Raw genomic sequence first — 52,943 nt, 5'->3', positions numbered from 1 at the left:
GGCCGGGGCGCTCGTCGGCCGTGCGGCCCGTGCGGCCCGCGCCGGGCGCGCCGACGCGCGCTCGGGGGCGGCGGCCGGCGGGTCGAAGCCCTCGGGGCGCTTCACGAGCTCGCCGCCACGGTCAGGCCTCCGGCGCCGGGTGCCCGCCGGGAACGGCCTCGAGAGCGGCGAGGACCCGCGGGATGATCCGGTACACGTCGCCGCAGCTGAGCGTCATGACGAGGTCGCCCGCGCGCGCGAGAGCGGCCGCGCGCTCGGCGGCCTGCTGCCAGTCGGGCAGGAAGTCGACCTTGGCCGGATCGGCGAACCGCTCGGATACGAGCGCGCCGGTGACGCCGGGCACGGGGTCCTCGCGCGCGCCGAACACGTCGAGCACGATCGTGTGGTCGGCGAGCTGCTCGTAGACGCGGGCGAAGTCGCCGGCCATGAGCCGGGTGCGGCTGTACAGGTGCGGCTGGTGGATCGCGATGAGGCGCCGGTCGCCGAGCACGCTGCGCGCCGTGGCGAGCGCCGCCGCGACCTCGGTCGGATGGTGCGCGTAGTCGTCGTATACGCTCACGCCGCGCACGACGCCGTGCAGTTCGAAGCGGCGCTCGGTGCCGCCGAAGCCCGCGAGGCCCGCGAGCACGTCCTCGGGCTCGAAGCCGAGGCCGGTGAGCACGGCGAACGCGCCGGCGGCGTTGATCACGTTGTGCCGGCCGGGCACCCGCAGCGCGCCCGCGTACTCGCGACCGGCCGCGGTGATCCGGAAGCGCACGGGGCCCGCGGCCTCGATGTCGTGCACGCGCACGTCGGCGTCCGCCGCCTCGCCGAAGGTCACGACGCGAGGATGCGAGAGCGCGGCCCGCACGCGCTGCGCGCCCGGGTCATCGCTCGAGATGACGACGAGCTCGGAGGCGGCGTCCGCGAAGCGCACGAAGGCCGCGTCGAGCGCCTCGGGCGAGCCGTAGTGGTCGAGATGGTCGGTGTCGACGTTCGTGATGAGCGCCACCGCGGTGTCGTAGAGCAGGAACGAGCCGTCCGACTCATCCGCCTCGATCACGGTGAGCTCGCCGCCGCCGCGCCGCGACGAGCGGCCGAAGGCCTGGATCACGCCGCCGTTGACGTAGCTCGGGTCGACGCCGATCTCCGCGAGCGCCGTGACGATGAGGCCCGTGGACGTCGTCTTGCCGTGCGCGCCCGCGACGGAGACGAGCCGCGACGACCGGATCAGGTAGGCGAGCGCCTGCGAGCGGTGCAGCACGGGGATGCCGCGCTCGAGCGCCGCGAGGTACTCGGGGTTGTCGGGCCACAGCGCTCCGGTGAACACGAGCGCGTCGGCCGTGGCGGGCAGGTTCTCGGCGGCGTGGCCGATCGAGACCGCCGCGCCCAGCGCGCGCAGGTCCTCGGTGTGGTGGTTCTCGCTGCGGTCGGAGCCGGAGACGGCGTGCCCGGCCTCGAGGAACATCCGTGCGATGCCGCTCATGCCGCTTCCGCCGATGCCGACGAAGTGCGGGGAGCGGATGTCGTCGGGCAGCGGCAGGGAGAGGTCGGGCTTGATCATGGGCGCTTCACCCTACCCAGGGACGCCGTGCCGAGTGCGCGCTCGACGAGGTCCGTCATCCGGTCGGCGCCGTCGAGCCGTCCCGTCGCACGCGACCGCTCGGCCATCGCCGCGATGCGCTCGCGGTCGCCGAGCAGCGGCACGAGCGTCTGCGCGATCCACGCGGGGGTGAACGCGGCGTCGAGCACGAGCAGTGCTCCGCCGGCCGCCACGACGCCCGCGGCGTTGAACCGCTGCTCGCCGTTGCCGACCGGGTACGGCACGTAGACGGCGGGCAGACCGACGGCCGTGAGCTCGGACACCGTGGCGCTGCCCGAACGCGAGATGACGAAGTCGGCCGCCGCGAACGCGAGGTCCATCCGGTCGCAGTAGGGCAGCGTCCGCCAGCCGTCGCGCTCGGGGTCGGGCAGGTCGGCGTTCTGGCCGGTCACGTGCAGCACCTGCCAGCCCGAGCCGAGCAGCGCGTCGACGGATCGGCCGACCGCGCTGTTGATCGACCGTGCGCCGAGCGAGCCGCCCGTCACGAGCAGCACCGGTCGGCCGGCGTCGAGGCCGAAGGCCGCGAGCGCCTCCGGCCGCGACGCCGCGCGGTCGAGCGACTCGATCTCACGCCGCAACGGCATGCCGACGACGGTCGGGTGTGGCAGCGGCGTACCGGGGAACGCGACGCCCACGAACGGGGTGAACCGCGCGCCGAGACGGTTGGCCATGCCGGGCTTCGCGTTCGCCTCGTGCAGCGCGAACGGCACCCGCTCGGCGCGCGCCGCGAGGTACGCCGGCGCGGACGCGTAGCCGCCGAAGCCGACCACGACGTCGACGCCGCGCTCGCGCAGGTAGCGCCGGGTGAGCGCGACGGAGCGGCGCCAGGCATCCGGGAAGCGCACCGCCGCGGCGTTCAGGCGGCGCGGGAACGGCAGGCGCGGGACCGTCAGCAGCTCGTAGCCGCGCTCGGGCACGAGCCGCGACTCGAGGCCCTCCGCGGTGCCGAGCACGAGCACCCGGGCGTCCGGGTCGCGGTCGCGGATGCGGTCGGCGACCGCGAGCAGCGGGTTGACGTGGCCGGCGGTCCCCCCGCCGGCGAGCAGGTGGGTCGTCACGCGAGCCCGATCTCGCGGCGCTTGTTGTCGCGCGCGACGGACAGCACGATGCCGATCGCGACGAGCACCATGACGAGGGACGATCCGCCCGCGGAGATGAGCGGCAGCGGCACCCCGAGCACCGGCAGCAGGCCGAGCACGACCGCGATGTTGACGAGCGCCTGGCCGATGATCCAGGTCATCACGCCGCCGACGACGAGGCGCGGGAACGGCTCGACGGTGTCGCGCATGATGCGCAGCATGGCGATCGCGAGCACGACGAAGAGCAGCAGCACGACGACCGCGCCGACCAGGCCGAGCTCCTCGCCGATGATCGAGAAGATGTAGTCGTTGTCGGCCGCCGGCAGCCACGACCACTTCGACTTCGAGTTGCCGAGGCCGACGCCGAACGGCCCGCCCGCCGCGAGCGCCCAGGTGCCGTGCAACGGCTGCCAGCACTCGCGCTGGTCGTAGTCCTGCACGGTGCAGCCGCTGATCCACCAGGAGATGCGACGCACCCGCGAGCCGCCCGACAGCGCCAGGAGCGACGCGCCGATCGCGACGAGGACGCCCGACGTGAGCAGGTAGCGCAGCTTCACGCCCGCGAAGTACATCGCGCCGAACACGATCATGAGCAGGATGAGCGCGGTGCCGAGGTCGGCGCCCGCGAGCACGAGCGCGATCGCGAGGCCGGCGACCGGCCCGATCGGCAGCAGCAGGTGCCGCCAGTCGCCGATGAGCTCGGCCTTGCGGGTGAGGATCCAGGCGAGCCACAGGCACAGGCCGACCTTGATGAACTCCGAGGGCTGTGCCGTGAAGCCGCCCACGCTGATCCAGTTGCGGTTGCCGCCCGCATCGTCACCGAGCGGCGTGAACACGAGCAGCTGCAGGGCGACGCCGATGAGCATGGCCCGGCCCGCCCAGGTCGCCCAGAACCGCAGTGGCAGCGCGCCCGCGAGCAGCATCGCGGGGACGCCGACGAGCGCGAACATGCCCTGTCGCAGGAAGAACGCGAACGCGTTGTCGGTCTTCGCGTACGACTCGACGGACGACGACGAGAGCACCATGACGAGACCGAAGATGACGAGGAACAGCGTCACGCCGAGCAGCAGGAAGTAGTCCCGCCCCTCCGACGCGAACACGCGGCGCACGGCGACGACCGCGCGCGATCCGTCCGCGGCACCGGCGGCGGCCCGGGCGGGCGCGGTGCGGCGGGGCGGCGGCTGGGTCGACGGCCGCCGCATGCCGGGAGCGCGCACCGTGCTCGTCATCCGTCGCCCTCCCGCGGCCGGACGGATGCCGACGCGCCCCTCCAGTGTCCGGGGCGCCGGAGCTCGCGGCCCGCAGCCGCGACGCGTGTCGCGGCGACACGCGCGATCCGATTCGGCGCGCTCATTCGCGACGCGACGCGAACGTCGCGATCGCCGCGCCGATGGCGCCCGGCGGCACGCCGACGGCGCGGGCCAGGGCGGATGCCGCGAGCACCGCCGTGAGCCCGGCGCCGTCCCCGAGGCCGACCGCCTCGAGCTCGCCGCGGGTGGTCAGCTCGAGTGCGCTGCGGTGCCGGTCGTCGTGGAACGCGCGGTCGACCACGATGCCGTCGACCACGCCGAGGTCGCTCGGCCCGGGCGTGCCGGCGTCGAAGCCCACCGCCCGCGCGCCCTCGACGACCTCGGCGTCCTCCACCATCCGCTGCGTGGCGAGGTCCGCCTTGTTGTAGACGCAGGCGAGGCGCGTGTTGGCGTACAGCCGCCCGAGCACCGCGGGAACGGCGTCGCCCGCGGCGGTCACGACGCCCGCGAGCGGCGACACCGGCCAGTCGGCCGCGTGGCGCAGCTGGCGCTCGCCGAGCTGCACGACGAGGGCGTCGAAGCCGCCCGGGTCGCGCACGGCGTCGAGCACGGCCGGCGCGTCGTCGCCGACGACCGCGACGCGCACGCCGTTCGCCGCGAGCACGTGCAGCAGCAGGTCGGTCGCGAGGGTCGCACCCGCTCCCCCGACGGCGAGCCACTCGGCGGCGCGCACCTTGTCGCGCACCCGCCAGGCGAGCTCCACGTCGCCCCACACCGGGATGCCGCCCTCGCGCGCCGCCACGAGCAGGGGCGCGTCCGGGGCGACACCGGGCGAGACGACGACGAGCTGCGCGTCGAACGCCGCGACCGCGCCGGGCGGCGGCTCGAGCGCGGAGACGACCGCCCGCGCACCGATGACGTCCACGAGCCGGAGCGCGTCATCCGTCGCGTGCTCCGCCACGACGAGCACGTCGGCGCCGAGCTCGACGAGCGTGTCGACCGCCGCGAAGCCGGCCGCGCCGAGGCCGACGACGAGCGCGCGCAGTCCCGACCAGTCCGCGTGCCAGCTCGTCAGGGCGTGCGGGTCGCGAGCGCCGGCGGTGGTCACGCCCGCGACCACTCCAGATAGAACAGCCCGACGCCGAGCGCCACGAACAGTCCCTCGATGAGCCAGAACCGCACGACGATCGTGACCTCGGCCCAGCCCTTCAGCTCGAAGTGATGCTGGATCGGGCTCATCAGGAAGATGCGCCGGCCGGTTCCGTAGCGCCAGCGGGTGAGCTTGAAGAAGCCGCGCTGCACGATGACGCTGCCGGTGACGATGAGGAACAGCCCGCCGAGCGCCACGAGCAGCAGCTCGGTGCGGCTGAGGATGGCGAGCGCCGCGACCGCGCCGCCGAGCCCGAGCGAGCCCGAGTCGCCCATGAAGATCTGCGCCGGGCTGGTGTTCCACCACAGGAACCCGATCAGGCTGCCGGCCAGGCACGCCGCGACGATCGCGAGATCGAGGGGTCCGCTCACCGTGTAGCACCGGGTCTGGTCCACCGTCGGGTTGTCGCACCACTGGTTGAACTGCCAGAAGCAGATCACGATGTAGCCGGTCAGCGCCAGGATCGTGGCGCCGGTCGCGAGGCCGTCGAGGCCGTCGGTGACGTTGACCCCGTTGGAGGCGCTCACCGCGATGACGTTGACCCAGAGCAGGAACAGGACGACGCCGACGACCGTGCCCGCGAAGAACAGGTTGAGCCACGGGATGTCGCGCGTGCCGGAGATGAACACGACCGGCTCGCCTGCGACGATCCGCCCCGCCGGGGTGACGCCGTGCTCGTCGGGGAACATCAGCACGAGGAAGCCGAACGCGGTCGAGACGATCACCTGGCCGAGCACCTTCGACCAGCCGCCGAGGCCGAGGCTGCGCTGGTTGCGCACCTTGAGGAAGTCGTCGACGAAGCCGACGAGCCCGAGCCCGACCGTGAGGAAGATGACGAGCAGCGACGCCGTGCCGAGCGGCTCGCGCGCGATGAGGTGACCGGCGAAGTAGCCGACCACGGCGCCGAGCAGGAAGACGATGCCGCCCATCGTGGGCGTGCCGCGCTTCGAGTGGTGCGACTGCGGCCCGTCGTCGCGGATGAACTGCCCCCAGCCGATCCGGCGGAACAGCCGCACGAACAGCGGGGTGCCGAACAGCGTGAACACCATCGAGATGGCGCCGCCGATGAGGAGCGCGTTCACCGTGTCACCGCCCGAATCGCCAGTCGCTCGAGCACGGCCGGCACGGTCACGAGCACGACGTCATCCCCCATCGAGTCCGCGCGCAGCAGTCCCGCGCGCACCTCATCGTAGGCGGCGGCCTCATCCGCCACGAGCACGGCCTCGCCGTCCCACGAGCCCTCGAGTCCCGCCGCCGTGCTGAGGTGTCGGGTGGCGTCGCCGACGGCCACGAGCGAGCGGATGTCGAGGCGCACCACGATGCGCCCGATGCGGTCGTGCTCCTCCCAGTCGGCGCCCGCGACGGGACCGACGACGGCGACCGTGCGGCGTCCGGTGCGGCCGATCTCCGCGAGCGCCTTGAGGCCGGCGAGCAGCGCGGACGACGACCGGTCCTCGGTCGCGTCGACGAGCAGCTCTCCGCCGGGCGCGCCCGCGCCGGAGTCGAGCGCGGCGACGAGCTGCCCGGTCGTGACGACCGTCACGACCAGCCCGCCTCGGCCAGCGCCTGGCGCGCGAGCTCGCGCGCCGAGTAGGGGGTGCGCTCGCCGCGGATGTCGCGGTAGTCCTGGTGACCCGGTCCCGCCCAGAGGATGGCGTCGCCCTCCTTGGCGAGGGCGACGGTCTCGCGGATCGCGCGCTCCGGGGGGCTGTACTCGTGCGTCTCGGCCGGGTGCTCGGCGAGGGCCGCGCCCTCGAGCAGGGTGGCGCGGATGGCGTCGGGGTCCTCGAAGCGCGGGTGATGGTCGGTGATCACGAGCAGGTCGGAGTACTCGCTCGCGACCCGGCCCATCTCGTGACGCTTGGTCTTGTCCCGGTCGCCGTCCGCCCCGAACAGCATGATCACGCGCCCCGGCGTGACGGCGCGCACCGCCTGGAGCGTGCGCAGGAAGGCGTCGGGGCTGTGGCCGAAGTCGACGTAGACGGTCGGTCCGGCGTCGCCCGAGACCCGCTCGGTGCGTCCCGGCAGGTACGCGTCGATGCCGCCGGAGAGCGCGTGGTCGATCGCGCCGAGGTCGAAGCCGGCCTCGACGAGCATGACGATCGCGAGCGCGGCATCCGCGGCGATGTGCCGTCCGATGAGGGGCACGCGGGTGGTCAGCGCGCGTCCCTGCGGCCCGGTCACGGTGAACGCGGTGTACTCCGGTCGCTCGTCGTCGATCGCGACGCGCCACTCGGCGTCGAACGCCGGGTCGGCGGTGAGCGTCGTGACCGGGATGCGGCTGCCCTCGACGACCCGCTCGCCCCAGCCGGAGTCGAGCAGCACGACACCGCGGCCGGCCCGGTCCGGATCGAACAGCGCGAGCTTCGCCTGGAAGTACTCCTCCAGGTTCGCGTAGTCGTCGAGGTGGTCGTGGCTGAGGTTCGTGAAGCCGACGACGTCGAACCACAGGCCGTCGACGCGGTGCCGGCTGAGCGCCTGCGCGCTCACCTCGACGGCGACCGCGCGCACCTCGCTCTCCCGCATCCGGGCCAGCAGGGCGTGCATCTCGCTCGCCTCGGGCGTCGTGAGCCGGCTCACGACGGTGAGCGGGCCGATGTGCCGCTCGGCCGTCGAGCTCAGCCCGGTGACGAGCCCGAGCTGCTTGAGGATCGCCTCGAGCAGGTAGCTCGTCGTCGTCTTGCCGTTCGTGCCGGTCGTGCCGAACAGTAGCGGCGGCCGCTCGCGGGTGCGGTAGACCCAGGCGGAGATCTCGCCGAGCGCGGCCCGCGGGTCGTCGACCACGACGATCGGCACCGCGGTCTCTCCGAGCGCTGCCCGCGCGATCGCGGCGCCCGCGGCATCCGTGAGCACGGCGACCGCGCCCTTCTCGACCGCGTCGGCGGCGTAGGACGCGCCGTGGGCGTGCGCGCCCGCGATGCCGACGAACAGGTCGCCGGGCTGCACGTCGCCCGTGGAGAGGGTGACACCCGCGAGCTCGACGCCCTCGGCGGCGCCCTCGGCCTCGAGCTCGAAGGCGTCGAGGAGTCCGCTCAGGGGGCGGGATATCGGATGCTCGGGCCGGAGCACCGGCGGAATCCGGTCCGTCACGGGTGGCGGTTTCCCTTCGTCGGTGGGCTCACCACCATACCGGTCACCAGGACACCGGCAGCGTGGGCACCGGCTTCGTCGACGGCTTCACCCGGAAGGTCTTGATGACCTGCTCCGCGATGTCGTGCCACACCGGCGCGACGGCCGACGACGCCTTGTTCGTCTGCGGCATGCCCATGGTCACGACGATTGCGTACTGCGGGTCGTCGCCCGAGACGAGACCCGCGATCGAGGTGACCCGGTCGTTGCCGTAGCCGCCGCCCGGCTTCGCCACCTGGGCCGTGCCCGACTTCGCGGCGAGGTCGTAGCCGGGGATGGTGACCAGCGGCGACATCGAGGCCTGCGTGACGAAGTTCTCGAGCATGTTCACGACCGTGTTCGCGGCCTTGGTCGACACGACCCGCTCGCCGGACCCGGTCGGCACGTCGGTCACGGTGCCGTCGGGCTGCTCGCAGCCCTCGACGAGCGTGAGCGGCATCCGCACCCCGCCGTTGCCGAGCGTCTGGTAGATCGAGGCGACCTGCGCGCTCGTCGCCGCGACGCCCTGACCGAACGAGACGGCGTAGTTGGTCAGGTTGTCCCACTTGTCGGCGGGCGCGAGCTGCCCGCTCGCCTCGCCGTTGAAGCCCACCTCGGTCTTCTTGCCGAGCCCGAACTTCAGCATGTACTCGTAGCGCTTCTGCTTGCTGACGCGGTCGGTGAGCTCGGAGATGCCGATGTTCGACGAGTTCACCATGATGCCGGTGAGCGTCCAGTTCATCGTCCCGTGCGCGAACACGTCCTTGATGTAGCCGCCGCGGGTGTTGAAGATGCCCGGAACCGTGACCCGCGTGTACGGGGTCGCCTTGCCCTGGTCGATGAGCATCGCGGCGGTCATGGCCTTGAGCGTCGACCCGGGCTCGTAGCTCGTGGCGAACGACGTCGAGCGGATGTCGTCCGGGTCGCTCGCGTTGACGTCGTTGGGGTCGACGGACGGGTAGTCCGCGACGGCCATCAGGTGCCCGTCCTTGACCCGCACCACGACCGCGGTCGCCCACTTCGCCTGCAGGCTCTGCGCCGACCGGGTGATGGCCTGCTGCGCGAACCAGTTCAGGTCGCTGACGATCGTGAGCTTGAGGGTGCCCCCGTTCTTCGCGGGACGGTCGACGACCTCGCTGCCGGGCAGCTGCACGCCGTCGAGGCTGCGCTCGTAGGTGCTCGAGCCGTTCGTCGCAGCGAGGCACGCGTTCTCGCTGCGCTCGAGGCCGAACTGGGCGGCGTCGGCTCCCATGAAGCCGACGAGGCTGCCCGCGACCGAGCCGAGCGGGTAGCTGCGCGCCGGATGCGGCTGCGTGTAGACCCAGCCGATCGTCGTCGCCTTCTGGGCGGCGCGCACGGCATCCCGCACCTCGAGGGTGACCTTGCTCGCGAGCAGTGCGTAGTCGGACTCGGGGTTCTTCGCGAGCGCGGTGTCGAGCTTCGTGCGCACCTCGGCGGGCGTCAGTCCGGCCGCATCGGCGACGGCCTGGATGTCGTTCGTGCGCTCCTGCTCGGTGTACTTCGCGCTCACCGCCGAGTTCCGCGGCGATGCCGTGATGTCGTAGCGCATGATGCTGCCGGCGAGCACCGTGCCGTTCGCGTCCACGATGTCGCCGCGCTGGCCGTACACGGTGGTCGCGACGCTGCGCTTGCCGGCCGACTCGGTGTTGAACGCGTCGGCCTGCACGATCTGGATGTCGACGAGCCGCACGACGAACACGCCGATCACGGCGAGGGTCGCGACCGTGGACAGCAGCATGCGACGCCGGGTCGAGCGCGTCATCCGCATGCTCTCTCCTCGGTCTCGGCGCGCCACGGCGATGCGAACACCGTCTCGCGGCCCGCGATCAGTGGGTGGTGGGGGTCGGCAGGCCGCCGTCGGTCGAGAGTACGGGCGGCGTCGTCGTGGGCGTGGCAGGCGCGCCCGTCGAGCCGAGGGCGTCCTGCGACTCGTCGGCGATCGTCGTGCCGGCGCCCGTGGTGCCGGCACCAGTGGTGCCGGCGCCCGTGGTGCCGGCGGGCACGGATGCCGTTCCGGCCGGTGCCTCCCCGGATGCGGTCCCGGCCTCCCCGGCTGCCGGGTCCCCGGCGGTCGTGTCGCCCGCACTCCCGGCGTCGCCGACCGCGCCCGTCGCGGCATCCGTCGTCGGGTCGCTCTCGGGCAGGAGCGAGTTCGCGAGCGTCGCGACGCCGCTCGTCGCCGCCGATGCGGCCTTCGAGGTGCCGATCACCCTGCCGTCGGCGAGGTCGAGGAAGGCCGGCGTGCCGCCGCTCGGCACCATGCCGAGCTGCGCCGCCTTCGTCGCGAGGTTCTGCGTCGACGACAGCACGTCGGCCTGCTCGGAGAGGCTCTGCTGCTGGCGGTCGAGCTCCGCCTTCTGGGACTGCAGCGAGGCGATCTGGTAGGCGCCATCCGAGACGCCGATCGACAGCAGCAGCTGGCCGAGGAACAGCGCGAACAGGCCGCCGATCGCGACGACCGCGTAGAGCGGCTTCGGGCGCGCCCGGCGCAGCGCCCGGTTCGGCACGATCTCGACGCGTCGCGCCGGCCGCAGCGGCGGCGCGGGCTGGGCGACGCGCGGTCGCGTCGGGGCGTAGGCGAGGTTGCTCATGCGGCGCGGCTCCGGACGGGCTCGACGCGCTCGGCGGCGCGCAAACGGACGGGGATGGCTCGGGGGTTCGCGGCGCGCTCGGCGTCGCTCGCGAGCTCGGCGCCACGCACGAGCAGGCGGAACTCGGCACGGTGCTCGGGGAGCTCCATCGGCAGGCCGCGCGGCGCGGTCGACGTCGAGCGCCGGGCGAGCTCGCGCTTGACGATGCGGTCCTCGAGCGACTGGTAGGCGAGCACGACGATCCGGCCGCCGACGGCGAGCGCGTCGAGGGCCGCGGGGATCGCCCGCTCGAGCACGGCCAGCTCCTGGTTCACCTCGATGCGCAGCGCCTGGAACACGCGCTTGGCGGGGTGCCCCGAGCGACGGGCCGCGGCGGGGGTCGCGGCGTCGATGATCTCCACGAGGTCGCCGGACCGCTCGATGGGCGCCAGAGCGCGCCGCGCCACGATGCGGCTCGCGTAGCGGGGGGCGAGCTTCTCCTCGCCGAAGTCGTAGAAGATCCGGCGCAGCTCGCTCTCGCTGTACTCGGCGACGACCCGCGCCGCGGTGAGCTCGCTCGTCGCGTCCATGCGCATGTCGAGCGGGGCATCCTGCGAGTACGAGAAGCCGCGATCGACCTCGTCGAGCTGCATCGACGACACCCCGAGGTCGAACAGCACGCCCTGCACGCTCGCGAAGCCGAGCCGGGCGACGACCTCGGCGATCCGGTCGTACACGGTGTGCGCGAGGTGCACGCGGTCGCCGAACCGCGCGAGCCGCTCCCCCGCGAGCCGCAGCGCCTCGGGGTCGCGGTCGAGCCCGACGAGCGTGAGCCGCGGGAAGCGCTCGAGGAACGCCTCGCTGTGCCCGCCGAGCCCGAGCGTGGCGTCGACGAGCACGGCGCCGTCCCCGTCGAGCGCGGGGGTCAGCAGCTCGAGGCTGCGTTCGAGGCTCACGGGGATGTGACGGATGCGGTCTGCCATCGTGCTCCGGTCCCGATCGCGGGCGGTGATCCCCATCCGCTCGCCGCCTGACTCCGGGGAAGGGAAGTCAGGGAGCGGTCGGCGGGGGGTCGCCGTCGGCGCTCAGAAGAGTCCCGGGATCACCTCCTCCTCGTCCTCGGCGTAGGCGGTGGCGATCTCGGAGTAGTAGGCGTCCCAGGCGGCCGCGCTCCACACCTCGATGCGGTTGCCCGCACCGATCACCGTGAGGTCGCGGTCGAGGCCGGCCCAGTCCCGCAGCATCGGCGGGATGGTGACGCGGTTCTGCGAGTCCAGGTGCTCCTCGCTCGCGCCGGCGAGGAACATGCGCGCGGCGTCGCGCGCCCTCTTCGAGCCGGCGGCGTTCGCCATGAGCTGCTCGTGCACGCTCTCGAACTCGCGGGCGCTGTAGACCACGAGGCACTTCTCGCGGCCCCGGGTGATGACGAGTCCGTGCGCGAGCTCGTCGCGGAATTTGGCCGGCAGGATGACGCGGCCCTTGTCGTCGAGCTTGGGCGCGTGCGTACCGAGGAACACGGCAGCACCCCCTCCACTCGCCGGCCACAGGAGTTCAGTGCCTCCACTTTACTCCACAATGCTCCACAAACCTAGGACCTCGCCGCTCTTGGCCCCCGGGTGACGACAAAAAGCCCCGAAATCGCGGGGATTCCGGGGCGGGGAGGAAAGTGGAGGATGATCGCGAAGCGCGGCGCGTCGGGGGCCGTGATCGGTGGGCCATTAACGACGAAAGGACCGACCCGATGGTCGGTCCTTCGGCTGCCGCCGGTGCTCGGCGCTAGCGCTCGTCGCCCTCGCGGCGCCGATCCCAGCGCTCGCCGAGCCGGTCCATGAAGCCGGCGGAGGATGTGGTCGCGGGGCGCGATCCGGTCGACGTCCGGCGGGCGGATGCCGCGACACCGGCGCGGGACAGCCGACGCGGCGGCGCGACGGCCAGCAGCACGCCGCCGAACATGACGACGAACCCGAGCACGCCGACGAGCGGCTGCTGCACGACGACACCGACGATGAGCACGACGACGCCGACGAGGGCCACGACGACCCCGAGCGCGATGCTGCGGGCGGACGCGCGACGGGCGCCACCCACCGAGGCCACGAACGCCGCGTCGTTCTGGTAGAGGTTGCGCTCCATCTCGTCGAGCAGACGCTGCTCCTGCTCGGATAGTGGCATTCCGGCCCCCTCTGTCACGCCTTGTGCGTTGAATAGTACGCTCCCGCCGCCTCGCTAGGCTAGGCAAGTGGCTGAGAGTACGCGGTTAGTGGACCTCGTACAGGTCGAGGTCGACGCCTTCCTCGACGGTCAGGCGACGCGCATCTCGGCCATCTCCCCCGATCTCGACCCCTTCGTCGAGCTCGCCCGGCGCCTGCTGCGGGGCGGCAAGCGCTTCCGTGCGCTGTTCTGCTACTGGGGCTGGGAGGCGACGCGCGCGCCCGCCGACCCGCTCGATCCGCTCCCGGCGGCGCCGACGGATGACGCGGTGCGCCTCGTGGTGGGCGCGGCATCCGCCCTCGAGCTCTTCCATGCCGCCGCCCTCGTGCACGACGACATCATGGACAACTCCGACACGCGGCGCGGGCAGCCCGCGGCGCACCGCTCGTTCGAGCGGCTGCACGCGGCGGGCGAGTGGGTCGGGTCGCGCGACGGCTTCGGGCGTGCCGGAGCGATCCTGCTCGGCGACCTGCTGCTCGGCTGGAGCGACGAGCTGTTCGAGGTGGCCCTCGACCGCCTCGGCGACCCGGCACGCGCCCGCGCCGCCCGGAGCGAGTTCGCGACGATGCGCACCGAGGTGAGCCTCGGCCAGTACCTCGACCTGCTCGAGGAGGTGTCCTGGCTGCGCCGGGACGAGGCGGAGCTGCTCTCCCGCGCCCAGCGCGTCATCGTCTACAAGTCGGCGAAGTACAGCGTCGAGGCGCCGCTCACGATCGGCGCCGCACTCGCGGGCGCCGACGCGGAGCAGCTCGCGGCGCTGCGCCGGTTCGGCCTCCCGCTCGGCATCGCCTACCAGTTGCGCGACGACCTGCTCGGCGTGTTCGGCGACCCCGGTCAGACCGGCAAGCCCGCCGGCGACGATCTGCGCGAGGGCAAGCGCACCGTGCTCGTCGCGCTCGCGCGGCTCGAGCTGCAGGCGAGCACGCGCCGGCTGTTCGACGAACTGCTCGGCGACCCTGCGCTCGACGACGAGCAGATCGCGACGATGCAGCGCTCGATCGAGGGCAGCGGCGCGGTCGAGAAGGTGGAGCGCATCATCGCCCGCCAGGTCGGCCGGGCGATCGAGTCGCTGCACGACGCCCCGCTCTCTGAGTCGTCGAAGGCGCAGCTCGCGCGCCTCGCCGAATCGGTCACGCGCCGCGCCCGCTGACTCCCGGGCCGCCGGGCGAGGAGCAGGACTAGAACGCGAGCGCCTGCGCGACCCGGCGCACCTCGGTCTTCCGCCCGGCCCGCAGTGCGTCGATCGGCGTCGTGCCGAGCGACTCCTCCGGGCTGAGCAGCCAGTCCATGATCTCGTCGTCGTGGAAGCCCGCGTCGCCGAGCACGATGATCGTGCCGCGCAGCTCGCGCAACGGCTCGCCCTCACCGAGGAACGCCGCGGGCACGCGCAGTGTGCCGTCGATGCGACGGGCGAGCAGGGCACGGTCCTCGATGAGGCGGTGCACGCGGGTCACCTTGAGATCGAGGGCCTCGGCGACGTCGGGAAGGCTGAGCCACTCCGCGCTGGGGGTGTCGGTCACCCCTCCAGCCTGGCACGAGCTCCGGCCCGCCGTCTCGACGAGGTCATGTTTCGATCAGATTAACTCCCGCCTCATGAGCCTCACTGATTGACACTGATGACCAACTGTGTCAGCGTGAACCGACCACCGTCGGGCCGGACGAGAGGCGACCATGACGCGAAAGAGCGCCGTGACCCAGCGAACCCCAGCACGCGAGCGCGCACGCCGAGCGCGCGCCTCGCGCGACCCCCGATTCGCCACCGCCGCGCTCGCGACGGTGCCGCTGCTCGTCGCCGGCGCCCTCGCCGTTGCCGCCCCCGCTCAGGCCGCCGAGCCCGCCGCGAAGCGCACGAACACGTCGAAGCTGCAGAGCGCGACGCGCGCCGTCGCCTCGCGGGTGAGCGCCGTGCGCGCCGCCGTGACTCCCGCCGTGCCGTCCAGCTACCGCGTGCGGGCCGGCGACACCGTCAGTTCCGTCGCCGCGACCTACGGGCTGTCCACCGCATCCGTGCTCACCCTCAACGGGCTCGGCTGGAAGTCGCTCATCTACCCCGGACAGACGCTCAAGCTCAGCAGGGCGCAGCCGACCGCGCCGACCACGGACGCCGTGGCCGCCCGCCGCTACACGATCCGCAGCGGCGACACCGTGACCGCGCTCGCGGTCCGGTTCGGCGTGAGCATCGCCGCGCTGCTGCGCGCCAACGGACTCGGCACCGCGAGCCTCATCTACCCCGGGCAGTCGCTCGACGTGCCGGCGGCGAGCGCGAGCGCCCCGGCTCTCGCCGTCACGCTCGCGGCGTCGATCACGCCGACCGCGACGAGCGCACCGAGAACGCGCACCGCGCCGACGAGCTACACGGTCGCGACCGGCGACTCGGTGTCGTCGATCGCCGCGAAGTTCGGGGTGAGCGCGGCATCCGTCCTCGCCGCGAACGGCCTCGACGCGTCGTCGATCATCTACCCCGACGCCCGGCTCACCATCCCGACCGCATCCGTCTACGTCGCGGGGCGCGGCATGGTGACGCTGCTCGACGCGGAGATGACGAGGAACGCGCGCACCATCGTCCGCGTCGGCCGCTCGCTCGGCGTGAGCGATCGCGGCCTCGTCATCGCCCTCGCGGCCGCCATGCAGGAATCGGCACTCGCGAACATCGCCTACGGCCACCTCGACTCCGTCGGCCTGTTCCAGCAGCGGCCGAGCCAGCACTGGGGCACCACGAGTCAGCTGCTCGACCCGGAGTACGCGGCGCGCCTGTTCTTCGGCGGACCGACCGGTCCGAACAGCGCCGTGACCCCCGGCCTGCTCGACATCCCGGGCTGGCAGTCGATGACGGTCACGCAGGCCGCGCAGGCCGTTCAGGTCTCCGCCTACCCCGACGCCTACGCGCAGTGGGAGACCTCGGCGCGCTACTGGCTGTCGCAGCTCGGCTGATCGGGCGACGTCCCCCGCTGCGCGCCTCGGGCCGCCGCCGGGGCCCGAATCGTAGGATCGACTCGTGACCGAGCAGACGACGGACCCGATGATCGGCCGTCTCCTCGACGGCCGGTACCAGGTGCGCTCGCGGATCGCGCGCGGCGGCATGGCGACCGTCTACCTCGCGACCGACCTGCGCCTCGAACGTCGCGTCGCGATCAAGGTCATGCACGGCCACCTCGCCGACGACAGCCAGTTCAAGGAGCGCTTCATCCAGGAGGCGCGCAGCGCCGCCCGGCTCGCGCACCCGAACGTCGTCAACGTGTTCGACCAGGGCGAGGACTCCGACATGGCGTACCTCGTCATGGAGTACCTGCCCGGCATCACGCTGCGCGACCTGCTCAAGGAGCACAAGACCCTCACCGCCGAGCAGACCCTCGACATCCTCGAGGCCGTGCTCGCCGGTCTCGCCGCCGCGCACCGCGCCGGCATCGTGCACCGCGACCTCAAGCCCGAGAACGTCATGCTCGCCGACGACGGCCGCATCAAAATCGGCGACTTCGGTCTCGCGCGCGCCGCATCCGCGAACACCGCGACGGGCGCCGCACTGCTCGGCACCATCGCCTACCTCTCCCCCGAGCTCGTCACGCGCGGCGTCGCTGACACCCGCAGCGACATCTACGCGGTCGGCATCATGATGTACGAGATGCTCGCGGGCGCGCAGCCGTTCACCGGCTCACAGCCGATGCAGATCGCCTACCAGCACGCGAACGAGTCGGTGCCGCCGCCGAGCGCGAAGAACCCGCGCGTGCCCGCCGAGCTCGACGAGCTCGTGCTCTGGGCGACCGCCAAGGATCCCGCGCAGCGCCCCCGCGACGCCGGCGCCATGCTCGAGCAGCTCGGCGACACGCAGCGAGAGCTCGCGACCGCGCTGCCGCCCGCCCGGCGCGGCGGCACCGGACCGCAGCCGACCATGGCGATGCCCGCGCTGCCGACCGCGCTGCTCACGGCGACGGGCGACCAGCCCACCCAGTTCCTCGGCACCGGCCCCGCCCCCGTCGACGTGTCCACCTCGACCGGACGTCTCACGCAGGTCGCCTCGCGCCGGCGCCGCCGGGGCTGGTGGGCGTTCGCCCTCGTGCTCGTGCTCGCCGCCGCCGCGGGCGGCACCGGCTGGTACTTCGGCGCCGGCCCCGGCGGGCGCACGACCGTGCCCACGGCGATCGTCCGTCAGGACGCGGATGCCGCGGCCGCCGCCCTGCACGCTGCCGGCCTCGAGGTCGGCAAGACGTCGAAGGCGTACTCGACCACGGTCGCCGCCGGACTCGTCATCGACACCGACCCCGCGACGGGCAGCCCGGTCGCGAAGGGCGCTACGGTCGACCTGATCGTGTCACGGGGCGCGAGGCCGATCACGATGCCGAAGCTCACGGGGAAGTCGCTCGCCGCCGCGCAGCAGGCGGCGACGGACGCCGGCCTCGTGCTCGACGGCGCCCGCGACACCCAGCAGTTCACGACCAAGACGCCGAAGGACCGGGTCATCGCCGTCTACGGCCTCGATGCGGCCGGCAACCCGGTCGAGCTCGGCACCGGTGCCGGATACTTCGAGGGCGGCACGGTGTTCTTCACCGTCGCCCTCGGCCCGCTCCCCACCGTCGTCGGCCTCGATCAGAACGCCGCCATGACGGCGCTCGGCAACGTCGACGTGACCGGCACGGTCGGCGGCGAGCAGTTCGACGACGCGCCCGCCGGCACCGTGATCGACTACACGCCGAAGACCGGTGTCAAGCCGAACGACACCGTGCGGCTCACGATCTCGAAGGGTCCCGACCTCGTCGACGTGCCGAACGTCGTCGGCGACACCATCAACTCCGCGGTCTCGCGCCTCAAGGGCGCCGACCTGGCGGTGCAGGTCGACACGAACCTGCCGAACATCTTCGGCATCTGGGATCAGCAGAAGGTGCAGAGCATCAGCGGCGACGGCCTCACCGACGACGAGACCCAGGCCAAGCGCGGATCGACGATCGTCGTGCACGCGCACAACGACGACTTCGGTGGCGGCGACGAGGACTGAGCCTGCTTCCGCCCGCTGATCTCGGACCCGAGAGGCGGACGCGGGGCAGCGGCTCGACTACTTCGCGAGCAGCTCCGCGACGAGGAACGCGAGCTCGAGCGACTGCATGTGGTTGAGCCGCGGGTCGCACAGCGATTCGTAGCGCGTCGCGAGGTCGGCCTCGTCGATCTGCTCGCTGCCGCCCAGGCACTCGGTGACGTCGTCGCCCGTGAGCTCGACGTGGATGCCGCCCGGGTGCGTGCCGACGGCGCGGTGCGCCTCGAAGAACCCCGTGACCTCGTCGACGACGTCGTCGAATCGCCGCGTCTTGTAGCCGGTGGGCGTCGTGAGGCCGTTGCCGTGCATCGGGTCCGTGACCCACAGCGGGGTCGCATCCGCCCGCTGGATCGCCTCGAGCAGCGGCGGCAGCGCGTCGCGGATCCGGCCCGCGCCCATGCGCGTGATGAAGGTCAGGCGACCCGGCTCGCGCTCGGGATCGAGCTTGTCGATGAGGCGGAGCATGGTGTCGACATCCGTCGACGGCCCGAGCTTGACACCGATCGGGTTGCGCACGCGCGAGAAGAAGTCGACGTGCGCGCCGTCGAGGTCGCGCGTGCGCTCGCCGATCCACAGGAAATGGCCGCTCGTGACGTAGGGCGTTCCCGTGCGCGTGTCGATGCGCGTGAGCGGACGCTCGTAGTCCATGAGCAGGCCCTCGTGCCCGGCGTAGAAGTCGACCCGGCGCAGCTCGTCGAAGTCGGCGCCCGCCGCCTCCATGAACTTGATGGCGCGGTCGATGTCGCGCGCGAGGATCTCGTAGCGCTGGTTCGCAGGGTTCGCGGCGAACCCGCGGTTCCACTTGTGCACCTCGCGCAGGTCGGCGAAGCCGCCCTGCGTGAAGGCGCGCACGAGATTGAGCGTCGCGGTCGCCGTGTGGTAGCCCTGCACGAGTCGGCGCGGGTCGGCGGCGCGCGACTCGGGCGTGAACTCGTAGCCGTTGACGACGTCGCCGCGGAACGCGGGCAGCGTGACGTCCCCGCGCGTCTCGGTGTCGCTCGAGCGGGGCTTCGCGAACTGCCCGGCCATGCGCCCCATCTTGACGATCGGCATCGAGGCGCCGTACGTGAGCACGACGGCCATCTGCAGGATCGTCTTGACGCGGTTCTTGATCTGGTCGGCCGTCGCCCCGGCGAACGTCTCGGCGCAGTCGCCGCCCTGCAGCAGGAACGCCCTGCCCGCCGCCGCGTTCGCGAGCTTGTCGCGCAGGTCGTCGACCTCGCCCGCGAAGACGAGCGGCGGCAGGGTCGCGAGCTCCGCGGATGCCGCGGCCGTGGCATCCGCATCCGGCCAGCTCGGCTGCTGCTTGATCGGCAGCGACCGCCAGTGGTCGAGTCCCTCGACGACCGCCGGATCGGCGAGGACGACGGGCTCGGACGGGTCTACCACGGCGATAAGTCCTTCGGGGGTGCGGGGGTGGGCGCGCGGCCCGATGGACGAGCCTAGCGGGCGGCCCGCCGCGCCGCCGACGGGCGCGCCTCGGTCACCGTCCGCGCCGCGCGAGCGCCTTCTGGCGCGCCGCCGACACGGCGCCTGCGGATGCCGCGGCCGGCTCCTTCGCGCTCGACGCGTAGATGTCGGTGTACTCCTGGCCGCTCAGCCGCCGCAGCTCGTACATGATCTCGTCGGTGATCGACCGGAGGATGAACCGGTCGCCCTCGAGGCCCTCGAAGCGGCTGAAGTCGAGCGGCTCGCCGATGATCACGCCGACGCGGTGCACCTTCGGCAGCTTCGTGCCGAGCGGCATGACCTTCTCGGTGTCGATCATCGCCACCGGGATGACGGGCACGCGGCCCTCGAGGATCATCCGCGCGACGCCGGTGCGGCCGCGGTACATGCGGCCGTCGGGGCTGCGGGTGCCCTCCGGGTAGATGCCGAGCACGTCGCCCTCGGCGAGCACGCGCAGACCCGTGTTGAGCGACGCCTCCGACGCCTTGCCCCCCGACCGATCGATCGGCAGCTGCCCGGTGCCGGCGAAGAACAGTCGCGAGGCCCAGCCCTTGAGGCCCGTCCCGGTGAAGTATTCGCTCTTCGCGAGGAACACCACGCGGCGGCGCAACTGGATCGGCAGGAACACGGAGTCGACGAACGACAGGTGGTTGCTCGCGAGGATGACCGGCCCGGTCTCGGGCACGTTCTGGGCGCCGCGCACCCACGGTCGGAACACCGCCCGGACGATCGGGCCGATGACGACGTTCTTGAGGAACCAGTACAGCACGCGACCTCCGGGAGAACTCTAGCGACCGCTCGGCTCGGCCGCGGCGGTCGCGTGGCTGCGCGCGAGATCGGCCGCGCCGACGACGCCCGCGTCGTTGACGAGTTCCGCGGTGCGGAACATCGGCTCCGGCCGGAAGCCGCGCGCCGGCAGCGTCGTCGCGTACGCCGCGCGGATCGGGTCGAGCAGCAGGTCGCCGGCCGCGGCGACGCCGCCGCCGATGACGAACACCTGCGGGTCGAGCACCGCCGACAGGCTCGCGCAGGTCTCGCCGACGTGCCGGCCGAGCCGCTGCAGCGCCTGGATCGCCCCGGGGTCGCCGGCCTGGATGAGGTCGCCGACGATGACCCCGTCGAGCTCGCCGTGCTCGCGGCGCGCCTCGGCGAGCACGAGCCCGACGCCGCCCGCGTCCGCGAGCTCGTTCGCGAACCGCAGCAGGGCGCGTCCAGAGCCGTACTGCTCGATGCAGCCGCGCGCGCCGCAGCCGCACAGCAGCCCGCCGGGCACGAGGCGCAGGTGGCCGATCTCGCCCGCCGCCCCGAATCCGCCGCGCAGCAGCCGGCCGTCGACGATGATCGCGCCGCCGACGCCCGTGCCGATCGTGAGCATCGTCATGTCGGTGAGTCCGCGGCCGGCGCCGAACCGGTACTCCGCCCACCCGGCGGCGTTCGCGTCGTTGTCGACGGTGATGTCGAGGTGCGGCAGGCGCGCGAGCAGGTTCTGGCGCAGCGGCTCGTTCCGCCACGGGATGTTCGGGGTGTAGTAGATCGTCGACTGCGCGGCGTCGACGAAGCCGGGCGCCGCGACCCCGGCGGCGCCGACCGGCCTGCCGATGGCGAGCCGCTCGATCATGGCGACCACGGCATCCGTGATCGCGGACCCGTGACCCGTCGGCGTGGGCACCCGTTCCGCGGTGAGGATGACGCCGTTCTCGTCGACGACTCCCCCCGCGATCTTGGTTCCCCCGATGTCGATACCGATCGCGTGCACGAGCGACCATTCTATCCGCGCACGGGCGGTCGCCGGGTTCACAGCGGGCCGGGGGCGCACGGCTCGCGCGCGGCTCGCTGGCCTAGACTGGCGCATCATCCCCGGTACCGAAGGAGTTGCCGTGAACGAGACCGTCACACCCGCCGCCGTCGAGGCCGACCCGCGGGCCGGCGTCGCCGACCTGCTCGTCGAGCGCGTGCGCGCCACCCCCGACCTCCCGCTGTTCGCCACGCCGACCGTGGACGGCGGCTGGGCGGATGTCACGGCCGCCGAGTTCGAGTCGCAGGTGCTCGCCCTCGCCAAGGGCTTCGTCGACGCGGGCATCGAGCCGGGCGACAAGGTCGCGTTCATGTGCTCGACGCGCTACGAGTGGACGCTCGTCGACTTCGCGCTGTTCTACGCCGGCGCGATCATGGTGCCGGTCTACGAGACCTCGTCGCCCGCGCAGATCCAGTGGGAGCTCGAGGACTCCGGTGCCGGCTGGATCATCGTCGAGACCCCGGAGCACTTCGCGCGCTTCGACGAGATCCGCGGCGACCTGCCGCACGTCCGCGGCGGCTGGCAGGTGGACCTCGGCGACCTCGACAAGCTCGCCGCATCCGGCACGGACGTCGACGACACCGAGATCGAGCGCCGCCGCGGGCTCGCGGTCGGCGACGACCTCGCGACCCTGATCTACACCTCGGGATCGACCGGCCGGCCGAAGGGCGTCATGCTGACGCAGTCCAACTTCGTCGAGCTCGCGCGCAACGCCGCCGTCGTGATGCCGGACATCGTGAAGCCCGGCGAGTCGTCGACGCTGCTGTTCATCACGACGGCGCACGTCTTCGCGCGGTTCATCTCCATCCTGTGCGTGCACGGCGGCGTGAAGGTCGGCCACCAGGCCGACACGAAGCAGCTCGTGCCCGCGATGGGCTCGTTCCGCCCGACGTTCCTGCTCGCCGTGCCGCGCGTGTTCGAGAAGGTCTACAACTCCGCGGAGCAGACCGCCGAGTCCGGCGGCAAGGGCGCGATCTTCCGCCGGGCCGCGGATGTCGCGGTGCGGCACTCGGAGGCGCTCGACGCCGGACACGTGCCGCTCGGCCTCCGGCTGCAATTCGCCCTGTTCGACCGGCTCGTGTTCTCGACGATCAAGGCGAAGCTCGGCGGCCGCGTGAAGTACGCGATCTCGGGATCGGCGCCGCTCGGGCACCGGCTCGCGCACTTCTTCCGCAGTCTCGACGTCGCCATCCTCGAGGGCTACGGCCTCACCGAGACGACGGCGCCCGCCACGGTCAACCTGGTCTCGAAGTTCAAGATCGGCACGACGGGTCCCGCGCTGCCCGGCGTGGGCATCCGCATCGCCGACGACGGCGAGATCGAGGTCACCGGTATCGACGTGTTCGCCGGCTACTGGAACAACCCGGATGCCACGGCCGCCGCGTTCGACAACGGATGGTTCCGCACCGGAGACATCGGCACGCTCGACGACGACGGCTACCTCACGATCACCGGGCGCAAGAAGGAGATCATCGTCACCGCCGGTGGCAAGAACGTCTCCCCCGCGGCCCTCGAGGACCCGATCCGCGCGAACCCGCTCGTCGGCCAGGTCGTGGTGGTCGGCGACCAGAAGCCGTTCATCTCGGCGCTCGTCACGCTCGACGCGGAGATGCTGCCGGTCTGGCTCAACAACAACGGCGAGGACCCGAACCTGTCACTCGCGGCGGCCGCCGTGCATCCCAAGGTGATCGCCGAGGTGCAGCGCGCGGTCGACGCCGCGAACACGCGCGTGTCGCGGGCGGAGTCGATCCGCAAGTTCACGATCCTCGACCGCGAGTTCACGGAGGCGAGCGGCCACCTGACGCCGAAGCTCAGCATCAAGCGTGCCATCATCCTGCGGGACTTCGCGCCGGAGATCGACGCGATCTACACGGTCGACCCGACGCTCACGCAGGGGCTGTCGCTGCGCGGCTGAGCCCGCGGCGGCCGGCGCTGCGGCGCTCGCGCGCCGCTCACGCCTCCCGCGCGCCCGTGCGCCACCAGGTCGAGCCGCGGATCTCGCGCATCGCCTCGCGCTTGACCTCGGGCGCGAGCCCCTCGATGTAGAGGTGCCCGTCGAGGTGGTCGACCTCGTGCTGCAGCGCCTGCGCGAGCAGCCCGTCGCCCTCGACGACGACCTCGTCGCCCGCGAGGTCGACGCCGCGCACGCGGGCGTGCGGGTAGCGCAGCCGGGGGAAGTAGAACCCGGGCACCGAGAGGCAGCCCTCGTCGACGAGCTCCGGCTCGCCGGACACCGACTCGATCACGGGATTGATGACGTAGCCGATCTCGCCGTCGATGTTCCAGCTGAACGCGCGCTGGCCGACGCCGATCTGGTTCGCGGCGAGGCCCGCACGACCGGGCACGGCCACGGTGTCGACGAGATCCTCGACGAGCCCGGCGACGCGACGGTCATCGAGCCGGATCGGGTCGCACGGCGAACGGAGCACCGGGTCTCCGAAGAGCCGGATGGCGCGAACGCTCACGCGCGCGCGGCCGGGAGTCCGTCGGCGACGAGCGCCGCGAGCTCGCGCGCCGACTGACGGGTCAGCGGCTCGAGCTTCTTGAAGTCGATCACGGAGCCCGCGGCGAGCTGCGAGTCGTACGGGATCGAGACGATGGCGCGCACCCGCGAGCGGAAGTGGTCCTCGATCTCCTCGATCTTGACGAGGTTGGTCGCGTGCGTCGCCGTGTTGATCGCGACGACTGCGTTCTTGACCAGGTGGCCGTAGCCGTTGGCCTCGAGCCAGGTGAGGGTCTCGGATGCGAGGCGGGCCTCATCCACGCTGCCGCCGGAGACGATGACGATCTCGTCGGCCCGCTGCAGCGTGGCGCGCATCACGGAGTGCACGATGCCGGTGCCGCAGTCGGTGAGCACGATGTCGTAGAACCGCGCGGCCAGGTCGGCGACGACGTTGTAGTCGTCGTCGCCGAACGCCTCGGAGATGAGCGGGTCGGTGTCGGAGGCGAGGATGTCGAGGCGCGTCTCGTCACGGGAGACGAGCGCCGAGAAGTCCGTGAACCCGTTGATCGACGCGGCGCGGGTCACGACGTCGCGCACGGTCGAGCGGGTCTGCTTGCTCACCCGCTCGGCGAGCGTGCCGCGGTCGGGGTTCGCGTCGATGGCGATGACGCGGTCCTCGCGCACCGACGAGAACGCCATGCCGAGCAGCGTCGTCACGGTCGTCTTGCCGACGCCGCCCTTGCGGGTGAGCACGGGCACGAAGCGGGTGCCGCCGTCGAACTGCCTCGAGATGCGGGCGTCGATCGCCTTGCGCTCGCGCACCTTCTTCGAGTCGCCGAGGTTCACGCCGTGGAACGTGACGGTATAGACGAACCGCTGCCAGCCGCCCTCGGGAGCCGGGCGGCGGCGTCCCTTGTCGGCGAGCAGACGGTCGGGCGTCAGCATGGCGGCCGTCTCGGGTCCGCGCAGGCGCGCGGCCCGTTCGGCGAGCTGACCGGCGCGATCGACGGATGCCGAGCTTTCGAGCGCAGCGCGGTCCGCGGAGCGAGTGGCTGGCTCATCCGTCGCGGGCACCTCGCCGGTGCGGGGCAGCGCGACCGGGCGGGCGTAGGTCGCGCCGGCCGGCACGACCGCCGGGTTCACGGTCCGATCGTCGATCGCGACCGCCGCCTCGTGCTCGGGCACGGTGTGCACAGTCGCCGGCAGATCGATGCTGACGGTGACGCCGTCGTCGAACATCGAGGGGCCGTCGTCACCATTGCGGGTCGTAGTCACGGGCGTCTCCTCTCGGTGAGCGGTGTCGGATGATGCTGTCCGGGTGCCGATGGCGTGCGCCGTTCCGCGGTACGGCCCGGCGACGGGACAGTCTATCGCCCGGGTCGGGATCCGGCCCCGCAGGATGCCTCGACGCACCGTTCCGGAGCGGCGTTACCCAGCCCCGACCGGTAGGGTCGATGCTCGTGCATGTACTGAGCGTGAGCTCTCTCAAGGGGGGCGTGGGCAAGACCACGGTCACTCTCGGGCTGGCCTCGGCGGCCTTCGCGAAGGGGCTGCGCACGCTCGTCGTCGACCTCGACCCGCAGTCGGATGTCTCGACCGGCATGGACATCGACCCGACCGGTCGCCTCAACGTCGCCGACGTGCTCGCCTCGCCCAAGGAGAAGACGGTGCGCGCCGCGATCGCGCCCTCGGGCTGGACGCGCGGACGGCCGGGCACGATCGACGTGCTCATCGGCTCGCCGTCCGCGATCAACTTCGACGGACCGCATCCGTCGATCCGCGACATCTGGAAGCTCGAGGAGGCGCTCGCGGGCGTCGAGGCGGACTACGACCTCGTGCTCATCGACTGCGCTCCCTCGCTCAACGCGCTCACGCGCACGGCGTGGGCGGCATCCGACCGGGTCACGGTCGTGACGGAGCCGGGGCTGTTCTCGGTGGCTGCCGCGGACCGCGCCCTGCGCGCGATCGAGGAGATCCGCCGCGGTCTCTCGCCGCGCCTGCAGCCGCTCGGCATCATCGTGAACCGCGCGCGCGTGCAGAGCCTCGAGCACCAGTTCCGCATCAAGGAGCTGCGCGACATGTTCGGGCCGCTCGTGCTCTCCCCGCAGCTGCCGGAGCGCACGTCGCTGCAGCAGGCGCAGGGCGCCGCGAAGCCGCTGCACGTGTGGCCCGGTGAGAGCGCTCAGGAGATGGCGCACAACTTCGACCAGCTGCTCGACCGCGTCCTGCGCGCGGCGCGCATCGGCGAGTACGCCCAGCAGTCCTGACGCCGCGCCCGCCGCATCCGCGCCCTGCCCCGCCCTCGCCCTCCGCCCCCGCCCTCCGCCCTCCACCCCCTGCCCTCCGCCCTCCGCTGGAGCAACGGATCTCACGGAGATTCAGCCGGTTCGCACCACGGGAGGCGGGAGATACGTCCGCCCCGCGACGGATCTCCGTGAAATCCGTTGTTGCGGCGCCGGCGCGGGCGCGGGCGCGGGGCGGGGCGCGGCGCGGGCGGGGCGAGTCAGGAGGCGGCGCGCTGCGCCCGGCGGGCGGCGAGCTCGTCCTGCGGGTCGACGCCCGCGACGCTCTCGAGCTCGACGAGGCTCGTCTCGACCTCGCGCAGCACCTTGCCGACCGCGATGCCGAAGACGCCCTGGCCGCGGTTGACGAGGTCGATCACCTCGTCGTTCGACGTGCACAGGTAGACGCTCGCGCCGTCGCTCATGAGCGTCGTCTGCGACAGGTCGTTGATGCCCGAGCGGCGCAGCTGGTCGACGGCGACCCGGATCTGCTGCAGCGAGATGCCGGTGTCGAGCAGGCGCTTGACGAGCTTGAGCACGAGGATGTCGCGGAAGCCGTAGAGGCGGGACGACCCGGACCCCGCGGCACTGCGCACCGTGGGCTCGACGAGCTCGGTGCGGGCCCAGTAGTCGAGCTGCCGGTAGGTGATGCCGGCGGCACGCGCCGCGATCGCGCCCTTGAATCCGGCGGCCGCGTCCACCTCGGGCATGCCGTCGGTGAAGAGCAGGTCGGAGCCGTAGGAGTCGCCGCGCGGGGCGTCCGTCGGACCTGACGCATCGACCATCGTCACTGCTTCCTCATCTGCACGGCTTCTAACCTTCACGTTGAAGTTGAACTTGCTGTGCGCGTCCCACGGTACTCATGCGCCTCGACGAGCACGGACATTTCCGGCGGGATGCGGTCGGCGTGTCGGCCGGCGTTCTCTCGACGGTACTACGGATCGACCGGCGCCTCTACGGATCGACCGCCGCCGCCGCGGACCGGATCGACCGCCGCCGCCGCGGACCGGATCAACCGCCGCCTCCCCGGGCGCCGCGAACGAACGCTAGGCGTCGAAGCCCGCGAGCGCCGAGCGGATGAGGCTCGACCGCACCACCTCGAGCTGGCCGGCGATCTCGCGGGCGAGCTCGCCGGCCTTCGCGCGGCTCGACGCGTCCGCGCGCCGGGACACCGGCATGAGCGCGTTCTCGATGAGCGCGAGCTCGCGTTCCGCGGCGGCGCGGAACGCGCGGAGGTGGCGCGGCTCGATGCCGCTGCGGCGCAGGTCGACGAGCGCCCGGAGCACGTTGAGCGCGTCGTCGCCGAACAGCTCGGCGGGCGTGATGAGCGATGCGGCGACCGCGTCGTCGAGCAGCGTCGCGGGCGCGTTCGCCTCGCGCAGGAGCTCGTCGCGCGTGCGGCGTCGCTCGGTCGCGAGCATCGACGGCACGTTCGCCGCGGCCGGCAGGTCGGGCGTGCGCCCCGCATCCAGGTCGTCCAGGTAGCCCCGGATCACCTTGAGCGGCAGGTAGTGGTCGCGCTGCATCGTGAGCACGAACCGCAGGCGCTCCATGTCGCTCGGCGAGAACTTGCGATAGCCGGCCGACGTGCGGGTCGGGCTCACGAGCTGGCGCTCCTCGAGGAAGCGCAGCTTCGACGGGCTCAGATCGGGGAACTCGGGGTTCAGCTTCGCGAGCACCTGGCCGATGCTCAACAGCGCAGGGGCGGCAGGGGCGGTCGCCCGTGCCGCGCTCTGTCGGGCCACTAGGCGCCGGCCGGCGCGACCAGGTCGGCGCGCGATGCGTAGAACGTGAGCCGGTACTTGCCGACCTGCACCTCGGAGCGGTCCGCGAGACGGGCGACGTCGATGCGCGTGCCGTCGAAGTAGGTGCCGTTGAGCGAGCCGAGGTCCTTGACGTCGAACGCGCGGCCGACGCGCACGAACTCGGCGTGACGACGCGACACGGTCACGTCGTCGAGGAAGATCTCGGCGTCCGGATGCCGCCCCACCGTCGTGAGGTCGGCATCGAGCAGGAAGCGCGCACCGGCGTTCGGTCCGCGGCGCACGATGAGCAGCGCCGACCCGGACGGCAGCGCCGCGATGGCCTCCTGCTCCTCCGCGGAGACGGTGCCTTCGAGGGCCGCCAGCTGCGCGCTGAAGTCGTCGCCGAACGTCAGGGTGGTGTCGTGGGCGCGCGTGGCGTTCGCCTGTGTCTCGGGCTCCGTCGCCATCGGTCCTCCCCTCCCTGTGGTTCGAGCGTTCACCCTACCCGGATCGCCGCGCGCGCGACAACGGGCATGGGCGCGCCCGCCCCGGATCGCGGGCGTCCGGGGCTAGCGTGGAGGGCATGTCGTGCATCCGGTTCAACACCCCGGCCCAGCGGCGCCAGATGGCCGCGATGGCGCCCTCCATGCTCACCGCCGAGGAGGTGCGGGCCCTGCATCCCGCTCCCGAGGTGACCGAGACGAAGGTCAACCGCATCCGTCTGCTCGCCGCGGACGCGAACCCGAAGATCCGCGCGAGCGCCGCGTCGAGCTACCACGCGCCCGCCGAGGTCTATGAGGCGCTCGCCCATGATCCGGATGCCGGGGTGCGGCAGTGGGTGGCCCGCAACGAGACGGTGAGCTGCGACATCCTGCGCGAGCTCGCGCAGGACGACGACGAGACGGTCCGCGGCTTCGTCGCGCTCAACTACTTCGTGCCCGGCGACGTCATGGCCGAGCTCGCCGAGGACGCGAGTGAGACCGTGCGCGGCCTCGTGGCCTGGAAGTCGGCGCTGAAGTCGGAGGCGGATGCCGAGGCCGCTGCGGATTCCGCCGTCGCCTGACCGCATCCGTTCCGGGATCCGACGATGACGGGCGTGCGCGTCGACGCGTGGATCTGGGCGGTGCGGGTGACGAAGACGCGCACCGCCGCCACGGATGCCTGCAAGGCCGGCCACGTGCGCGTCAACGGGGAGCGCGCCAAGCCCGCGACCCCGGTCGCGCCGGGCGACGAGGTGCGCGTCCGGGTCGCGGGGTCGGAGCGCACCCTCCGCGTCGCGCAGCTGCTCGCCAAACGCGTCGGCGCGCCGCAGGCGCAGGCCGCCTACGTCGACCTGACGCCGGCCGCTCCCCCGCGGGTCGAGCGACCGGCCACGGTGACGCGCGATCGCGGCGCGGGTCGCCCGACGAAGCGGGAGCGCCGCGATCTCGAACGCCTGCGCGGACGCGACCTCGATTCCTGACCGACGACGAGTCTCAGCTGGAGCGCCGCGTCAGCTGGTGCGCAGTGAGGCGATGAGCTGCGGCTTCGTCTTCGAGGAGTAGCCGGTGAGGCCGATCTCCTTGGCGCGCTTCTTGAGCTCGGGCACGGTCCAGTCCTCGTAGGAGCCGGACTCGCCGCCCTTGCGTCCGACGCTCGAGCGGCGGCGCGCTCGGCGCACTCCGCGGCATGCTCAGAGGCGCTGCGTGCGCGCGAGCACGGTCTGCAGGATCACGACGACGGCGAGGAACCCGCCGGAGACGACCGCCTGCACCGAGGAGGTGAGCGAGCCGACCTGGTTGATGAGGTTCTGGATGACGGTGAGCAGCAGCACGCCGGCCGTCGTGCCCACGAGGTTGCCCCGGCCGCCGACCAGGAGCGTGCCGCCGATCACGACCGCCGAGATCGCCGAGAGCTCGAGTCCGACGCCGACGGTCGGCACGCCCGAGGACGTGTAGGCGGCGGTCAGCGCGCCGGCGAGGCCCGCGCACACGCCGCTCACCGTGTAGACCGTGAGCTTCACGCGCGCCACCGGCAGGCCCATGAGCACCGAGGCGCTCTCGGACCCGCCGACCGCGAGCACCGCCTGCCCGCCGCGCGAGCGCAGCAGCAGCACCGAGCCGACGAGCACGGCGGCGAGCGCGATGAACACCGGCCAGCGCAGGCCGGCCACGCCGCCCTGCCCGAGCGCGCTGAGGGCCGGGTCGGTGACGAGCGGCGTCGACGACCCTCCGCCGGTGAGCGCGAGCACGAGGCCGCGCACCCCGAGCAGCCCGGCCAGGGTGACGATGAAGGGCGCCAGACCGCCGTACGCGACGATCGCCCCCTGCACGAGCCCGATCACGACGCAGACGACGAGCGGCAGCAGCAGTCCGCCCCCGAGCCCCCACGCCGAGCCGTAGGCGGCGAGCACTCCGCCGAGGGCGTACTGCGAGCCCACGGACAGGTCGATGCCGCCGGTGAGGATGACGAACGTCATACCGACGCCGACGATGAGCAGGAACGACGACTGGGTCGCGATGTTCGCGAGATTGCTCGCGGTCGGGAACGCGGGGAAGGCGATGCTGCCGACGACGAGGAGCACGACGAGCACGACGGCCGCGCCGTAGGTCTGGGCGAGCCCGGCCAGCCGCTCGCGCCACACCTGCGCGCTCGTCGAGGGACCCGCCGCCGGGTCGATGGCGGTCACCGCTGCACCGCCCGTCCGCGCTGGATGTAGACCGCGAGCAGGATGATGACCGCCTGCGCGATCTGGGAGTAGGCGTCGCTGACGTCGTGCTTCACGAGCGTCGCGGTGATGAGCTGCAGCAGCAGGGCGCCCGCGACCGTGCCGATCACGCGCACCTGGCCGCCGCTGAGGGGCGTTCCCCCGACCACGACGGCCGTGATCGCGGAGAGCTCGACGAGGTTGCCGAGCGTCGACGGCACGGATGCGCCGAGCCGCGCCGTGCCGATCACTCCGGCGACGCCCGCGAGGGCCGCCGAGAGCAGGTAGGTGACGAGCAGGATGCGGCGCACCGGGAGCCCCGCGAGCTCCGCCGCCCGGCGGCTGCCGCCGAGCGCGACCAGCTGTTTTCCGAACGTCGTGCGTGACACCAGCACGGCCACGATCGCGACGAGCACGGCGGCGATGAGCACGCTCCACGGCAGCGGTCCGATGGCGCCGCGCCCGAGGGCGAGGAAGCCGGGATCGGTGACGCTGCGCAGCTGCTCCCCCGCGACGAGCAGCGCGATGCCGCGCCCGGCCACCATGAGCGAGAGGGTCGCGACGATGGGCTGCACGCCGATCACCGCGATCATCACCCCGTTCGCCAGTCCGATGAGCAGGCTGCACGCGAGGGCGATGAGCGCTGCGGGCACGACGCCGTAGCCGATGTACAGCGGGATGACGGCCGCGGCGAGCGCCATCGACGCGCCGACCGAGAGGTCGATGCCCTCGGTGCCGATGGCGAGGGCCATGCCGAGCGCGACGATGAGCACGGGCACGACCTGCACGAGCTGCACGCGCACGTTGTCGAGCGTGAAGAAGTTGGGGGTCACCGCGAGGTTCACGACGAGCACGATCACGATCGCCAGGTAGACGCCGTAGCGCTGGAAGAAGCCGACGACGGTGGCGCGGCGGGGCAGCGCGACCGTGAGCGTCTGGCTCACTCGGGCACCTCCGTGCCGGCGAGCGCCGCGAGCAGGGACGCCTCGTCCACGTGGATGCCGGTGAGCTCGGTCTGCACGCTGCCCTCCCTGAGCACGACGACGCGTCCGGAGCCCTCGACGACCTCCTCGATCTCGCTCGAGACGAGCACGATCGCGAGCCCCTCGCTCGCGAGCTCGTCGATGAGCGCCTGCACCTCCGCCTTGGCGCCGACGTCGATCCCCCGGGTCGGCTCGTCGAGCAGCAGCACCCTGGGGCTCATCGCGAGCCAGCGCGCGATCATCACCTTCTGCTGGTTGCCGCCGGACAGCTCGGCGACCGGCTGGTCGGGGCTCGAGGCCTTGATGTGCAGGCGCTTCATGAACACGTCGACGACCGCATCCTGCTTCGCCGTCGAGGTGAATCCGGCCCGGGAGAGCCGCGGCAGCGCGGCGAGCACGATGTTGTCGCGCACCGAGAGGTTCGGCACGATCCCCTCCGCCTTCCGGTCCTCGGGCAGCATGACGATCCCCGCGCGGATGGCGGCCGACACCGAGCCGCCGCGCACCGGCGCGCCGCTGACCGTGACCGTGCCGGCATCCACCGCCGTGACCCCGGCGATCGCCTTGAGCGTCTCCGACCGGCCGGAGCCCAGGAGCCCGCCCAGCCCGACCACCTCCCCCGGACGCACCCGCAGGTCGACGTCCGCGATCTCGTGCTTGCGGCTGAGCCCGGTCGCCTCGAGCACGGCCGGGGCGTCGCTCGTGTGCCCCGAGCGGAACGCCGTCGCGCCCTCTCGGCGTACGGCGTCGATGCTGCGTCCGAGCATGAGCGAGACCAGCTCGCCGCGCGTCATCCCCTGCACGGGGCCGACGTGCACCACTCGACCGTCCCGCAGCACGGTCACGCTCTCGCACACCTCGAAGATCTCGTCCATCCGGTGGCTCACGTACACGATCGCGATGCCCTGGTCCCGCAGCATCCGGATCACCCGGAACAGCGTCTCGACCTCGCGGGCCTCGAGCGACGACGTCGGCTCGTCCATGATCACGATGCGCGCGTTGATGCTGACCGCCCGGGCGAGCGCGACCATCTGCTGCACGCCGAGAGCGCACGAGCGCAGCGGCCGCCTGACGTCGACGGCGATGCCGTAGGCCGACAGCAGCTCGCGCGCATCGCTCTGCATGCGGCGCGCGTCGATGAGGCCGAGGCGGCCCCTGGGCTCCCGGCCGAGGTAGATGTTCTGCGCCACGGACATGAGCGGGATGAGGTTGACCTCCTGGTAGATGGTGCTCACCCCGGCGCGCTGGGCGTCGAGCGGTCGCGCGAACACGGCGGGCTGTCCGCCGAGCAGGATGCGTCCGTCATCCGGCCGGTACACGCCGGTGAGCACCTTGATCAGGGTCGACTTGCCCGCGCCGTTCTCGCCCATGAGCGCCATGCTCTCACCGGCGGCGACCGAGAACGTCACGTCGTCGAGCGCGGTGACGCCGCCGAACCGCTTGGTGACGTGGTCGGCGCGCAGCACGGGAGCGTCCGCGACCGGCCCGGCACCGGCCGCGGGGTCGGCGGCATCCGCCCGGAAAGACGTCGTCGTCACCGTGCCTTCTTCCTCGAGTGCGTCGATTGTGGCGCGTGCCGCGCCGGCGGGTGACGATTCGTCCACCCGCCGGCGTTCAGCGCCGGTCAGAAGGCGTTGTCGACGAGGTCCGCGGCGTTCGACGGGTCGTACTCGCCGTCCTCGATGACGATGTCCTGCCCGACCGCGTCGCCGGCGAGGAACGACGTGAGGGTCGCGAACGCGAGCGGGCCGAACCGCGGGTTCGACTCGATGACCCCGTTATAGGCGCCGGCCGCGATCTGCTCGACGGCGTTGCGCGTGCCGTCGACCGAGTAGATCTGGATGTCGGTGCCCGGCTCCTTGCCGGCGGCGATGATCGCCGCCTGGGCACCGAGCCCCATCTCGTCGTTCTCGGCGTAGATCGCCGTGATGCCGGGGTTCGCCTGCAGCAGCTGCTCGGTGACCGACTGCCCCTTGTCCCGCGCGAACTCGCCGGTCTGCTGCGCGACGATCTCGATGCCGGGCGCCTGCGCCTGGACCTCGTCGACGAAGCCCTTGGTGCGGTCCGTGGTGACGCCGTTGCCGCTCGCCCCGAGCAGGATCGCGACCTTGCCCGAGCCGCCGGTGCCCGCGATGAGCTGATCGGCGGCGCGCTTGCCCTGCTCGATGAAGTCGGAGCCGAGGAAGGACACGTAGTCGGTGCAGGCGGTGGCGTTGAGCTTGCGATCGACGGTGATCACCGGGATGTCCTTGTCGCGGGCCGCCTTCAGCGCGGGCTCGAGCCCGTCCGAGTTCAGCGGGGCGACGATGAGCACGTCGGCGCCCTGCGCGATCAGGTCCTGGATGTCGGAGACCTGCTTCGACAGGGTCGACTGCGCGTTCGTCTTGATGAACTTCTTGACGCCCTGCTTCGCCGCCTCGTCCTCGATCGACTGGGTCTCCGCGATGCGGAACGGGTTGTCCTCCTTCTCGGACTGCGAGAAGCCGACCACGGCATCCGAGAGGTCGATGGCCGTGCCGCCGTACTGGTCGAGCGTGCAGGTGGGGCCGTTGTCGTCGGGCTTCACGGTCTGCTGCACGGCGTCGCCGCCGCCGGCGTTCGTCGAGGTGGGTGTGCCGGTGTTGGTGCAGCCGGCGAGGGCGGCGCCCGAGAGGGCGACCGCAGCGGTGAGGGCGACGAGCGAGCGCCGCGAGCGGAGGGAATGGTGCATGGCGAGTCCAACTTCCTTGTTGTCGGTCCAGCGACCCTGCACGGCGGCGCTCGGACGGGCGTCTCGACGGCCGTCGGCAGGCTGAGCAGATTGTTTCGAAATCCTGTCCGAAAGTCCAGAGCGTGCGGCAGTCTGTGTGCCGGATCGCAGCGCGACCCGCCGGGTCAGCCGTCGGTCACCGACTCCGCGCCGGCGTCGAGGGACGGCAGCCGCACGGTGAGGGTGGGCCGATCCTCCTCGTCGCGGCCGCCATCGAGCACGCGGTAGATGGTGGCCCGCGACGTGCCGAGCTCCTCGGCGATCTCCCGCACGGACGCGCCCTGGTCGCGCAGCATCCGCACCCGGTCGATGTTCGTGTCGGACAGCGCGCGCGGCCGGCCGGAGGTGCGCCCGCGGGCGCGCGCCGCGTACACGCCGACGAGGGTCCGCTCGCGTTGCAGCGAGCGCTCGAGACTCGTGATCGCGGCGATGATCTCGAGCAGCGCGGCACCGTGCGGCCCCGCGGTGTCGAGGTTCTCGGCGATGCACTCGACGGCCACCCCGCGAGCGCTGAGCAGCTCGAGCAGGGCGAGCACGTTCGACGTCGTCGTTCCCAGGCGGTCGAGGCGCCAGACGACGAGCGTGTCGCCCGCGTCGATCCGGTCCAGCGCGTCGGTGAGCCGCGGGCGCTGCATCGCGACGGTCCGGGGGCTGATGTCCTCGAAGATCACGTCGACCCCGCGCTTGTCGAGCAGATCGCGCTGGTAGTCCGCGCTGTGCTCGAGCGGGCCGACCCAGAGGTATCCGACACGCATCCCGTCACCGCCCTCGTGGTCGCGCTCCAGATCGCGCACAGGCTACACCGGGGTCCCGCGGACGACCGGGGATAGAATAACGAGCACCCCTAGAGAATCGGCAACGGAGGGTCGACGTGCGAACCGACGCCACGCGATCGCGGCACAACCATCGTGTTCTCGGACCTGGACATCGACATCGTGGTACAGCTGGCGCGCGGAGACAGCTACAAAGCCGTTGCAGCCGCTGTGCGCCGCAGCCCGGCCACCGTCGCCTATCACACCGGCCAGCTCCAGCGCCGGTTGAAGGTTCGTTCTGTCACCGCGGTCGTCGCGTTCGCGATCGCCTCGGGCGTTATCGGCGGCGATACCTGGCCCTTGGTCCCGACCGGCGTTCACGAAGTCGACCTGGATGCCTATTCCATTCTCGATCAGTGCGATCGGGAATAGTCAACGAGTGATCATTGCACATCGGCAAGCTGGACCGATGCCGTCGGTCCGTCGTCGAGTTGCCAGAGCAGCCTGCTGGAGGAATCCCAGTCACCGACGACCTTCATGTCGAACCGATCGCTCCCGCCGGCCGCGATTCCGCCATTCTTGCCGCAGTTCAATTGGTACTCGTGCTTCGCTTCGGATGCACGACTGCTCAGCGTGATCGAATAGTCAGGGCACACGTCCCACACCACAGGCGCATCAGAATCATTAGTGATCACCGTCGTGAACTCGATCGTTTCGTCGTCGGAGGCCGCCACATCGTCAATTGCAACGGATAGCGGCGACGAATCCGACGTATCGGGTTTCTGGTCGTCCACGACGTGAAAATCAGCGATATCGCACGTCGAAAGCCAGTCCGGAACCTCTCCCGTCGTCTCGATGTGTCGCCGCTTATCGATACCGTCGGCGCTACGGTGTCGTCCGACGCCGTCGGCACCTGGCAGATCGGAATATCAGCCGTGAGTTGCACGCTGGCGTCATCGCCGACGAGCACCTGGGCCTGGTCCTCGGCGTACGGCGCGAGCTGCGCGGTCGTCTTTCCGAGAGTCAATTCAACGCTGCTCGCCTGGAACGTACAAGCGGCGCCGCGATCGGCGAGCACGATGGGGATGACCCAGCTGCCGCCCGCTGGTCCCCCGCCGTTCGTCGATATGTCCAGTTGAGATGGCTCGCAAGCCTGAGTCGACGTAGCGCTCGGGCTCGCCGAGCTCGCCGGCAGCGCCACCCACTCATGCGAACCGTCCGGCGTCCTGCCACACGAGGTGACAACGAAAACGGCCAACCCGAGAACAACTAGGCGTGCTGCGGTCACCAGGACGACGGAACTCCGACGATCGCGCGCTTCGAGCATCTTCAGCACCCCAGAATCACGTTGCTCGGCATATCCACGGCTCCGTCCGCGCAGTCGAGATCGATGTAGAACGTCGTGCCGCCGGCCGAACGCGTTTGATCGGTCAAATACTGACGAGTCAAATACTGACGCGAAGGCGCCGCGCACCCAATCTTCTCGCTGACTCCACGATGCAAGGGTGAGGCACTCGAGTCGTGCCGTCAATCTCGTCGGGCCGAATTTGGTCAAATCGATAACGCGTCGGACCCGATCACCGCGCACGAACACCCTCGCGGCCGGCGCCCCGCGCCCGTCAGGGCGAGGGTTCGAGCTCGAAGTCGTCGAAGTCGAAGCCCGGGCTCACGAGGCACTGCGCGAGCGCGTCGTGCTCGGCGGGCAGCGTGCGCTGCCAGACCGAGGCCGGGATGATCGCCTGGGTCGCCTTACCCGCGCCCGCGTCGCCGAGCACGACGACCTCGCCCGCCACGGGCGCGTCGCCCCCGCCGCCGTACTGCAGTGCGATCTCGCGGAGCCCCGCCCACATCCAGATCTCGCTCGACGCGACGCGGTGCCAGGCCGAGCTCTCGCCGGCCGGCAGCAGGAACACGATGAGGGTCGCCGCGGCTCGCTCACCGCGCGGCGTCGTCACGGTCTCCTCCGCCCGGAACGTCTGGCGGTACCAGCCGCCCTCCGGGTGCGGCTCGAGGTCGAGCGCCTCGACGAGCTCGTGCACGCTCACGCCGTGAGCCCGATCCGGTCGGGGATCGCGTAGGGCACGTCGCGCAGCCAGGCCGTGGGTTCCGGCCACGGGCGCCCGGCCGGCAGTCGGCGCATCAGCCGCCGCACGGATGCGGCGTCCTCCGCCGGCAGCACGCGCGTCGGCGCCGCGGCGGCCAGCACGCCGAGCCACCAGTGCCGCCAGGTGCCCTCGATCGACTCGGGGTGCAGCACCACGTAGTAGTCGGGCATGCCGCCCTCGCCGAGCGCCCGCACGGCCTCGGCGATCTCCAGCTCGAGCACGCCGAGTGTCGAGCGGTCGTCGTAGAACTCCACCCAGGCCGCGGCGACGTGCCGCAGCGGGTCGGCGTCGTGCACGACGTAGGTCGCGGTCGCGCGGGCGCTGCGCTCCGAGGCGTCGGCGGCATCCGCGCCCGCGAACGCGGACACGTTCGGCAGCGGCGCGAGCTCGCGGATGACCGAGTCGGCTCGCTCGCCGACGATCGACAGGACGGTGGCGGTCGGGCTCCCCATTTGCGCAGTCTACGTGCGCGCCCGGCGCGGACACCGACGGACGCTGCCGCCGATCCGGAGTGTCGCCGCTGAGAATTCCGCGCGGCGACTCCCGCCGACACCCCGCGAGGGAGTAGACCCGTCTCATGACGCTGGAGGCGGTGCTCGCGGACTGGATGCCGCTGCAGCGCTGGTTCGCCGGCAAGGGTCACACGCCGCGACTGCGCGTGCTCGACGCGATCCGCGGCGACGAGCGCGGCGTCACGACCTACCTCGTCATGGACGATGCCGGCGCGAGCCCCGTGCTCTACCAGGTGCCCCTCGTGTCCGCACCGTCGATCGAGCCCGGGCTCGAGGACGCCGTCGCGGGCGCGATCGACGGGCGCGTGCTGCTCGACGGGCCGCGGCATCCGTCGTACGCACTCGGTCTGCTGCGCTCGATGGGCGTCGACACGACCCGGGTGACCGGCAGCGCGATCATGCGCGGCGAGCAGTCGAACACGTCGATCGTCTACGCCGAGAACGGCGCGTCGACGATCATCGCGAAGGTGTTCCGCACGCTGCACCACGGCGAGAACCCCGACGTCACGCTGCAGTCCGCGCTGTCCGCGGCCGGCAGCCCGTTCGTGCCGCGGTTCCTCGGCGAGGTCGCCCACGACTGGCCGGACGTCGGCCGCGCCGAGGGCCGCGCGCGCGGCACGCTCGCCTTCGCCCAGGAGTTCCTCGCCGGCGTCGAGGACGGCTGGTCCATCGCGCTGCGCGCCGCGACCGACGACGCCCCGTTCGTCGAGCAGGCGCACGCGCTCGGGGTCGCCACGGCATCCGTGCACGCGACGCTCGCGCGCGTGATGCCGACGCGTTCCGCGGGGGCCGCCGACGTCGCCGCGATGACGGATGCCTGGGCGCGCCGACTCGCGATCGCGTGCGACGAGGTGGCCGCGATCGCCGTCGCGCGCGAGCGGATCAACGCGGTCTACGGCCGCGCGGCCGGCGCCGAGCTGCCGCCGCTGCAGCGCGTGCACGGCGACCTCCACCTCGGACAGGTGCTGCGCGTTCCCGGGCGCGGCTGGGTGCTCGTCGACTTCGAGGGCGAGCCGCTGCGTCCGATGAGCGAGCGCGGCCGCCCCGACCTGGCGGTGCGCGACGTCGCGGGCATGCTGCGGTCGTTCGACTACGCGGCCGGAGCCGCTGCGCGAGGCGGCGGCGAGCGCTGGGCGATCGTGAGTCGCGCGGCGTTCCTCGACGGCTACGCGTCGGCGTCCCGGTCCGACCCGGAGGCGGGCCGCGCGCTCCTCGAGGCGCTCGAGCTCGACAAGGCCGTGTACGAGGCGATCTACGAGGCGCGCAATCGCCCGACCTGGCTCGCGATCCCGCTACGGGGGGTCGACGCGATCCTCGCCCGTGGCGTGCGCGCATCGTGAGCACCGTCGGCGAGGATGCCGTCGCGGAGGCGGCGGGCGTCGACCCGATGCTCGCTCCGACGCTCGCTCCGATGCTCGCTCCGATGCTCGCGAAGGCCGTCGCCGAGCTGCCGACGGGCGAGCGGATGTCGTACGAGCCCAAGTGGGACGGCTTCCGCGGGATCGTCGCCGTGGACGGCGACGACGTCGAGATCGGCAGCCGTGGCGCGAAGCCGCTCACCCGCTATTTCCCCGAGCTCGTGTCCGCCTTCGGCCGGCTGATCGAGGCGCGCTGCGTGCTCGACGGCGAGATCGTGGTGCGCACGGGCGAGCCCGGCGCCGAGCGCCTGGACTGGGACGCGCTGAGCCAGCGCATCCACCCGGCGGCGTCCCGCATCCGTCAGCTCTCCGAGCGGGCGCCCGCGGAGTTCGTGGCGTTCGACCTGCTCGCGATCGGCGACGAGGCGCTGCTCGATCGGCCGTTCGCCGAGCGCCGGGAGCGGCTCGAGCGCCTGCTCGCGGACGTGCCCGCGCCGATCCACCTCACCGCGACGACGACGGATGCCGGCCTCGCCCGCCGCTGGCTCGCCGAGTTCGAGGGCGCCGGCCTCGACGGCGTGATCGCGAAGCCGCTCGATGCGCCGTACGCGCCGGGCAAGCGCGCCATGTTCAAGGTCAAGCACCACCGCACGGCCGAGGTCGTCGTGCTCGGCTACCGGGTGCACACGAGCGGATCGGGGGTCGGCTCGCTGCTGCTCGGCCTCTACGACGATGCCGGTGTGCTACGCGGCGTCGGCGGGGCGAGCGCGTTCACGACCGCGGAGCGCCGTCGGCTCGTCGACGAGCTCGAGCCGTACGTGGAGCGCGACGCGTCGGGCGCGATCGTGCGCGGGGAGGGCGAGCGCAGCCGGTTCTCCTCGGGCAAGGACGTCTCGTTCGTGCGGCTCCGGCCCGAACGCGTCGTCGAGGTGCGCTACGACCACATGGAGGGCGCGCGCTTCCGGCACACCGTGCAGGTCGAGCGCTGGCGCGACGACCGCGAGGCGCGCTCGTGCACGTTCGAGCAGCTCGAGGTGCCGGTGGCCTACGACCTGGGCGCCGTCCTGGCCGGTTGAGTGCCGGCGAGTGGAGCCCCCCGCCCCCTGGTCGAGGACCCCCGCTGGTCGAGGTCCCCCGCTGGTCGAGGAGCGCCCGAACACCCCGCCCGCTGGTCGAGGAGCGCCCGAGCGCAGCGAGGACGCGTCTCGAGACCATCCGTCCACCCGCCCGCCCATCCGTCCATCCGTCCGCCGAACGAGCCGCGGCGGTCTCCGTTCGCTCCTCGACCACCGGGATGGCGTCATCCGTCGCGGCGGTCGCCGTTCTCGTCCCAGTTGCCGGCGACCTTCTTGCTCGGCTGCACACGCGGGGGCTCCCCGGGCATCTTCGGGAAGTCGGGCGGGAACGGCAGCTCGCCGAGTCCCGCGTCGAGGTCGCGCTGCCACCACGCGAGCAGACCTTCGACGCTGCCGGGCTTCTCGTGCATGCTCGCCCACGGGTCGCCGATCGACGCGAGACGGTCGGGCACCGTGCGGATCGTGAACGCGCGCGGGTCGACGTCGTCGAGTTCGTCCCAGCCGATCGGCGTCGCAACGGATGCGTGCGGCAGCGCCCGCGGCGAGTAGGCACCGGCCATCGTGCGGTCGCGATTCGCCTGGTTGAAGTCGACGAAGAGGCGCTCGCCGCGCTCCTCCTTCCACCACGCGGTCGTGACGCGGTCCGGCATCCGTCGCTCCAGCTCGCGGGCGGCCGCGATGACGGCGTGCCGCACGTCGAGGAACTCGTGCGCCGGCTCGATCGGCGCGAACACGTGCAGGCCGCGGTTGCCGCTCGTCTTGAGGAAGGCGGTCAGCCCGACCTCGGCGAGGATGCCGCGCAGCTCGTGCGCGGGGGCGACGGTGTCGGCGAATCCCGTGCCCGGCTGCGGGTCGAGGTCGATGCGCAGCTGATCGGGGCGGTCGGAGTCCTCCGCGCGCGACGCCCATGGGTGGAACACCACCGTGTTCATCTGCGCGGCCCAGACGACGGCCCCGATGTCGCGGAACACGACCTGCGGATGCGATCGCGCGCTCGGGTAGGTCACCGTCACGGAGTCGACGTAGTCCGGCGCGCCGCGGGGCGGGTTCTTCGAGAAGAACCACTCGCCGTCGACGCTCTCGGGGAAGCGTTGCAGCGACACCGGCCGGTCGCCGTTCGCGGCGATGAACGCGTCGCCGACCGCGATGAGGTACTCGGCGAGCTCGAGCTTCGTGATGCCGACCTCGGGCCACAGCACGCGGCTCGGGCTCGAGATGCGCACCTCGTGCGCCCCCGCGGTGATCGTCGTCGCTTCGCTCGCCACGCGCTCACCCTACGCACCTCCCGGTGCTGCTGGGCCCCCCGCCCGGCCCCTCCAACCACGTGTGAGGACGATCTGCGCGTGTGAGGACGCCCCAGACCGTCCTCACGCGCGCAGATCGTCCTCACACACGGTCGGGCCACCTCACACACGGTCGGGCCACCTCACACACGGTCGGGCCACCTCACACACGGTCGGGCCACCTCACACACGGTCGGGCGACTTCGCCGCCGTCGACGACGCGGCTACCCGCGGCCCTGACCGAGCAGCCCCCGGCGGAATCCCTCCGCGACGGCCGCCGCCCGGTCGGCGACCCCGAGCTTCCCGTAGGCGGCGAGCAGGTGCGTCTTCACGGTGGTCTCACCCAGGTGCAGCGCCGCGCCCACCTGCCGGTTGGTGGCCCCGTCGGCCACCAGAGCGAGCACCTGCAGCTCACGGGGGGTCAGCGTCGCCGACTCCGGCGCGCGCACCCGGTCGACGAGGCGCGTCGCGATCGAGGGGGCGAGCACGGCATGCCCCGCCGCCGCGACACGCACGGCGCGCACCAGCTCTTCGCGCGAGGCGTCCTTGAGCAGATACCCGGTGGCGCCGGCCTCGATCGCGGGCAGCACATCGGCGTCCGCGTCGTAGGTGGTCAGCACGAGCACCCGGCTCGCGATGCCCAGCCTCGCCAGTTCGCGGATGGCGGCCAGCCCATCCGTGCCCGGCATCCGCAGGTCCATCAGCACCACGTCGGGCTCAAGTGCGCGCGCCAGCCGGATCGCCTCGGCACCGTCAGCCGCCTGGCCGACGACCTCGAGCTCCGGATCCGAGGCGAGCATGCCCACGATCCCGTCGCGCACGACCGGGTGGTCGTCGACCACGAGCAGGCGGAGCGCGGTCATCCCGGCACCTCGGCCAGGATCGCGGTGCCGTGGCCCGGTCGGGACTCGATGACGAGCCGCCCCGCGAGCGACTCCAGTCGCTCGCGCATGGCGATCAGACCGTAGCCGTCACCGTCCGCGCCGCCCGGAACGGGCGCGGCGTCGAAGCCCTTCCCGTCGTCGCGGACCTCCAGCCGAGCCCCGCGTGGCTCGTAGCACAGTGTGAGCCGCACCCGCTCGGCAGCCGCGTGGCGCTCGACGTTGGTGAGTGCCTCCTGGGCGGTCCGCAGCAGCGCGACGTCGGCCTCGGTCTCGAGCGCCCGCTCGGAACCCGTGGTGCTGACCTCGACCGGGACGCCGGTGCGCGCCGACCAGCGTCGCGCCACGTTGTCGATCGCCTCGGGAAGCCTGGCCCCCTCGAGAGCGGGCGGGCGCAACGCCTGCACCGACCGGCGCGCCTCGGCGAGCCCGTCGCGGGCGAGGTCCAGGGCCGAGGCGGTGTGCCGTTGCCGGCCCGCCTCATCCGCTGCCTCATCCGCGGCCTGCAACTGGGTCACGATCCCGGCGAAGTTCTGGGCCAGCGTGTCATGGATGTCGCCGGCCAGACGGGTGCGCTCGGCCTCGGCGCCCTCACGCTGGGTCACCCGCTCCGCCAGGCGGAGCCCCCACGACATCCCGGCCATGATCGCGACGTTGAGCAGAACGACGAACGCCACGGCGACGATGCCGCGTGCGTCGCGAGAGAAGCCGGAGCCCTGCGCCAGACCGGCGACCGCGGCGGTCGCCCCGACCGCGAAGAGCTCCGCCGGCCAGGGAACGACCGAGTAGGCGAACGTGAACGTCGCGATCGCCAGGAACCCGAACCAGCCGTCCAGCAGCACCAGAGCGAGGTTGAGGCCGATCAGCCCGGTCATGAATACCGCGATCGCGCCGGGCCGGTCCGCCCACGGCCGGCGCAGGGTGCGGAAGACGAGGACCCACGCCGCGAACACCGCGCACAGCACCAGTTCGGGCACCAGTCGCGTCCACTGGCCCCACTCGAAACCGACGCCGAACGCCGCCAGTATGCCGACGACCAGGTACGGCACCACCGCCAGCACCCTGCGCCACCGCGGATCGACCACGTCGTAGACCCTACCCGCGGGTCGCGCGATCGGAGGAGGCCGATCCGGACTTCGGGAAGAGCGCCCGGGTGCGCGGCAGATTGAGCAGGATGGCGGCCGGCAGCACGAGAGCCCCGCAGACCCCCTGCTCGACTCGTATCCAGTCCGGCAGGAAGCCGGGGATCGAGACGATCACGATGATCGCGACCACGACGACGACGCTGACGATCCGGATGCGGGTCCAGGCGGAGCGCGAGCCCCCGGCCGCCCTCATCGCGAGCAGCAGCAGCACGATCGAGCTGACCAGCACGAGCGAGCAGCGGATCCAGATGGCGCTGTCGACGGATGCGCCGAGCGCGCTCTGGGCGATGATCACCGCCTCCATGGCGAGGCTGACGACGAGGAATCCGGCGAGCAGCACCAGGGGCGGCCGGAATCGCGCGCGGCGCTCGTCGGCGGAAGACGGGGCGGGGATGAGGGTGTTGGTCATGCGTCCAGCGTCGACGGGCCGCGCGGCCGGCACATCCTCCATCCGGTCGGGTTCTGCCCCCGATCGGTCGTCCCTCACCGAACCCGTGTGAGGACGTTCTGCGCGCGTGAGGACGCCCCGAACCGTCCTCACGCGCGCAGACCGTCCTCACACGGAGACAGCCGGGGCTCGCGATGCACCGCGACCGCGTTATGGACTTGAGAGTCCAGAATGCGATGCCTACCGTGACAACCCAGCATCGGATCAGAAGGAGCTCCATGTCACTCGACCAGTACTACCTGCTCGGCCGCTCGGGGCTGCGCGTCAGCCGACTCGCCCTCGGCACGATGAACTTCGGCACCCGCGGGTTCCACGCCGCGTACGGCAGGTCGCTCGAGGAGTCGCGGCCGATCCTCCGCACCTACATCGAGGGCGGCGGCAACCTCATCGACACCGCCGACTTCTACACCGCGGGCGAGAGCGAGCAGATCCTCGGCAGGCTGATCGCCGAGACCGGTGCGCGCGATCGGCTCGTGATCACGAGCAAGTTCACGAACAGCGTGGACCCCGGCGACCCGAATGCGGGCGGCAACGGCCGCAAGCACATGATTCGTGCCGTCGAGGCGTCGCTGCGCCGGCTCGGCACCGACTATCTCGACCTCTACCTGCTGCACACCTGGGACCGGATCACGCCGGTCGACGAGGTGCTGCGCACCCTCGACGACCTCGTCACCGCAGGCAAGATCCGCTATGCCGGCCTGTCGGACGTGCCGGCCTGGTACGCCGCGCGGGCGCAGACCCTGGCGGATGCGCACGGGTTCGCACCGATGATCACCCTGCAGCTGCCGTACTCGCTCGTCGACCGCGCAATCGAGGCCGAACACGTACCGGCGGGCCAGGAGCTCGGTCTCGGCATCACGGCCTGGAGCCCATTGGCGGGCGGATTCCTGACCGGGAAGTACCGCGCCTCGGAGCGCGGGTTCGAGGGCGAGGGCCGCCTTGCGGGCACCGGTGGGGCCGGTATGGAGCGCTCGGATGCCGACTGGCAGACGCTCGCCGCGCTCGAGCTCGTCGCCGACGAGCTCGGCGTGAGCATGGCGCAGGTAGCGGTCAACTGGGTCGCCACCCAGCCAGGAGTCGCCTCGGCGATCGTCGGCGCCAGCAGTGCGGAGCAGCTCCGGTCCTCACTCGCGGCCCTCGAGTTCGAGATCCCCGGCGGGCTGCGTGCGCGGCTCGACGCGGCGGGCGCGCCCCAGTTTGGCAAGCCGTACGTGATGTTCACGCCCGAATACCAATCGAGCATCATCAGCGTCGGCACGAAGGTCGCCGACAAGCCTCACGGCTATCGCGACCCCGTCCGGAATTGGGCGTGAGGCAGCTCAGTACCGACCCTCAGCAGGCGTCGACGCTACTCACGCGCTGACAGAGCGGGCGCGTTCGCGCGCATCTGGGCGATCGCGGCATCCAGGGCGGTTTCGAGGTGATAGGTCAGACCAGTCGTCTGCAGGATCACGACGCCGCCCTGGATGCTCGCGAGCAGCGCAGCGGATGTCGCTTCGGCGTCGAGCTGCCGGCCGATCAGGCCGTTCGCCTGCATCTTCTCGATTCCCCGGCGCAAATACCCTTGCCAGTTTTCGAGCAGGGTCCGCGCGATCGCGGTCGCACCGGAATTCGCGTTCACCTGCCGGGTGAGCGCGGTCATGGCGCATGCAGCACCCTCAGCCCGGTAGCGCGCGACGACGGCATCCCGCCATTGCTGCCACGACTCCCAGCTGTCGAGCGCATCGAGATGGGGCCGCTGCTCCTCGATCACGCGACCGGCCTCGAGCCTGGCCACTTCGAGGAACAGCTCGTCCTTCCCTCCCGGGAAGTAGTGGAAGATCTGGCCCTTGCTCGTGCGGGTGGTGGCGCGCACGTCGTCGAGCGTGACGTCGAGGCCCGCCTCTCCGCGCAGGTGCGCGGCGGTGCCCTCGATGATGCGTTGGCGGGTGCGCAGCCCCTTGGCGGTGAGTGCCATGGCGCCAGCCTAACTGGACCGCGCAGTCCAGTTACACATCCGCACGTGTGAGGACGATCTGCGCGCGTGAGGACGCCGCAAACGATCCTCAGGCGCGCAGATCGTCCTCACACGGGGGGGTATTCAGCGCGCGCGGCGTCGCCCGGTCAGGCGGCGTCGTCCGCGAGCACGCGGTCGAGCTCGACCGACGCGTCGTCGTCGCTCAGCGAGAGCGCGAGCGCGAGCTCCGAGATGAGGATCTGGCGGGCCTTCTGCAGCATCCGCTTCTCGCCGGCCGACAGGCCGCTCGCACCCTCGCGGCGCCACAGGTCGCGCACGACCTCGCTCACGCGCAGCACGTTGCCGCTCGCCATCTTCTCCTGGTTGGCCTTGAACCGGCGCGACCAGTTCGACGGCTCCTCGACGACGTCCTCCTGCAGCACCGAGTAGACCCGCTGGACGCCCTCGTCGTCGATGACCGCGCGCACGCCCACGAGGTCGAAGTTGTCGGCCGGCAGCTGGATCTCGAGCTCGCTCGTGTGCACCCGCATCGTCACGTAGGACTTCTTCTCGCCCTTGATGACCTTGTCCTTCACCGCGGTGATGGTCACCGCTCCGTGATGGGGGTAGACGACGGTCTCTCCGACGCGGATGTTCACTGGGCGCTCTCCTCCTGCCCGCTCCTGGCGAGAGAGGGCACCCTATTCTACCCGCTCCCCCGACACGCCGCCGACCGGGCGCGATCGGGCGCTATCGTGCGGCGTTCCCGGCGAGCACCGCGCGGCGCGATCGCCACGACAGCACGCCGAGGATCGCGACCGCGGAGCCGATGCTCGCGACCGCGACGAAGGACCCGATCGACGCCACCGCGACCGCGGAACCGATCGAACCGACCGACAGCACCGAGCCGACGGATGCGATCGACAGCACCGAACCGCGCGATCCGATCGAGAGCACGGAGTCGCGCGACGCGATCGACAGGATCGACCCGGTCGAGCGCAGCATCCGGCGTCCATGCATCATCGTCAGCCCTTCGCGGCGGCCTTGGCGGCGCGCTTGTGCTCGCGCACCCGGGCGAGCGACTCCGTGCTCGTGATGTCGGCGACCGAACGGAACGAGCCCTCCTCGCCATACGCTCCAGCGGCCTCGCGCCAGCCGGATGCGGTGAGGCCGTACTGCTTGCCGAGGAGCGCCAGGAAGATGCGCGCCTTCTGGTCGCCGAAGCCCGGGAGCGCCTTGAGCCGCTTGAGCACCTCGGCGCCGGTGGGCGCGTCCCGCGTCCAGAGCGCCCGGGCGTCGCCGTCCCAGTCGTCGACGAGCGCACGCGCGAGCGCCTGCGCACGGTCGGCCATCGACCCCGGGAAGCGGTGCACGGCGGGCGACTCGGCGAAGAGCGCCCGGAGCGCGTCGGGGTCGGCGTCCGCGATCACGCGCGCCGTGAACGCCCCGATGCCCGCGGCGGCGAGGCGCTCGCTGACCTTGAGCGGGCCGGCGAACGCCGTCTCCATCGCGACCTGCTGATCGAGCAGCATGCCGAGCAGCAGGGCGAGCGGCTCGTCGGAGAGCAGGCGGTCGGCATCCGTCTCGCCCGTGATGTGGAGGCTCGGGCTCACACGAGCACCTCCGCGACGGCGCCGTGCTCCGTCTCGTCGGCGGCGGCGAGCTGGCCGCACGCGCCGTCGATCTCCTTGCCGCGGGTGTCGCGGATCGTCGTCGGCACGCCCGCGGCCTCGAGGATGCGCACGAACTCGTGCTGCACGGGCACCTCCGACGCGGTCCAGATCGAGCCGGGCGTCGGGTTCAGCGGGATGGGGTTGACGTGCACCCAGCCCGTGCCGCGGGCGTTGAGCTTGTCGGCGAGCAGCTGGGCGCGCCAGCCGTGGTCGTTCATGTCCTTGATGAGGGCGTACTCGATCGAGACGCGCCGGCCGGTCGCGTCGAAGTACGCGCGGGCGGCGTCCAGCGCCTCGTCGACCTTCCAGCGCGAGTTGACCGGGATGAGCTCGTCGCGCAGCTCGTCGTCGGGCGCGTGCAGGCTGAGCGCGAACGTCACCGGAATGCGCTCCGCGGCGAGCCTGCCGATCGCCGGCACGAGTCCGACCGTCGAGACGGTGATGTGCCGGGCGCTCATCCCGAGGCCCTCGGGCTGCGGCGCGACCATCGTGCGCACCGCCGACATGAGGCGCGCGTAGTTCGCGAGCGGCTCCCCCATGCCCATGAAGACGATGTTCGTGACACGCTCGTCGTCGTGGTGCGCGGGCCCGAGGCCGCCCTCGCGCACGACCCGGTTCGCCCGCACGACCTGCTCCACGATCTCCGCGGCCGACATGTTGCGGGTGAGCCCCGCCTGGCCGGTGGCGCAGAACGGGCAGTTCATGCCGCATCCGGCCTGGCTCGAGACGCACAGCGTGATGCGGCCCGGGTAGCGCATGAGCACCGACTCGACGAGGGCGCCGTCGTTCAGCTTCCAGAGGAACTTGATCGTGTCGCCCTTGTCCGTCGTCAGGCGACGGACCTCGGTCATGAGCTCGGGGAGCAGTCCGCGGACGAGCTCCTCGCGGCCGGTCGCGGGAAGGTCGGTCATCTCGGCCGGGTCGGACGTGTAGCGGCCGAAGTAGTGCGTCGCGAGCTGCTTCGCGCGGAAGCCCGGGAGGCCCAGCTCCTTCACGCGCTCAACACGCTGCTCGGGGGTGAGGTCGGCGAAGTGCACGGGCGGCTTGCCGCGCTTCGGGCTCGCGAACTGCAGCAGCGGGCGTCCGTCGGACCCGAGCTTCTGCGACCACCCCTCCGTCGCGGGGCGCACCTGCGGGCGCCCTTCGAGAGCCTCAGCGGCCGCGGATGCCTCCGGGACCTCGGGAGCCTCGGGGACCGCGGATGCGGCGGGATCGTCGACGGGCATGGTCCCCAGGCTACCGGCGGGGCGCCGCGCCCATCGCGATCGGGGCGGCCCGGCCGCTTCTCGACCCGGATTCCCGAGAAATATGGCGTCATGCGGTGCATATCCGATGTTTCCGCGCTACTGTCGTCCCAGCGATCGGCGCTCCGCCCTTGGCGTCACTGTGTATTCGAACACGAGCATCACCTCTACCGATCGGCTCAATCCATCTTCTCCACCGCCTCACCCGTCGACCTCGAACCGGGCGCGAGCGCGCGACCCGGCATAGGGGCACGCGCGCGTGGAGACCAGCGTCCGTCGCACCTTGCGACGGCGAGCGCGTCGGCGATCGCCGACCGCAGCGAGGGGCCGACACGGCCCGCGAATAGTGAGTAGGAAAAACAATGCCCACAGGCACCGTCAAGTGGTTCAACGCCGAGAAGGGCTACGGATTCATCGCCCCCGATGACGGGAGCGCCGACCTTTTCGCGCACTTCCGCGCCATCACCGGCACCGGATACCGCAGCCTCGAGGAGAACCAGAAGGTCGAGTTCGAGGTCGGCCAGGGTCAGAAGGGCCCGCAGGCCGAGAACATCCGCGTTCTCTGATCCGCATGTCGATGGGGCGTCCCGCCAGCGGGGCGCCCCATCGCTGCACGCTCCCTGACCGCCCGCCGACCGCTCGCTGGTACGAAACGGAAACATCGGCACCGTAGCGTTGTCCCCATGCAGGACTTCACGCGGACCGAGGCCATCGACATCGTCGGACGGTTCGAGGCGGGCCAGGAGATCCCCGAGCAGATCCGCTCGGACGTTCGGCTGCTCGGCCAGCTGCTCGGCACCGTGCTCGCCGAGAGCGGATCCCCCGAGCTCCTCGACGACGTCGAGCGGCTCCGCCTCGCGACCATCCAGGCGTACACGGATGAGACCCCAGAGGCGTTCGCGCGCGCCGCGGAGATCGCCGACTCGTTCACGATCGACCGCGCGGACGAGGTCGCCCGCGCGTTCACCGCGTACTTCCACCTCACGAACCTCGCCGAGGAGCACCACCGCGTGCGCGTGCTGCGCGAGCGCGACGGCCGGCCCCCGCGCCAGGACCCCACCGACTCCGTCGGCGAGGCGTTCGCGCAGCTCACCGCCGAGATCGGCGAGGAAGCCGCGCACGAGCGGCTCGCCGCGCTCCGCTTCCACCCGGTCTTCACAGCGCACCCCACCGAGGCGCGCCGGCGCGCGGTGTCCGACAGCATCCGTCGGCTCTCCGACCTGCTCGACGAGCTCGACGGCTCCGCGGGCGGGGTCGACCGCGCGCGCGTCGAGCGCAGCATGCTCGAGGAGGTCGACACGCTGTGGCGCACCGCGCCGCTGCGCCCCGAGAAGCCGACGCCCACCGACGAGGTGCGCGCCATCATGGCCGTCTTCGACGAGACGCTCTACACGTCGATCCCCGACATCTACCGGCGCATCGACGACGCGCTGCAGGGCGGGGCGTCGGGCGCCGTGCCCCCGGTCGTGCCGCCGTTCGTCCGACTCGGCACCTGGGTCGGCGGCGACCGCGACGGCAACCCGTTCGTCACCGCATCCGTCACCAAGAAGGCCGCGGGCATCGCGAGCGAGCACGTGCTGCTCGGCCTCGAGCGCACCGCCGCGCGGGTCGGACGCGGGCTGACCCTTGACGCGACGACCACGCCGCCGTCCGACGCGCTCGTCGCCCTCTGGCAGCGCCTGCGGGCCGCCGACGAGGAGGCCGCAGCCGAGATCGCCAAGCGCTCCCCCGACGAGCCGCACCGCCGCATCCTGCTGCTCATCGCGCGCCGCGTCGCCGCGACCCGCACGCGCAACGCCGACCTCGCCTACACCGCGCCCGAGCAGCTGCTCGAGGAGCTGCGGATCGTGCAGCACTCGCTCGTCGCGGCCGGTGCCGCGCGGCAGGCGTACGGACACCTGCAGCACCTGGTCTGGCAGGTCGAGACGTTCGGGTTCCACCTCGCCGAGCTCGAGGTGCGCCAGCACTCCGCCGTGCACCGCCGGGTGCTCGCGGAGATCGAGTCGGGCGAGCCGCTCAGCGAGCTGGCCGAGGAGGTGCTCGAGGTCGTCCGCACGATCGCGCAGGTGCAGCGTCGCTACGGACTGCGGGCCGCCGGCCGGTACATCGTCTCGTTCACGCAGTCCGCCGAGGACCTCGCGAACGTGCACCGGCTCGCGCGCGCGGCCGTCGGTCCGACCGGCACGCCGCCCGTGCTCGACGTCGTGCCGCTGTTCGAGACGTTCGCCGACCTGCAGGCGGCGCCCGGCATCCTCGCGGAGATCGTCGAGCACCCCGAGTTCGCGTCGCGTCTCGACGAGACCGGCCGCCGGCTCGAGGTCATGCTCGGCTACTCGGACTCGTCGAAGGACGTCGGCCCGGTGGCCGCGACCCTCGCGCTCTACGAGGCGCAGCAGCGCATCGCGACGTGGGCGGACGACAGCGACATCACGCTCACGCTGTTCCACGGGCGCGGCGGCGCGCTCGGCCGCGGCGGCGGTCCTGCGAACTCGGCGATCCTCGCCCAGCCGCCGCACTCGGTCGACGGCCGCTTCAAGCTCACCGAGCAGGGCGAGGTCATCTTCGCCCGCTACGGCGACCAGCACATCGCGATGCGGCACATCGACCAGGTCGCGGCCGCCGTGCTGCTGCAGTCGGCGCCGTCGATCGAGGCGCGCAACGAGGACGCCGCGGCGCGGTACGCGGACGTCGCCGCGACGATGGATGCCGCATCCCGCACCCGCTTCTTCGAGCTCGTGAAGGCGCCCGGCTTCGCCCCGTGGTTCGCGACCGTGACACCGATGGAGGAGCTCGGCTCGCTCGCCCTCGGCTCGAGACCGGCGCGGCGCGGGCTCTCCGTCGAGTCGCTCGAAGACCTGCGCGCGATCCCGTGGGTCTTCGCCTGGACGCAGGCGCGCATCAACCTCGCGGGCTGGTTCGGCCTCGGCACCGCGCTCGAGGCCGTCGGCGACCTCGAGCGCCTGTCGGTCGCATACCGCGAGTGGCCGCTGTTCCGCACGATGATCGACAACGTGGCGATGGGGCTCGCGAAGAGCGACGGCCGCATCGCGCGCCACTACCTCGCGCTCGGCGATCGCGACGACCTCGCGGCGCTCGTCCTGGAGGAGATGGAGCTCACGCGCTCGTGGGTGATCCGCATCGTCGGCGGCGGCGAGCTGCTCGCCAACCGTCCGGTGCTGCAGCGGGCCGTCAAGCTGCGCAGCCCCTACGTCGACGCGCTCTCGCTGCTGCAGCTGCGCGCGCTGCGGCACCTGCGCGCGCAGCCCGCGCCGGACGCAGCGGATGCCGCTGAGCTGCACCGCCTGCTGCTGCTGTCGGTGAGCGGGGTCGCCGCCGGCCTGCAGAACACCGGCTGATCCTGACGATCCTCCTCGCTGAGGTTAGGGTTACCTAACTTTCGGGTATCGTGGCGGGGTGCCCTCTCCGTTCATCGTCACCACCGTCTCCGTCACCGACGTGCTCCGCGTCTCGCCGAGCTTCGTGCGGGTGACGTTCCGCGGCGACGAGCTCGCCGACTTCGGCACCGTCGGTGCGGCGTGGGACCAGCGGATCAAACTCATCTTCCCGCCCGAGTCGGGTGTGCTTCCGGCGATCGTCGGCGCCGACGCGTGGTGGGATGCCTGGAGAACCCTGCCCGAGGAGTCGCGCGGATCGATGCGCACCTACTCCATCCGCGACCTCGTCGGCGAGGGTGACGAGCGCCGGCTCGTCGTCGACTTCGTGCTGCACCTCGTGCCGGGCGCGACCGGGCCGGCCTCGACGTGGGCCGCGGCGGCCGGGCGGGGCGACGCCCTCCTCGTCGTCGGGCCGCGCCGCAGCAGCACGGAAGGCGGCGGCATCGAGTTCGCGCCCGGCGATGCGGACCACATCGTGCTCGCGGGAGACGAGACCGCCGTGCCCGCGATGGCGCGCATCCTCGCCGATCTGCCGGACGACGCGTCCGGCGCGGCGTTCCTCGAGGTGCCCGAGTCGGCGGACATCGACGAGCTCGTCGCCCCGGCGGGGATCGCGCTGCACTGGCTGCCGCGCGACGGCGCCGCGGTCGGCTCCCGGCTGCTCCCCCGGGTCGTCGAGCACCTCGGCGGCCGGGCGGACGACGCTCGCTTCGCCCTCGAGCTCGCCGCGCGGACCGCTACGCGCGACGCCGCGCGGGGCGGGACCAGCGTCGCGCGGGGCACAGCTACGCGCGACGCCGCGCGGGGCGGGACCAGCGTCGCGCAGGGCACAGCCGTCGTCGGCACGATGGCCGACACCGACGCGACGGACCGCGAGGATGCTGCGGCGGCCGACGAGGAGATCACCGACGAGGAGATCTGGGAGACGCCGACGCATCCCGCAGCGGACGGGCAGCTCCCGGCGGCCTCCCCCGGCATCCCCGGGCTCTACGCCTGGATCGCGGGCGAGAGC

52 protein-coding genes and 1 pseudogene (1 of these 53 only partly in view) are annotated in these 52,943 nt (G+C 72.1%); 14 read left to right on the top strand and 39 right to left on the bottom strand.

The window, feature by feature from the left end; all coding sequences use genetic code 11:
- Positions 1-121: 121 nt before the first annotated feature.
- The 12 genes from murC to QT381_RS08660 form a co-directional block, all read right to left on the bottom strand.
- Entirely contained in the window at positions 122-1,543 is a 1,422-nt protein-coding gene (murC, locus tag QT381_RS08715; protein WP_289248514.1) for a UDP-N-acetylmuramate--L-alanine ligase, read from the bottom strand.
- A complete protein-coding gene (locus QT381_RS08710) occupies positions 1,540-2,640 on the bottom strand; it encodes a UDP-N-acetylglucosamine--N-acetylmuramyl-(pentapeptide) pyrophosphoryl-undecaprenol N-acetylglucosamine transferase (RefSeq protein ID WP_289248513.1) in 1,101 nt (366 codons plus the stop codon). The genes murC and QT381_RS08710 overlap by 4 nt, the downstream gene beginning before the upstream one ends.
- Complete coding sequence (gene ftsW / locus QT381_RS08705) at positions 2,637-3,890, bottom strand: putative lipid II flippase FtsW (RefSeq protein ID WP_289248512.1); 1,254 nt, start codon at positions 3,888-3,890, stop codon at positions 2,637-2,639. Before ftsW ends, QT381_RS08710 begins: the two co-directional genes overlap by 4 nt.
- Positions 3,891-4,011: 121 nt before the next feature.
- Positions 4,012-5,019 carry a Mur ligase family protein gene (locus QT381_RS08700; protein WP_289248511.1) on the bottom strand — a complete coding sequence of 336 codons (1,008 nt, stop codon included), beginning with the start codon at positions 5,017-5,019 and terminating at the stop codon, positions 4,012-4,014.
- Entirely contained in the window at positions 5,016-6,143 is a 1,128-nt protein-coding gene (gene mraY, locus QT381_RS08695; protein WP_289248510.1) for a phospho-N-acetylmuramoyl-pentapeptide-transferase, read from the bottom strand. The genes QT381_RS08700 and mraY overlap by 4 nt, the downstream gene beginning before the upstream one ends.
- Entirely contained in the window at positions 6,140-6,604 is a 465-nt protein-coding gene (locus QT381_RS08690; RefSeq protein ID WP_289248509.1) for a hypothetical protein, read from the bottom strand. Before QT381_RS08690 ends, mraY begins: the two co-directional genes overlap by 4 nt.
- Complete coding sequence (locus QT381_RS08685) at positions 6,601-8,151, bottom strand: Mur ligase family protein (protein WP_289248508.1); 1,551 nt, start codon at positions 8,149-8,151, stop codon at positions 6,601-6,603. Before QT381_RS08685 ends, QT381_RS08690 begins: the two co-directional genes overlap by 4 nt.
- 43 nt (positions 8,152-8,194) lie before the next feature.
- Positions 8,195-9,952 (bottom strand): peptidoglycan D,D-transpeptidase FtsI family protein, encoded by a 1,758-nt coding sequence (locus QT381_RS08680; RefSeq protein ID WP_289248507.1) that lies wholly within the window; start codon positions 9,950-9,952, stop codon positions 8,195-8,197.
- Positions 9,953-10,016: 64 nt separating this feature from the next.
- Positions 10,017-10,781 (bottom strand): cell division protein FtsL, encoded by a 765-nt coding sequence (gene ftsL, locus QT381_RS08675; RefSeq protein ID WP_289248506.1) that lies wholly within the window; start codon positions 10,779-10,781, stop codon positions 10,017-10,019.
- Positions 10,778-11,743, bottom strand: a complete 966-nt coding sequence (gene rsmH, locus QT381_RS08670; RefSeq protein WP_289248505.1) for a 16S rRNA (cytosine(1402)-N(4))-methyltransferase RsmH — start codon at positions 11,741-11,743, stop codon at positions 10,778-10,780. The genes ftsL and rsmH overlap by 4 nt, the downstream gene beginning before the upstream one ends.
- A 102-nt stretch (positions 11,744-11,845) precedes the next feature.
- Complete coding sequence (gene mraZ, locus QT381_RS08665; protein WP_289248504.1) at positions 11,846-12,277, bottom strand: division/cell wall cluster transcriptional repressor MraZ; 432 nt, start codon at positions 12,275-12,277, stop codon at positions 11,846-11,848.
- A gap of 259 nt (positions 12,278-12,536) precedes the next feature.
- On the bottom strand, positions 12,537-12,929 hold the full coding sequence (locus QT381_RS08660; protein WP_289248503.1) for an SCO2097 family morphological protein: 393 nt from the start codon (positions 12,927-12,929) through the stop codon (positions 12,537-12,539).
- A gap of 67 nt (positions 12,930-12,996) precedes the next feature.
- Here QT381_RS08660 and QT381_RS08655 point away from each other — a divergent pair, with 67 nt between their 5' ends.
- Positions 12,997-14,118, top strand: a complete 1,122-nt coding sequence (locus tag QT381_RS08655) for a polyprenyl synthetase family protein (RefSeq protein WP_289248502.1) — start codon at positions 12,997-12,999, stop codon at positions 14,116-14,118.
- Between the two features lie 28 nt (positions 14,119-14,146).
- On the opposite strand, the gene QT381_RS08650 is transcribed toward QT381_RS08655, so the two are convergent.
- Positions 14,147-14,488: an Rv2175c family DNA-binding protein gene (locus QT381_RS08650; RefSeq protein ID WP_289248500.1), complete on the bottom strand. Its 342-nt coding sequence runs from the start codon at positions 14,486-14,488 to the stop codon at positions 14,147-14,149.
- Positions 14,489-14,639: 151 nt separating this feature from the next.
- Here QT381_RS08650 and QT381_RS08645 point away from each other — a divergent pair, with 151 nt between their 5' ends.
- Both QT381_RS08645 and pknB read left to right on the top strand, forming a co-directional pair.
- Positions 14,640-15,899: a LysM peptidoglycan-binding domain-containing protein gene (locus tag QT381_RS08645; RefSeq protein WP_289248499.1), complete on the top strand. Its 1,260-nt coding sequence runs from the start codon at positions 14,640-14,642 to the stop codon at positions 15,897-15,899.
- 88 nt (positions 15,900-15,987) lie between these two features.
- Positions 15,988-17,955: a Stk1 family PASTA domain-containing Ser/Thr kinase gene (pknB, locus tag QT381_RS08640; RefSeq protein WP_502877483.1), complete on the top strand. Its 1,968-nt coding sequence runs from the start codon at positions 15,988-15,990 to the stop codon at positions 17,953-17,955.
- A gap of 57 nt (positions 17,956-18,012) precedes the next feature.
- On the opposite strand, the gene QT381_RS08635 is transcribed toward pknB, so the two are convergent.
- The 3 genes from QT381_RS08635 to QT381_RS08625 form a co-directional block, all read right to left on the bottom strand.
- Positions 18,013-19,380 carry a class II 3-deoxy-7-phosphoheptulonate synthase gene (locus tag QT381_RS08635; RefSeq protein ID WP_289248497.1) on the bottom strand — a complete coding sequence of 456 codons (1,368 nt, stop codon included), beginning with the start codon at positions 19,378-19,380 and terminating at the stop codon, positions 18,013-18,015.
- Between the two features lie 94 nt (positions 19,381-19,474).
- On the bottom strand, positions 19,475-20,209 hold the full coding sequence (locus QT381_RS08630) for a lysophospholipid acyltransferase family protein (protein WP_289248496.1): 735 nt from the start codon (positions 20,207-20,209) through the stop codon (positions 19,475-19,477).
- 18 nt (positions 20,210-20,227) lie between these two features.
- Entirely contained in the window at positions 20,228-21,196 is a 969-nt protein-coding gene (locus tag QT381_RS08625; RefSeq protein ID WP_289248494.1) for an ROK family glucokinase, read from the bottom strand.
- A 121-nt stretch (positions 21,197-21,317) separates the two neighbouring features.
- Between QT381_RS08625 and QT381_RS08620 the strand changes: the two genes are divergently transcribed.
- Positions 21,318-23,150 carry an AMP-dependent synthetase/ligase gene (locus QT381_RS08620; protein ID WP_289248492.1) on the top strand — a complete coding sequence of 611 codons (1,833 nt, stop codon included), beginning with the start codon at positions 21,318-21,320 and terminating at the stop codon, positions 23,148-23,150.
- Between the two features lie 37 nt (positions 23,151-23,187).
- Here the strand turns inward: QT381_RS08620 and QT381_RS08615 are convergent, their stop codons facing one another.
- Both QT381_RS08615 and QT381_RS08610 read right to left on the bottom strand, forming a co-directional pair.
- Complete coding sequence (locus tag QT381_RS08615; protein ID WP_289248491.1) at positions 23,188-23,700, bottom strand: peptide deformylase; 513 nt, start codon at positions 23,698-23,700, stop codon at positions 23,188-23,190.
- Positions 23,697-24,953, bottom strand: a complete 1,257-nt coding sequence (locus QT381_RS08610; RefSeq protein WP_289248489.1) for a MinD/ParA family ATP-binding protein — start codon at positions 24,951-24,953, stop codon at positions 23,697-23,699. Before QT381_RS08610 ends, QT381_RS08615 begins: the two co-directional genes overlap by 4 nt.
- Before the next feature lie 179 nt (positions 24,954-25,132).
- On the opposite strand from QT381_RS08610, the gene QT381_RS08605 reads away from it, so the two are divergent.
- Entirely contained in the window at positions 25,133-25,945 is an 813-nt protein-coding gene (locus QT381_RS08605) for a ParA family protein (protein WP_289248488.1), read from the top strand.
- Between the two features lie 236 nt (positions 25,946-26,181).
- Here the strand turns inward: QT381_RS08605 and QT381_RS08600 are convergent, their stop codons facing one another.
- From QT381_RS08600 to QT381_RS08590, 3 genes are all read right to left on the bottom strand, one after another.
- A complete protein-coding gene (locus tag QT381_RS08600) occupies positions 26,182-26,745 on the bottom strand; it encodes a MerR family transcriptional regulator (protein ID WP_289248487.1) in 564 nt (187 codons plus the stop codon).
- Positions 26,746-27,006: 261 nt separating this feature from the next.
- Entirely contained in the window at positions 27,007-27,654 is a 648-nt protein-coding gene (gene ftsR / locus QT381_RS08595) for a transcriptional regulator FtsR (RefSeq protein WP_289248486.1), read from the bottom strand.
- A gap of 50 nt (positions 27,655-27,704) precedes the next feature.
- Positions 27,705-28,172 (bottom strand): FHA domain-containing protein, encoded by a 468-nt coding sequence (locus QT381_RS08590; RefSeq protein ID WP_289248485.1) that lies wholly within the window; start codon positions 28,170-28,172, stop codon positions 27,705-27,707.
- A gap of 116 nt (positions 28,173-28,288) precedes the next feature.
- Here QT381_RS08590 and QT381_RS08585 point away from each other — a divergent pair, with 116 nt between their 5' ends.
- Both QT381_RS08585 and QT381_RS08580 read left to right on the top strand, forming a co-directional pair.
- Complete coding sequence (locus QT381_RS08585; RefSeq protein WP_289248484.1) at positions 28,289-28,768, top strand: hypothetical protein; 480 nt, start codon at positions 28,289-28,291, stop codon at positions 28,766-28,768.
- 24 nt (positions 28,769-28,792) lie between these two features.
- Positions 28,793-29,167 carry an RNA-binding S4 domain-containing protein gene (locus QT381_RS08580; protein WP_289248483.1) on the top strand — a complete coding sequence of 125 codons (375 nt, stop codon included), beginning with the start codon at positions 28,793-28,795 and terminating at the stop codon, positions 29,165-29,167.
- A 30-nt stretch (positions 29,168-29,197) separates the two neighbouring features.
- Here the strand turns inward: QT381_RS08580 and QT381_RS08575 are convergent.
- The 6 genes and pseudogenes from QT381_RS08575 to QT381_RS08550 form a co-directional block, all read right to left on the bottom strand.
- Positions 29,198-29,347 (bottom strand): annotated as a pseudogene (locus QT381_RS08575) (Rho termination factor N-terminal domain-containing protein); the annotation flags it as partial.
- A gap of 30 nt (positions 29,348-29,377) precedes the next feature.
- On the bottom strand, positions 29,378-30,373 hold the full coding sequence (locus QT381_RS08570; protein ID WP_289248482.1) for an ABC transporter permease: 996 nt from the start codon (positions 30,371-30,373) through the stop codon (positions 29,378-29,380).
- Complete coding sequence (locus tag QT381_RS08565; RefSeq protein WP_289248481.1) at positions 30,370-31,335, bottom strand: ABC transporter permease; 966 nt, start codon at positions 31,333-31,335, stop codon at positions 30,370-30,372. Before QT381_RS08565 ends, QT381_RS08570 begins: the two co-directional genes overlap by 4 nt.
- Positions 31,332-32,912 (bottom strand): sugar ABC transporter ATP-binding protein, encoded by a 1,581-nt coding sequence (locus QT381_RS08560; RefSeq protein WP_289248480.1) that lies wholly within the window; start codon positions 32,910-32,912, stop codon positions 31,332-31,334. Before QT381_RS08560 ends, QT381_RS08565 begins: the two co-directional genes overlap by 4 nt.
- An 86-nt stretch (positions 32,913-32,998) precedes the next feature.
- Positions 32,999-34,084 carry an ABC transporter substrate-binding protein gene (locus QT381_RS08555; protein ID WP_289248479.1) on the bottom strand — a complete coding sequence of 362 codons (1,086 nt, stop codon included), beginning with the start codon at positions 34,082-34,084 and terminating at the stop codon, positions 32,999-33,001.
- A gap of 164 nt (positions 34,085-34,248) precedes the next feature.
- Entirely contained in the window at positions 34,249-34,878 is a 630-nt protein-coding gene (locus QT381_RS08550) for a recombinase family protein (RefSeq protein ID WP_289248478.1), read from the bottom strand.
- A gap of 153 nt (positions 34,879-35,031) precedes the next feature.
- Between QT381_RS08550 and QT381_RS08545 the strand changes: the two genes are divergently transcribed.
- Complete coding sequence (locus QT381_RS08545; RefSeq protein ID WP_289248477.1) at positions 35,032-35,307, top strand: LuxR C-terminal-related transcriptional regulator; 276 nt, start codon at positions 35,032-35,034, stop codon at positions 35,305-35,307.
- 11 nt (positions 35,308-35,318) lie between these two features.
- Here the strand turns inward: QT381_RS08545 and QT381_RS08540 are convergent, their stop codons facing one another.
- The 3 genes from QT381_RS08540 to QT381_RS08530 form a co-directional block, all read right to left on the bottom strand.
- Complete coding sequence (locus QT381_RS08540; protein WP_289248476.1) at positions 35,319-35,669, bottom strand: hypothetical protein; 351 nt, start codon at positions 35,667-35,669, stop codon at positions 35,319-35,321.
- An 825-nt stretch (positions 35,670-36,494) separates the two neighbouring features.
- Positions 36,495-36,920, bottom strand: coding sequence for a cupin domain-containing protein (locus QT381_RS08535; protein WP_289248475.1), 426 nt, complete (start codon positions 36,918-36,920; stop codon positions 36,495-36,497).
- Positions 36,917-37,432, bottom strand: coding sequence for a hypothetical protein (locus QT381_RS08530; protein WP_289248474.1), 516 nt, complete (start codon positions 37,430-37,432; stop codon positions 36,917-36,919). The genes QT381_RS08535 and QT381_RS08530 overlap by 4 nt, the downstream gene beginning before the upstream one ends.
- Positions 37,433-37,557: 125 nt before the next feature.
- Here QT381_RS08530 and QT381_RS08525 point away from each other — a divergent pair, with 125 nt between their 5' ends.
- Together QT381_RS08525 and QT381_RS08520 are read left to right on the top strand one after the other, a co-directional pair.
- Positions 37,558-38,832, top strand: a complete 1,275-nt coding sequence (locus tag QT381_RS08525) for a maltokinase N-terminal cap-like domain-containing protein (RefSeq protein ID WP_289248473.1) — start codon at positions 37,558-37,560, stop codon at positions 38,830-38,832.
- Positions 38,833-38,903: 71 nt separating this feature from the next.
- Positions 38,904-39,926, top strand: a complete 1,023-nt coding sequence (locus tag QT381_RS08520) for an ATP-dependent DNA ligase (RefSeq protein ID WP_502877482.1) — start codon at positions 38,904-38,906, stop codon at positions 39,924-39,926.
- 224 nt (positions 39,927-40,150) lie between these two features.
- Here the strand turns inward: QT381_RS08520 and ligD are convergent, their stop codons facing one another.
- The 4 genes from ligD to QT381_RS08500 form a co-directional block, all read right to left on the bottom strand.
- Complete coding sequence (gene ligD, locus QT381_RS08515; RefSeq protein ID WP_289248472.1) at positions 40,151-41,191, bottom strand: non-homologous end-joining DNA ligase; 1,041 nt, start codon at positions 41,189-41,191, stop codon at positions 40,151-40,153.
- 242 nt (positions 41,192-41,433) lie between these two features.
- Entirely contained in the window at positions 41,434-42,072 is a 639-nt protein-coding gene (locus QT381_RS08510; protein WP_289248470.1) for a response regulator, read from the bottom strand.
- Entirely contained in the window at positions 42,069-43,175 is a 1,107-nt protein-coding gene (locus QT381_RS08505; RefSeq protein WP_289248469.1) for a sensor histidine kinase, read from the bottom strand. The genes QT381_RS08510 and QT381_RS08505 overlap by 4 nt, the downstream gene beginning before the upstream one ends.
- Before the next feature lie 10 nt (positions 43,176-43,185).
- Positions 43,186-43,644 carry a hypothetical protein gene (locus tag QT381_RS08500; protein ID WP_289248468.1) on the bottom strand — a complete coding sequence of 153 codons (459 nt, stop codon included), beginning with the start codon at positions 43,642-43,644 and terminating at the stop codon, positions 43,186-43,188.
- A 257-nt stretch (positions 43,645-43,901) separates the two neighbouring features.
- Here QT381_RS08500 and QT381_RS08495 point away from each other — a divergent pair, with 257 nt between their 5' ends.
- Positions 43,902-44,996: an aldo/keto reductase gene (locus QT381_RS08495; RefSeq protein ID WP_289248467.1), complete on the top strand. Its 1,095-nt coding sequence runs from the start codon at positions 43,902-43,904 to the stop codon at positions 44,994-44,996.
- Between the two features lie 35 nt (positions 44,997-45,031).
- Here QT381_RS08495 and QT381_RS08490 read toward each other — a convergent pair whose 3' ends face one another.
- From QT381_RS08490 to rlmN, 5 genes are all read right to left on the bottom strand, one after another.
- On the bottom strand, positions 45,032-45,640 hold the full coding sequence (locus tag QT381_RS08490; protein ID WP_289248466.1) for a TetR/AcrR family transcriptional regulator: 609 nt from the start codon (positions 45,638-45,640) through the stop codon (positions 45,032-45,034).
- A 146-nt stretch (positions 45,641-45,786) separates the two neighbouring features.
- On the bottom strand, positions 45,787-46,278 hold the full coding sequence (locus QT381_RS08485) for a CarD family transcriptional regulator (RefSeq protein WP_289248465.1): 492 nt from the start codon (positions 46,276-46,278) through the stop codon (positions 45,787-45,789).
- Positions 46,279-46,369: 91 nt separating this feature from the next.
- Positions 46,370-46,642 carry a hypothetical protein gene (locus QT381_RS08480; protein ID WP_289248464.1) on the bottom strand — a complete coding sequence of 91 codons (273 nt, stop codon included), beginning with the start codon at positions 46,640-46,642 and terminating at the stop codon, positions 46,370-46,372.
- Between the two features lie 2 nt (positions 46,643-46,644).
- Positions 46,645-47,232, bottom strand: coding sequence for an HhH-GPD-type base excision DNA repair protein (locus QT381_RS08475; protein ID WP_289248463.1), 588 nt, complete (start codon positions 47,230-47,232; stop codon positions 46,645-46,647).
- Complete coding sequence (rlmN, locus tag QT381_RS08470; protein ID WP_289248462.1) at positions 47,229-48,518, bottom strand: dual-specificity RNA methyltransferase RlmN; 1,290 nt, start codon at positions 48,516-48,518, stop codon at positions 47,229-47,231. The genes QT381_RS08475 and rlmN overlap by 4 nt, the downstream gene beginning before the upstream one ends.
- Before the next feature lie 380 nt (positions 48,519-48,898).
- Here rlmN and QT381_RS08465 point away from each other — a divergent pair, with 380 nt between their 5' ends.
- The 3 genes from QT381_RS08465 to QT381_RS08455 all read left to right on the top strand — a co-directional run.
- Complete coding sequence (locus QT381_RS08465) at positions 48,899-49,102, top strand: cold-shock protein (protein WP_289248461.1); 204 nt, start codon at positions 48,899-48,901, stop codon at positions 49,100-49,102.
- A 117-nt stretch (positions 49,103-49,219) separates the two neighbouring features.
- A complete protein-coding gene (locus QT381_RS08460) occupies positions 49,220-51,892 on the top strand; it encodes a phosphoenolpyruvate carboxylase (RefSeq protein ID WP_289248460.1) in 2,673 nt (890 codons plus the stop codon).
- Between the two features lie 58 nt (positions 51,893-51,950).
- Positions 51,951-52,943: the 5' portion of a siderophore-interacting protein gene (locus tag QT381_RS08455; protein WP_289248459.1), read on the top strand. The gene runs 108 nt beyond the window's last position; 993 of the gene's 1,101 nt are visible here — the first part of the coding sequence; its start codon is at positions 51,951-51,953; the stop codon falls past the right edge of the window.

This window comes from Galbitalea sp. SE-J8 (genome assembly GCF_030345695.1).
Taxonomy (GTDB): Bacteria; Actinomycetota; Actinomycetes; order Actinomycetales; family Microbacteriaceae; genus JAUASV01.
The sequence above is the reverse complement of the archived record's forward strand: the minus strand, read 5'-3'. Positions and strand labels throughout refer to the sequence as shown.

Coding starts and splice junctions, on each gene's coding strand:
- QT381_RS08600 (WP_289248487.1), bottom strand. CDS start 26,745: ATGGTCGATGCGTCAGGTCCGACGGACGCCCCGCGCGGCGACTCCTAC.
- QT381_RS08465 (WP_289248461.1), top strand. CDS start 48,899: ATGCCCACAGGCACCGTCAAGTGGTTCAACGCCGAGAAGGGCTACGGA.
- QT381_RS08660 (WP_289248503.1), bottom strand. CDS start 12,929: ATGCCACTATCCGAGCAGGAGCAGCGTCTGCTCGACGAGATGGAGCGC.
- ftsW (WP_289248512.1), bottom strand. CDS start 3,890: ATGACGAGCACGGTGCGCGCTCCCGGCATGCGGCGGCCGTCGACCCAG.
- QT381_RS08585 (WP_289248484.1), top strand. CDS start 28,289: ATGTCGTGCATCCGGTTCAACACCCCGGCCCAGCGGCGCCAGATGGCC.
- QT381_RS08525 (WP_289248473.1), top strand. CDS start 37,558: ATGACGCTGGAGGCGGTGCTCGCGGACTGGATGCCGCTGCAGCGCTGG.
- QT381_RS08500 (WP_289248468.1), bottom strand. CDS start 43,644: ATGACCAACACCCTCATCCCCGCCCCGTCTTCCGCCGACGAGCGCCGC.
- ftsL (WP_289248506.1), bottom strand. CDS start 10,781: ATGAGCAACCTCGCCTACGCCCCGACGCGACCGCGCGTCGCCCAGCCC.
- murC (WP_289248514.1), bottom strand. CDS start 1,543: ATGATCAAGCCCGACCTCTCCCTGCCGCTGCCCGACGACATCCGCTCC.
- rsmH (WP_289248505.1), bottom strand. CDS start 11,743: ATGGCAGACCGCATCCGTCACATCCCCGTGAGCCTCGAACGCAGCCTC.
- QT381_RS08645 (WP_289248499.1), top strand. CDS start 14,640: ATGACGCGAAAGAGCGCCGTGACCCAGCGAACCCCAGCACGCGAGCGC.
- QT381_RS08495 (WP_289248467.1), top strand. CDS start 43,902: ATGTCACTCGACCAGTACTACCTGCTCGGCCGCTCGGGGCTGCGCGTC.
- pknB (WP_502877483.1), top strand. CDS start 15,988: ATGATCGGCCGTCTCCTCGACGGCCGGTACCAGGTGCGCTCGCGGATC.
- rlmN (WP_289248462.1), bottom strand. CDS start 48,518: ATGCCCGTCGACGATCCCGCCGCATCCGCGGTCCCCGAGGCTCCCGAG.
- QT381_RS08460 (WP_289248460.1), top strand. CDS start 49,220: ATGCAGGACTTCACGCGGACCGAGGCCATCGACATCGTCGGACGGTTC.
- QT381_RS08490 (WP_289248466.1), bottom strand. CDS start 45,640: ATGGCACTCACCGCCAAGGGGCTGCGCACCCGCCAACGCATCATCGAG.
- QT381_RS08605 (WP_289248488.1), top strand. CDS start 25,133: ATGCTCGTGCATGTACTGAGCGTGAGCTCTCTCAAGGGGGGCGTGGGC.
- QT381_RS08580 (WP_289248483.1), top strand. CDS start 28,793: ATGACGGGCGTGCGCGTCGACGCGTGGATCTGGGCGGTGCGGGTGACG.
- QT381_RS08520 (WP_502877482.1), top strand. CDS start 38,904: ATGCTCGCTCCGATGCTCGCGAAGGCCGTCGCCGAGCTGCCGACGGGC.
- QT381_RS08680 (WP_289248507.1), bottom strand. CDS start 9,952: ATGACGCGCTCGACCCGGCGTCGCATGCTGCTGTCCACGGTCGCGACC.
- QT381_RS08590 (WP_289248485.1), bottom strand. CDS start 28,172: ATGGCGACGGAGCCCGAGACACAGGCGAACGCCACGCGCGCCCACGAC.
- QT381_RS08480 (WP_289248464.1), bottom strand. CDS start 46,642: ATGATGCATGGACGCCGGATGCTGCGCTCGACCGGGTCGATCCTGTCG.
- QT381_RS08555 (WP_289248479.1), bottom strand. CDS start 34,084: ATGCACCATTCCCTCCGCTCGCGGCGCTCGCTCGTCGCCCTCACCGCT.
- QT381_RS08550 (WP_289248478.1), bottom strand. CDS start 34,878: ATGCGTGTCGGATACCTCTGGGTCGGCCCGCTCGAGCACAGCGCGGAC.
- QT381_RS08510 (WP_289248470.1), bottom strand. CDS start 42,072: ATGACCGCGCTCCGCCTGCTCGTGGTCGACGACCACCCGGTCGTGCGC.
- QT381_RS08530 (WP_289248474.1), bottom strand. CDS start 37,432: ATGGGGAGCCCGACCGCCACCGTCCTGTCGATCGTCGGCGAGCGAGCC.